The 56,848-nt window shown below is 62.1% G+C and carries 48 protein-coding genes, 4 tRNA genes, 2 rRNA genes and 2 pseudogenes (1 of these 56 cut by a window edge); 37 read left to right on the top strand and 19 right to left on the bottom strand.

Annotated features, from left to right (window positions below; translation table 11 throughout):
* From C4Q27_RS21295 to C4Q27_RS21305, 3 genes are all read left to right on the top strand, one after another.
* Positions 1-1,687 (top strand): 23S ribosomal RNA (locus tag C4Q27_RS21295) (it extends 1,206 nt beyond the left edge of the window).
* Positions 1,688-1,830: 143 nt separating this feature from the next.
* Positions 1,831-1,946, top strand: a 5S ribosomal RNA gene (gene rrf / locus C4Q27_RS21300).
* A 361-nt stretch (positions 1,947-2,307) separates the two neighbouring features.
* Positions 2,308-4,116 (top strand): ABC transporter ATP-binding protein/permease, encoded by a 1,809-nt coding sequence (locus tag C4Q27_RS21305; protein WP_064491543.1) that lies wholly within the window; start codon positions 2,308-2,310, stop codon positions 4,114-4,116.
* A gap of 209 nt (positions 4,117-4,325) precedes the next feature.
* Here the strand turns inward: C4Q27_RS21305 and C4Q27_RS21310 are convergent, their stop codons facing one another.
* Complete coding sequence (locus C4Q27_RS21310) at positions 4,326-5,525, bottom strand: MFS transporter (RefSeq protein WP_104887327.1); 1,200 nt, start codon at positions 5,523-5,525, stop codon at positions 4,326-4,328.
* Between the two features lie 431 nt (positions 5,526-5,956).
* Here C4Q27_RS21310 and C4Q27_RS21315 point away from each other — a divergent pair, with 431 nt between their 5' ends.
* Positions 5,957-8,191: a TonB-dependent siderophore receptor gene (locus tag C4Q27_RS21315; RefSeq protein WP_064491545.1), complete on the top strand. Its 2,235-nt coding sequence runs from the start codon at positions 5,957-5,959 to the stop codon at positions 8,189-8,191.
* Positions 8,192-8,317: 126 nt separating this feature from the next.
* On the top strand, positions 8,318-8,857 hold the full coding sequence (locus tag C4Q27_RS21320; RefSeq protein ID WP_104887328.1) for a histidine phosphatase family protein: 540 nt from the start codon (positions 8,318-8,320) through the stop codon (positions 8,855-8,857).
* A 3-nt stretch (positions 8,858-8,860) separates the two neighbouring features.
* Here the strand turns inward: C4Q27_RS21320 and C4Q27_RS21325 are convergent, their stop codons facing one another.
* Together C4Q27_RS21325 and C4Q27_RS21330 are read right to left on the bottom strand one after the other, a co-directional pair.
* On the bottom strand, positions 8,861-9,646 hold the full coding sequence (locus C4Q27_RS21325; RefSeq protein WP_019438690.1) for a sulfite exporter TauE/SafE family protein: 786 nt from the start codon (positions 9,644-9,646) through the stop codon (positions 8,861-8,863).
* 124 nt (positions 9,647-9,770) lie between these two features.
* Positions 9,771-10,364: a helix-turn-helix domain-containing protein gene (locus C4Q27_RS21330; protein WP_010953221.1), complete on the bottom strand. Its 594-nt coding sequence runs from the start codon at positions 10,362-10,364 to the stop codon at positions 9,771-9,773.
* A gap of 114 nt (positions 10,365-10,478) precedes the next feature.
* On the opposite strand from C4Q27_RS21330, the gene C4Q27_RS21335 reads away from it, so the two are divergent.
* The 3 genes from C4Q27_RS21335 (at position 10,479) to C4Q27_RS21345 (ending at position 13,182) form a co-directional block, all read left to right on the top strand.
* Positions 10,479-11,615, top strand: coding sequence for an FAD-binding oxidoreductase (locus C4Q27_RS21335; RefSeq protein ID WP_104887329.1), 1,137 nt, complete (start codon positions 10,479-10,481; stop codon positions 11,613-11,615).
* A gap of 12 nt (positions 11,616-11,627) precedes the next feature.
* A complete protein-coding gene (locus C4Q27_RS21340; RefSeq protein WP_010953223.1) occupies positions 11,628-12,005 on the top strand; it encodes a RidA family protein in 378 nt (125 codons plus the stop codon).
* 112 nt (positions 12,006-12,117) lie between these two features.
* Positions 12,118-13,182 carry a membrane protein gene (locus tag C4Q27_RS21345; protein ID WP_010953224.1) on the top strand — a complete coding sequence of 355 codons (1,065 nt, stop codon included), beginning with the start codon at positions 12,118-12,120 and terminating at the stop codon, positions 13,180-13,182.
* A 53-nt stretch (positions 13,183-13,235) separates the two neighbouring features.
* On the opposite strand, the gene C4Q27_RS30075 is transcribed toward C4Q27_RS21345, so the two are convergent.
* The 3 genes and pseudogenes from C4Q27_RS30075 to C4Q27_RS21355 all read right to left on the bottom strand — a co-directional run bounded on the left by C4Q27_RS30075 (position 13,236) and on the right by C4Q27_RS21355 (position 16,143).
* Complete coding sequence (locus C4Q27_RS30075) at positions 13,236-13,976, bottom strand: methyl-accepting chemotaxis protein (protein ID WP_370290711.1); 741 nt, start codon at positions 13,974-13,976, stop codon at positions 13,236-13,238.
* A 162-nt stretch (positions 13,977-14,138) separates the two neighbouring features.
* Positions 14,139-15,167: pseudogene (gene mcpA, locus C4Q27_RS30080) on the bottom strand (methyl-accepting chemotaxis protein McpA); the annotation flags it as partial.
* Positions 15,168-15,264: 97 nt separating this feature from the next.
* The gene (locus C4Q27_RS21355; protein WP_104887330.1) at positions 15,265-16,143 is read right to left on the bottom strand and encodes a LysR family transcriptional regulator; all 879 of its coding nucleotides are present in this window, start codon (positions 16,141-16,143) and stop codon (positions 15,265-15,267) included.
* A 102-nt stretch (positions 16,144-16,245) separates the two neighbouring features.
* Here C4Q27_RS21355 and C4Q27_RS21360 point away from each other — a divergent pair, with 102 nt between their 5' ends.
* Positions 16,246-16,674: a PACE efflux transporter gene (locus tag C4Q27_RS21360; RefSeq protein WP_064491796.1), complete on the top strand. Its 429-nt coding sequence runs from the start codon at positions 16,246-16,248 to the stop codon at positions 16,672-16,674.
* Positions 16,675-16,713: 39 nt separating this feature from the next.
* Here the strand turns inward: C4Q27_RS21360 and C4Q27_RS21365 are convergent, their stop codons facing one another.
* The 5 genes from C4Q27_RS21365 to C4Q27_RS21385 form a co-directional block, all read right to left on the bottom strand.
* On the bottom strand, positions 16,714-17,763 hold the full coding sequence (locus tag C4Q27_RS21365) for a hypothetical protein (RefSeq protein WP_104887331.1): 1,050 nt from the start codon (positions 17,761-17,763) through the stop codon (positions 16,714-16,716).
* Positions 17,764-17,914: 151 nt separating this feature from the next.
* On the bottom strand, positions 17,915-18,583 hold the full coding sequence (locus tag C4Q27_RS21370; protein WP_104887332.1) for a GntR family transcriptional regulator: 669 nt from the start codon (positions 18,581-18,583) through the stop codon (positions 17,915-17,917).
* 16 nt (positions 18,584-18,599) lie between these two features.
* A complete protein-coding gene (locus C4Q27_RS21375) occupies positions 18,600-19,298 on the bottom strand; it encodes a FadR/GntR family transcriptional regulator (RefSeq protein ID WP_010953230.1) in 699 nt (232 codons plus the stop codon).
* Between the two features lie 43 nt (positions 19,299-19,341).
* Complete coding sequence (locus C4Q27_RS21380; protein WP_012053078.1) at positions 19,342-20,652, bottom strand: C4-dicarboxylate transporter DctA; 1,311 nt, start codon at positions 20,650-20,652, stop codon at positions 19,342-19,344.
* 227 nt (positions 20,653-20,879) lie between these two features.
* Positions 20,880-21,194 carry a helix-turn-helix domain-containing protein gene (locus C4Q27_RS21385; protein WP_003250216.1) on the bottom strand — a complete coding sequence of 105 codons (315 nt, stop codon included), beginning with the start codon at positions 21,192-21,194 and terminating at the stop codon, positions 20,880-20,882.
* Positions 21,195-21,460: 266 nt separating this feature from the next.
* On the opposite strand from C4Q27_RS21385, the pseudogene C4Q27_RS30085 reads away from it, so the two are divergent.
* The 3 genes and pseudogenes from C4Q27_RS30085 to C4Q27_RS21395 form a co-directional block, all read left to right on the top strand.
* Positions 21,461-21,742, top strand: a pseudogene (locus C4Q27_RS30085) (PAS domain-containing protein); the annotation flags it as partial.
* A gap of 237 nt (positions 21,743-21,979) precedes the next feature.
* Positions 21,980-23,026: a methyl-accepting chemotaxis protein gene (locus C4Q27_RS21390; protein WP_371919376.1), complete on the top strand. Its 1,047-nt coding sequence runs from the start codon at positions 21,980-21,982 to the stop codon at positions 23,024-23,026.
* A 13-nt stretch (positions 23,027-23,039) separates the two neighbouring features.
* Entirely contained in the window at positions 23,040-24,728 is a 1,689-nt protein-coding gene (locus C4Q27_RS21395; protein WP_104887334.1) for a bifunctional diguanylate cyclase/phosphodiesterase, read from the top strand.
* Positions 24,729-24,836: 108 nt separating this feature from the next.
* Here C4Q27_RS21395 and C4Q27_RS21400 read toward each other — a convergent pair whose 3' ends face one another.
* A complete protein-coding gene (locus C4Q27_RS21400; protein WP_104887335.1) occupies positions 24,837-26,585 on the bottom strand; it encodes a sigma-54-dependent Fis family transcriptional regulator in 1,749 nt (582 codons plus the stop codon).
* A gap of 223 nt (positions 26,586-26,808) precedes the next feature.
* On the opposite strand from C4Q27_RS21400, the gene C4Q27_RS21405 reads away from it, so the two are divergent.
* From C4Q27_RS21405 to C4Q27_RS21430, 6 genes are read left to right on the top strand one after another with little or no spacing between them, the layout of a single operon-like run.
* Positions 26,809-27,903 carry an ABC transporter ATP-binding protein gene (locus tag C4Q27_RS21405; RefSeq protein WP_014591686.1) on the top strand — a complete coding sequence of 365 codons (1,095 nt, stop codon included), beginning with the start codon at positions 26,809-26,811 and terminating at the stop codon, positions 27,901-27,903.
* Entirely contained in the window at positions 27,903-29,000 is a 1,098-nt protein-coding gene (locus C4Q27_RS21410) for an ABC transporter ATP-binding protein (RefSeq protein WP_104887336.1), read from the top strand. Before C4Q27_RS21405 ends, C4Q27_RS21410 begins: the two co-directional genes overlap by 1 nt.
* The gene (locus C4Q27_RS21415; RefSeq protein ID WP_003250226.1) at positions 28,997-29,863 is read left to right on the top strand and encodes a carbohydrate ABC transporter permease; all 867 of its coding nucleotides are present in this window, start codon (positions 28,997-28,999) and stop codon (positions 29,861-29,863) included. The genes C4Q27_RS21410 and C4Q27_RS21415 overlap by 4 nt, the downstream gene beginning before the upstream one ends.
* A gap of 3 nt (positions 29,864-29,866) precedes the next feature.
* The gene (locus tag C4Q27_RS21420) at positions 29,867-30,667 is read left to right on the top strand and encodes a carbohydrate ABC transporter permease (RefSeq protein ID WP_104887337.1); all 801 of its coding nucleotides are present in this window, start codon (positions 29,867-29,869) and stop codon (positions 30,665-30,667) included.
* A 12-nt stretch (positions 30,668-30,679) separates the two neighbouring features.
* Positions 30,680-30,952, top strand: a complete 273-nt coding sequence (locus C4Q27_RS21425) for a DUF2160 domain-containing protein (protein WP_003250230.1) — start codon at positions 30,680-30,682, stop codon at positions 30,950-30,952.
* Positions 30,953-30,991: 39 nt separating this feature from the next.
* A complete protein-coding gene (locus C4Q27_RS21430) occupies positions 30,992-32,731 on the top strand; it encodes an ABC transporter substrate-binding protein (protein WP_003250232.1) in 1,740 nt (579 codons plus the stop codon).
* Between the two features lie 126 nt (positions 32,732-32,857).
* Here C4Q27_RS21430 and folD read toward each other — a convergent pair whose 3' ends face one another.
* Complete coding sequence (gene folD / locus C4Q27_RS21435) at positions 32,858-33,712, bottom strand: bifunctional methylenetetrahydrofolate dehydrogenase/methenyltetrahydrofolate cyclohydrolase FolD (protein ID WP_003250234.1); 855 nt, start codon at positions 33,710-33,712, stop codon at positions 32,858-32,860.
* Positions 33,713-33,981: 269 nt separating this feature from the next.
* On the opposite strand from folD, the gene C4Q27_RS21440 reads away from it, so the two are divergent.
* The 11 genes from C4Q27_RS21440 (at position 33,982) to C4Q27_RS21490 (ending at position 43,637) form a co-directional block, all read left to right on the top strand.
* Positions 33,982-34,058: transfer RNA gene (locus tag C4Q27_RS21440), tRNA-Arg, on the top strand.
* 41 nt (positions 34,059-34,099) lie between these two features.
* A tRNA-His gene (locus C4Q27_RS21445) sits at positions 34,100-34,175 on the top strand.
* Between the two features lie 52 nt (positions 34,176-34,227).
* A tRNA-Leu gene (locus tag C4Q27_RS21450) sits at positions 34,228-34,312 on the top strand.
* Positions 34,313-34,348: 36 nt separating this feature from the next.
* A tRNA-His gene (locus C4Q27_RS21455) sits at positions 34,349-34,424 on the top strand.
* Positions 34,425-34,612: 188 nt separating this feature from the next.
* On the top strand, positions 34,613-34,912 hold the full coding sequence (locus C4Q27_RS21460) for a DUF6388 family protein (protein ID WP_003250236.1): 300 nt from the start codon (positions 34,613-34,615) through the stop codon (positions 34,910-34,912).
* Between the two features lie 248 nt (positions 34,913-35,160).
* Positions 35,161-36,474 (top strand): trigger factor, encoded by a 1,314-nt coding sequence (gene tig, locus C4Q27_RS21465; RefSeq protein ID WP_014753846.1) that lies wholly within the window; start codon positions 35,161-35,163, stop codon positions 36,472-36,474.
* 91 nt (positions 36,475-36,565) lie between these two features.
* The gene (gene clpP / locus C4Q27_RS21470) at positions 36,566-37,207 is read left to right on the top strand and encodes an ATP-dependent Clp endopeptidase proteolytic subunit ClpP (protein ID WP_003259400.1); all 642 of its coding nucleotides are present in this window, start codon (positions 36,566-36,568) and stop codon (positions 37,205-37,207) included.
* A gap of 108 nt (positions 37,208-37,315) precedes the next feature.
* A complete protein-coding gene (gene clpX / locus C4Q27_RS21475) occupies positions 37,316-38,599 on the top strand; it encodes an ATP-dependent Clp protease ATP-binding subunit ClpX (RefSeq protein ID WP_003250242.1) in 1,284 nt (427 codons plus the stop codon).
* Between the two features lie 163 nt (positions 38,600-38,762).
* Positions 38,763-41,159, top strand: coding sequence for an endopeptidase La (gene lon, locus C4Q27_RS21480; RefSeq protein WP_014591679.1), 2,397 nt, complete (start codon positions 38,763-38,765; stop codon positions 41,157-41,159).
* Positions 41,160-41,311: 152 nt separating this feature from the next.
* Positions 41,312-41,584: a nucleoid-associated protein HU-beta gene (gene hupB, locus C4Q27_RS21485; RefSeq protein WP_003250246.1), complete on the top strand. Its 273-nt coding sequence runs from the start codon at positions 41,312-41,314 to the stop codon at positions 41,582-41,584.
* A 181-nt stretch (positions 41,585-41,765) separates the two neighbouring features.
* Positions 41,766-43,637 (top strand): SurA N-terminal domain-containing protein, encoded by a 1,872-nt coding sequence (locus C4Q27_RS21490; RefSeq protein ID WP_019438678.1) that lies wholly within the window; start codon positions 41,766-41,768, stop codon positions 43,635-43,637.
* Positions 43,638-43,753: 116 nt separating this feature from the next.
* On the opposite strand, the gene C4Q27_RS21495 is transcribed toward C4Q27_RS21490, so the two are convergent.
* The gene (locus C4Q27_RS21495) at positions 43,754-44,794 is read right to left on the bottom strand and encodes a patatin-like phospholipase family protein (RefSeq protein WP_026031953.1); all 1,041 of its coding nucleotides are present in this window, start codon (positions 44,792-44,794) and stop codon (positions 43,754-43,756) included.
* 177 nt (positions 44,795-44,971) lie between these two features.
* Between C4Q27_RS21495 and C4Q27_RS21500 the strand changes: the two genes are divergently transcribed.
* The 3 genes from C4Q27_RS21500 (at position 44,972) to C4Q27_RS21510 (ending at position 46,919) form a co-directional block, all read left to right on the top strand.
* The gene (locus C4Q27_RS21500; protein ID WP_003250254.1) at positions 44,972-45,250 is read left to right on the top strand and encodes a lipoprotein; all 279 of its coding nucleotides are present in this window, start codon (positions 44,972-44,974) and stop codon (positions 45,248-45,250) included.
* A gap of 14 nt (positions 45,251-45,264) precedes the next feature.
* Complete coding sequence (locus tag C4Q27_RS21505) at positions 45,265-46,044, top strand: CHAD domain-containing protein (protein ID WP_019438676.1); 780 nt, start codon at positions 45,265-45,267, stop codon at positions 46,042-46,044.
* A gap of 77 nt (positions 46,045-46,121) precedes the next feature.
* Positions 46,122-46,919: an acyl-CoA thioesterase II gene (locus tag C4Q27_RS21510; RefSeq protein ID WP_104887338.1), complete on the top strand. Its 798-nt coding sequence runs from the start codon at positions 46,122-46,124 to the stop codon at positions 46,917-46,919.
* A gap of 41 nt (positions 46,920-46,960) precedes the next feature.
* Here C4Q27_RS21510 and C4Q27_RS21515 read toward each other — a convergent pair whose 3' ends face one another.
* The 3 genes from C4Q27_RS21515 to C4Q27_RS21525 all read right to left on the bottom strand — a co-directional run bounded on the left by C4Q27_RS21515 (position 46,961) and on the right by C4Q27_RS21525 (position 49,807).
* Positions 46,961-47,329 (bottom strand): Mpo1-like protein, encoded by a 369-nt coding sequence (locus tag C4Q27_RS21515; RefSeq protein ID WP_004576795.1) that lies wholly within the window; start codon positions 47,327-47,329, stop codon positions 46,961-46,963.
* A gap of 75 nt (positions 47,330-47,404) precedes the next feature.
* Positions 47,405-48,883: a methyl-accepting chemotaxis protein gene (locus C4Q27_RS21520; RefSeq protein WP_064493428.1), complete on the bottom strand. Its 1,479-nt coding sequence runs from the start codon at positions 48,881-48,883 to the stop codon at positions 47,405-47,407.
* A 126-nt stretch (positions 48,884-49,009) separates the two neighbouring features.
* The gene (locus C4Q27_RS21525) at positions 49,010-49,807 is read right to left on the bottom strand and encodes a TatD family hydrolase (RefSeq protein ID WP_104887339.1); all 798 of its coding nucleotides are present in this window, start codon (positions 49,805-49,807) and stop codon (positions 49,010-49,012) included.
* Positions 49,808-49,964: 157 nt separating this feature from the next.
* Here C4Q27_RS21525 and C4Q27_RS21530 point away from each other — a divergent pair, with 157 nt between their 5' ends.
* The 4 genes from C4Q27_RS21530 to greB all read left to right on the top strand — a co-directional run bounded on the left by C4Q27_RS21530 (position 49,965) and on the right by greB (position 52,978).
* Complete coding sequence (locus C4Q27_RS21530) at positions 49,965-51,371, top strand: transglycosylase SLT domain-containing protein (RefSeq protein WP_104887340.1); 1,407 nt, start codon at positions 49,965-49,967, stop codon at positions 51,369-51,371.
* Positions 51,372-51,483: 112 nt separating this feature from the next.
* Positions 51,484-51,921, top strand: coding sequence for a DoxX family protein (locus C4Q27_RS21535; protein ID WP_010953281.1), 438 nt, complete (start codon positions 51,484-51,486; stop codon positions 51,919-51,921).
* 248 nt (positions 51,922-52,169) lie between these two features.
* Positions 52,170-52,478, top strand: a complete 309-nt coding sequence (locus tag C4Q27_RS21540) for a hypothetical protein (protein ID WP_064493426.1) — start codon at positions 52,170-52,172, stop codon at positions 52,476-52,478.
* 11 nt (positions 52,479-52,489) lie between these two features.
* On the top strand, positions 52,490-52,978 hold the full coding sequence (greB, locus tag C4Q27_RS21545) for a transcription elongation factor GreB (protein WP_010953283.1): 489 nt from the start codon (positions 52,490-52,492) through the stop codon (positions 52,976-52,978).
* A gap of 63 nt (positions 52,979-53,041) precedes the next feature.
* Here greB and C4Q27_RS21550 read toward each other — a convergent pair whose 3' ends face one another.
* On the bottom strand, positions 53,042-55,549 hold the full coding sequence (locus C4Q27_RS21550; protein WP_104887341.1) for an ABC transporter permease: 2,508 nt from the start codon (positions 55,547-55,549) through the stop codon (positions 53,042-53,044).
* Positions 55,546-56,232 carry an ABC transporter ATP-binding protein gene (locus C4Q27_RS21555; protein ID WP_104887342.1) on the bottom strand — a complete coding sequence of 229 codons (687 nt, stop codon included), beginning with the start codon at positions 56,230-56,232 and terminating at the stop codon, positions 55,546-55,548. The genes C4Q27_RS21550 and C4Q27_RS21555 overlap by 4 nt, the downstream gene beginning before the upstream one ends.
* A gap of 10 nt (positions 56,233-56,242) precedes the next feature.
* Here C4Q27_RS21555 and C4Q27_RS21560 point away from each other — a divergent pair, with 10 nt between their 5' ends.
* Positions 56,243-56,848, top strand: a complete 606-nt coding sequence (locus C4Q27_RS21560) for an arylesterase (RefSeq protein WP_020192893.1) — start codon at positions 56,243-56,245, stop codon at positions 56,846-56,848.

Consider the following 56,848-nt stretch of genomic DNA (forward strand, 5'->3'; position numbering starts at 1 on the left):
TGAGTTGAGAAGCTTGCTGGAGGTATCAGAAGTGCGAATGCTGACATGAGTAACGACAATGCGAGTGAAAAACTCGCACGCCGAAAGACCAAGGTTTCCTGCGCAACGTTAATCGACGCAGGGTTAGTCGGTCCCTAAGGCGAGGCTGAAAAGCGTAGTCGATGGAAAACAGGTTAATATTCCTGTACTTCCAGTTATTGCGATGGAGGGACGGAGAAGGTTAGGCCAGCCTGGCGTTGGTTGTCCAGGTTTAAGGTGGTAGGCTGAAATCTTAGGCAAATCCGGGATTTCAAGGCCGAGAGCTGATGACGAGTTGCCTTTAGGCGACGAAGTGGTTGATACCATGCTTCCAAGAAAAGCTCCTAAGCTTCAGATAACTGGGAACCGTACCCCAAACCGACACAGGTGGTTAGGTAGAGAATACCAAGGCGCTTGAGAGAACTCGGGTGAAGGAACTAGGCAAAATGGCACCGTAACTTCGGGAGAAGGTGCGCCGGCGAGGGTGAAGGACTTGCTCCGTAAGCCCATGCCGGTCGAAGATACCAGGCCGCTGCGACTGTTTATTAAAAACACAGCACTCTGCAAACACGAAAGTGGACGTATAGGGTGTGACGCCTGCCCGGTGCCGGAAGGTTAATTGATGGGGTTAGCGCAAGCGAAGCTCTTGATCGAAGCCCCGGTAAACGGCGGCCGTAACTATAACGGTCCTAAGGTAGCGAAATTCCTTGTCGGGTAAGTTCCGACCTGCACGAATGGCGTAACGATGGCGGCGCTGTCTCCACCCGAGACTCAGTGAAATTGAAATCGCTGTGAAGATGCAGTGTATCCGCGGCTAGACGGAAAGACCCCGTGAACCTTTACTATAGCTTTGCACTGGACTTTGAATTTGCTTGTGTAGGATAGGTGGGAGGCTTTGAAGTGGGGACGCCAGTTCTCATGGAGCCATCCTTGAAATACCACCCTGGCAACTTTGAGGTTCTAACTCAGGTCCGTCATCCGGATCGAGGACAGTGTATGGTGGGTAGTTTGACTGGGGCGGTCTCCTCCCAAAGAGTAACGGAGGAGTACGAAGGTGCGCTCAGACCGGTCGGAAATCGGTCGTAGAGTATAAAGGCAAAAGCGCGCTTGACTGCGAGACAAACACGTCGAGCAGGTACGAAAGTAGGTCTTAGTGATCCGGTGGTTCTGTATGGAAGGGCCATCGCTCAACGGATAAAAGGTACTCCGGGGATAACAGGCTGATACCGCCCAAGAGTTCATATCGACGGCGGTGTTTGGCACCTCGATGTCGGCTCATCACATCCTGGGGCTGAAGCCGGTCCCAAGGGTATGGCTGTTCGCCATTTAAAGTGGTACGCGAGCTGGGTTTAGAACGTCGTGAGACAGTTCGGTCCCTATCTGCCGTGGACGTTTGAGATTTGAGAGGGGCTGCTCCTAGTACGAGAGGACCGGAGTGGACGAACCTCTGGTGTTCCGGTTGTCACGCCAGTGGCATTGCCGGGTAGCTATGTTCGGAAGAGATAACCGCTGAAAGCATCTAAGCGGGAAACTTGCCTCAAGATGAGATCTCACTGGGATCTTGAATCCCCTAAAGGGCCGTCGAAGACTACGACGTTGATAGGTTGGGTGTGTAAGCGCTGTGAGGCGTTGAGCTAACCAATACTAATTGCCCGTGAGGCTTGACCATATAACACCCAAGCAATTTGCTGACGCAGATTGCGGTGGTGAAGACGAAAGACCCGAAAATTCGTGCTTTACACAAGAGCTTCGCAAACATCACATATCCGAATTCGCTGGGCTGTCCATCTGGACATTCTGGCAACAGAATTTCTTGACGACCATAGAGCATTGGAACCACCTGATCCCATCCCGAACTCAGTAGTGAAACGATGCATCGCCGATGGTAGTGTGGGGTTTCCCCATGTGAGAGTAGGTCATCGTCAAGATTCATTTCGCAAAACCCCTATCTGCGCATGCAGGTAGGGGTTTTGTCTTTGTGGGCAAAAAACTGGACATGCTCGAGAGCGGAGATGGCACCGGCTTCGCCGGTGTTCGCGGGTAAACCCGCTCCTACGGCGGCCTGTGTCCAACCACCGATGTGTGTCTACCACCAATCTGTGTAGGAGCGGGTTTACCCGCGAATACGGTGGCGGCGGCAACGGTGAACGGCAGGTGGAAATTGGCCCGCAGGCCCGGCCCATTCGCGGGTAAACCCGCTCCTACAAATCATGAAATGTGCGTCATTTATACCTGACGAATGACAGCGTAATGCTACGCTCGCGGAAATACTCACCACGGATACTTACCATGGAAATGAACTGGCATCAGGCCCTGCAAGAGAGCCTAAGCTGGCTGGCAATCGCCTCGTTCATCACCCTTGTCAGCTTCACTGCAGCCGCAACTCTGGCCGTGCGTTTTACACGCTGGGGCAGCCAGTTCTGGCAGCTTGCGGGGCCCTATTTCAGTTTCAGGCGCAGTTGGCGGCCGTTGCTGGTGTTTGCCCTGCTGCTGGTCCTGACGCTGTTTTCGGTTCGCCTGAACGTGCTGTTTTCGTTTTGGTACAACGGCTTCTACAGCGCCTTGCAGGGCCTCGACCAGGCGGCGTTCTGGTACCTGCTCGGCGTCTTCGCGGTGTTGGCCACCATCCATGTGCTGCGCTCGCTGTTCACCTTCTATGTCAGCCAGGCATTCAGTATCAAGTGGCGGGTCTGGCTGACCGAGCGCCTGACCCACGACTGGATGCAGGGCGATGCCTATTACCGTGGCCAGTTCCTTGCCGAGCCAGTGGACAACCCTGACCAGCGTATCGAACTGGACGTTAACGCTTTCGTCACCAACTCAGTCAGCCTTGCCTTGGGCGCAGTCAGTGCGCTGGTTTCACTGGTGGCGTTCACCGGCATCCTCTGGGGGCTGTCAGCACCGTTGACGGTGGCCGGCGTGGAGATCCCTCGGGCGATGGTATTTGCCGTTTACCTGTATGTCATCGTCGCCACCTGGGTCGCCTTCCGCCTCGGGCGCCCACTGATCCGGCTTAACTTCCTCAACGAGAAACTTACCGCCAACTTCCGTTACGCGTTGATGCGCCTGCGTGAGAACGCCGAGAACATTGCCTTCTACCAAGGTGCGCAAGTCGAGCGGGGCACGTTGCTCGGCCGTTTTGCTGCCTTGATCGTGAATGTCTGGGCATTGGTGTACCGGAACCTGAAGTTCAGTGGTTTCAACTTGGGTGTCAGTCAGGTTGCTGTTGTGTTTCCGTTCATTCTTCAGGCGCCGCGCTTCTTCAGTGGGGCGATCAAGCTGGGCGACGTTATGCAAACTTCCCAGGCCTTTGGGCAGGTGCAGGATTCTCTGTCGTTCTTCCGTGAGTCGTACGATGCGTTCGCGCAGTACCGCGCGACCCTTGATCGTCTCACCGGCTTTCTCGATGCCAACCAGCAGGCAAGTGCGTTGCCGCGCGTCACCACCGAAGACCAGGCGCATGCGCTGCAGATCGCGGGGTTGCAGGTGCTACGCCCGGACGGACATGCCCTTATCGCCGACCTGGACCTGAGCTTGCACGCCGGTCAGGCGTTGTTGATCAAAGGGCCATCGGGCAGTGGTAAAACCACGCTGCTGCGTGCCCTGGCGGGCCTTTGGCCGTATGCCGAAGGCAAGGTCAGGCGGCCAACGGGCCATCAGGCACTGTTCCTGTCGCAACGGCCGTACCTGCCGCTGGGTGACTTGCGTACCGTCATTGCCTACCCGGCAGCCAGCAACCCCAAGGATGAACTGCTCATGCAGCAGGCATTGCGCCAGGTCAACCTGGCCCATCTCGCCGAGCGTCTGGACGTCAGCTGTGACTGGTCACACATCCTCTCGGTGGGCGAGCAGCAGCGCCTGGCGTTCGCCCGGGTGCTGTTCAACAGGCCACAGGTGGTGTTCCTCGACGAGTCCACCTCGGCGATGGATGAAGGGCTCGAGCATGCCCTGTATGCGTTGTTGCGTTCGGAGATGCCGAGTGCATTGCTGGTCAGTGTCGGCCACCGTAGCACGCTGGCGGCGTTCCATACCCACCGGCTTGAGGTGGATGGGCATGGCGGTTGGTCGTTGCTGGAGCAGGAGGCTGCGCTGGCTTAGTTCGGCTTGTGGGTGAGATCGCCATCCGGCATCGCGATTAGCTTGGCCCCTTCACTGCGTGCATTGGCGACATCCTTACTCGAACGCTTTCACCGGCAGGCGGCGCTCCCTGTCCAGACGTTCGGCCTCTGCGGCGGGGCGTCCGGGTTACAGGATGGAACTGTTCAACCTGCGTACGCCGCAGCCGTGAACCGCCAGGCTAGCCAGGTTCAGCGCAGCAGCGTCAGTCCTGCAAGGGTGGTGACGGCAAAGCCCGCACCAACCAGGAAGGTTGCCTGGAACCCTGCACGCTCCCACAGCAATCCGGCAACCACGCTGGCTATCAGCAGCGCCGCACCGGTCAGCAGGTTGAACAGGCCGAAGGCGGTACCGCGCAAGTTGGCGGGGGCGCTGTCGGCGATCATGGCAGAGAAGATGCCCTGGCTGAAGCCCAGGTGCAGGCCCCAGGCCGTTACCCCGAAGGCAAGCCCGACCCATCCTGGCAAAAGGGCCAGCAGCAAGTCGGCAGTGATCAGCAGGCCTAGCCCGGCCATCAGCACGCCACGGCGCCCCACTCGGTCCGACAACACGCCGGCAGGGTAGGCCGACAGTGAGTAGGCCATCGCCATCAATACCAGTACCGCCGGCGCCCATAGCGGTGTCAGGCCTATGTTCTGAGCCCGCAGCAGCAAGAACGCCTCGCTGAAACGGGCGAGGGTGAACAACGTGGCCAGACCGATCAGGCGCCAATAGACCGGCCCGAGGCGCCGCAGCTCGTGCAGTGCCAACGGTGAGCGCACCGGACGCCCCATCGCTGGGGCCGCAGGTTCGTGAACGAAGGCAATCAGGATATACACCGCCACGAACGCCGGGATAACAGCTACCCAGAACACGGTCTGGAAATGGCTCGCTGTCAACCACATCAATACGATCGCCAGCAATGGCCCGAGGATAGCGCCTACGGTATCGAGCGCCTGACGCAGGCCGAACGCCGCGCCGCGCAGCTCGACCGGCGTAACATCGGCCACCAGCGCATCGCGTGGGGCCCCCCGAATACCCTTGCCGACGCGGTCGACGAAGCGTGCCGCAGTCAGCCACTCAAGTCCGGGAGCCATGGGAAATACCGGCTTCATCAGCGCACTGAGGCCGTAGCCGAGGACTGTCAGCAGCTTGCGTTTACCCAGTCGGTCGCTGAGGGCACCAGAGAACACCTTGGTGAACGATGCGGTCGACTCGGCGATTCCTTCGATAAGCCCCACCGCTATCACCGAAGCGCCGAGCACACTGACCATGTACAGGGGCAGTAGGGCGTGGATCATCTCCGAGGAAATGTCCATCAACATCGACACGAAGCCCAGCGCCCAGATACTGCGGGGCATCTTCGGCGGGCTTTTGGCAGTGTTCGCGCAGCTGTTGTCATCGCCACGCATCTGGTCTCTCCGCAGCGTTGTACGTCGAAACTGTAGATGCCTGCACACAGGATGCAAACTGGATAGGTGGATAGCAGCAACAGCCTGTGGAGATGACGAAACTTTCCATAAATGCAGGGGTGGTTATTCCGTCAGAGAGTGTCTTCGCCCGTTTCGCGGGTAAACCCGCTCCTACAGGCGACCGCGAAGGCTTATCAAATTTAGGGGGGCAGTCCGGCGTGGCTCACAAGCTTCGCTGTGGCAAAGATCACGGTTCAGCAAAGTTCAGTAACAAACATGTAAACTTCGTAAATAAGATTTACTCGCATTTGCGATTCTCTATATTTACCACCCCTGTTGGCCGCCAAACTGAGTGCGGGGCCGGTGGGCGAGGGCTCCCGGTTTCCGACAGGGATGTGCCTTTTCGCTCATGAATCGCAGGAGATGTACCCATGCAGTGCAGAACTTCACCCAACAGCCTGGCCCTGGCGTTCGTTGCGCTGGCGTCGCCGTCCATGCTGGCGACCGCAGCAGAGTCCGAGGAGCGGCGTGCGGGTGAGGTCCTGGAAGTGCCCGTCGCCGACAACGCTCTGGTGATCCAGGACACCCTGATCACCGCCGAGCGCGAGGCGCGACAGGCCCTGGGCACGTCGATCATCACGGCCGAAGACATCAAGCGCCACCCGCCGGCCAATGACCTGTCCGACATCATCCGCCGCGAGCCCGGGGTTAACCTGACAGGCAACAGTGCCAGTGGGGCACGCGGAAACAACCGGCAGATCGACCTGCGCGGCATGGGCCCGGAAAACACCTTGATCCTCATCGACGGCAAGCCATCCAGCGCGCGCAACGCCGTGCGCTATGGCTGGAACGGTGACCGTGATACTCGGGGTGAAACCAACTGGGTGCCGGCCGAAGCGGTCGAGCGCATCGAGATCTTGCGTGGCCCGGCCGCCGCACGCTATGGCTCCGGCGCCATGGGCGGGGTGGTCAACATCATCACCAAGCGTCCTTCCGACGAGTTGAAAGGCAGCGTCAGCCTGTACACGCAGCTGCCGGAAGACAGCGCAGAGGGCGCCAGCCGCCGAGCCAACTTCAACCTCGGTGGCGGCCTGACCGATAACCTGGGTTTCCGCCTGTACGGCGGCCTGGCAAAGACTGACGCCGACGATCTGGACATCAACGCCGGGCATGCCACCAGCGCCCTGGTAGCGGGGCGGGAAGGCGTTCGCAACAAGGACATCAACGGCCTGCTGAGCTGGAAACTGAACGACGAGCACCGCTTGGAAGCCAGTGCCGGCTACAGCCGTCAGGGCAACATTTTTGCCGGCGACACCATGAACAGCAACGGCGGCGGAGACGTTGACTTCGTCTCCAGCCTCTACGGCCACGAAACCAACGTGATGCAGCGCAGTACTTATGACCTGACCCACCTCGGTGATTTCACCTGGGGTACCAGCAAGACCACGCTGGCCTATGAATACGTACGCAACTGGCGGCTTAACGAGGGCTTGGCTGGCCGCACCGAAGGTGCCCCAAGCAACGAAGGTGGGGCTATGTCACGTTTGCGCAACACACGCCTGAGCAGTGAGGTGAACCTGCCGTTCGCCATGGGCAGCACAGACCATGTGCTTACCTTGGGCGGCGAGTACCTGTACGAAACCCTCAACGACCAAGGTTCGTTGCGCCCGCAAAGCTCCGACCCCACCAACAATGACGGCCTTGTCGGCTTCGATCGCAGCAGCTCGAAGATGACCGCACGCAGCTATGCGCTGTTTGTCGAAGACAACATCATCGTTGGCGACACCACCCTTACGCCGGGCCTGCGTTTCGACCACCACGAAACCTTCGGTGACAACTTCAGCCCCAGCCTGAACCTGTCGCACAAGCTCACCGAAGCGCTGTCGGTAAAAGGCGGCATCGCCCGTGCCTACAAGGTTCCGAACCTGTACCAGTCCAACCCCAACTACCTGCTGTACAGCCGCGGTAATGGCTGCAGCGTGCAACAGACCAACAATGGTGGCTGCTACCTGCAGGGCAACGCCGACCTCAAGCCCGAGATCAGCGTCAACAAGGAAATCGGCCTGCTGTACGACCGTGGTACCTGGCGCACCAGTGCCACCTACTTCCGCAACGACTACAAGAACAAGATCATCGGTGATACCGATGTGCTTTACACCATTGGTGCCGGCAGCCGCGTGACGCAGTGGGACAACGCTGGCAAGGCGCGGGTGGAAGGTGTCGAAGGCAACTTCTTCATCGAGTTGGCCCCGACCCTGGACTGGAACACCAACCTGACCTGGATGCTCGACAACGATAATCGCGAAACGGGCGAGCCGCTGTCGGTGATCCCGGAATACACCGTCAACACCAGCCTCGACTGGCGCGCCACCGAGCAACTGTCATTCCAGCTGGCGGGTACATACTTCGGCAAGCAGAAATCGCCGACCTACGACTACCGCACCCAGCAGGACTACGACAAGACCGCCCAGCAGGACGTCGAGGCCTATGGCCTGGTGGACGTGAGTGCCGGGTACAAGTTCAATGCCAACTACGACGTGCGGGTAGGCGTGAACAACGTCTTCGACAAGCAGATCCTGCGCGGCGGCAACGCCAGCAGCTCGGGGGCAAACACGTATAACCAGCCGGGCAGGGCGGTATTTGCTGCGCTGAATATCAACTTCTGATCCCAAGGGCCGCCCTGCGGCCCAATCGCGGTTCAATCGGCTCGCGAATGGCCGACGACATTGTTGCAGCCAAACGTCTCGCAGCGTGCTAAACCATGCACCCCAGCCCGCTGCGAGAAATGCCTGGTGAAAGCCATCCGCCTGACCCTGATCTGCCATGCCCTGACCCAAGCCCAGAAGAACGGGCGCCTGCACCATACGGATGACGGCATCCTGCCGCTAGCCCGTCAGTCAGACGCCGACCGTTCAGGCGTGCAACTGCTGAGTGCGCCAGAGCGGCGGGCTTGCGAGACGGCAGCGTGGTTAACGGGGGCAGTACAGATCGAGCCAGGTTTGGCCGATTGCGACCTTGGGCGCTGGCAAGGTGTGTCGTTGAAGCAGCTACAAGCCGAGCAACCGCAGGCCTTGGCTGAATGGCTGCAGGATCCGGCCAGTGCCGTGCATGGTGGCGAGTCGTTCGCTGCGCTATGCCAGCGCCTGGCCGCCTGGCTGGCGGCCTTCGACAGGCCGGGTGACTGGCTGGCGGTGACCCACCCGATGGTCATGCGCGCCATGCTGGTACAGGTGCTTGGGTGTCCGATGAGTGCCGGGCAGCGAATCGACGTGCTGCCGCTGTCACGTCTGCAACTGAGTTTTACCGGGCAGTGGCGGTTGCGCCTGTGCTAAGGCTCAGAACGCCAGCTTGTAACCGATCAGCAGCAGCATCGTTGCCAGGCAAGGGCGCAGCACGCGGTCGGAGATCCGCCCGGTGAGGTGGCTACCCAGGTAGATGCCTGGCAGCGAGCCCAGCAGCAGGTAGCCCAACAGCGACCAATCCATGTTGCCCATGCCCGCGTGGCCCAGGCCTGCTACCAAGGTCAGTGGCACGGCGTGGGCAATTTCAGTACCGACCAGGCGACGGGTGACCAGAAACGGGTACAGCAGGAACAGCGCCACCGTACCCAGGGCGCCAGCACCGATGGAGGTGAGGGTGACCATTATTCCAAGCACCACGCCGGTCAGCACTGTGAGGATGTTCAGGCTGCGGTCGCTGAGGTGATAGTGATCACCGGCATGGCGGCTGGCGAAGGCCTGCAGGCGCGATTTGAACAGGATGGCCAGCGCGGTCAGGATCAGCACCACCGCCAGGCCTTGCTTGATGATGGCGTTGAGCGCCGAGGTATCGGCGTGCAGGGTGCTGAGGAACCACAGGGTCAGCGCCGCTGCGGGCACGCTGCCCAGGCTGAGCAGGCCGGTGATCTTCCAGTCGATGTTCTTGTTGCGCGCATGCACCCAGACGCCACTGGCCTTGGTGATCGCTGCATACAGCAGGTCGGTGCCGACAGCGGTCGCCGGGTGGATGCCAAACCACAAAAGGATCGGGGTCATCAGCGAGCCGCCACCGACGCCGGTCATACCGACGATGAAGCCCACGACCAGGCCAGCAATGGTGAAACCGAAAGAACCTACATCCATACGCTACTCGACTGCCCAACTTTGCCCGTTATCGGATGCCAGTCAGCATATAGATTTTTTTATAGCCAAATAGACTTGTTCGTTATTAGGTTATAACCAGGCTTGCCTTGGCAGGCGCAGCGGATCAACGATCGGTCATCACTACCATGACATGGGCATCACCACCGTCATCGCTTTCCGACAGGTAGATGTGCCCCACCTGGCTGTCGAAATACGCAGTCTCCTGCGGCCCGATGCTGACCGCTTCTCCGGTCTCGAACTCGATGCGCACGCGCCCGCTCAGCACCAGCGCGAACTCTTGCCCGGGGTGGCGGATAAAATCGTCGAACTGGCCGCGTTCCCGGGCAATGATGCGGGCATAGGCAGGTGTCATGCGTCGTGCGGGGAAATCCCCGGCAATCGGATAATAGTCGTAGGTGCCGGTCGAATAACCCGCCGCTGCGGGCAGTGAGTCGACCACCACGGTCACCGGCACCGGGGCGCTGACCGTGCCGCTGGCGCGGAACAGCTGGGCAATATCGACATTCAGCGCCCGCGCAGCAGCGGCCAGTTTTTCATAGCTGACCGACACCTGCGCCAGTTCCATCTTCGACAACGTGGACAGCGGCACGCCACTGGCTTCGGACAGTTGCTTGAGGGTCATCTGGCGCGCCTTGCGCACCTGGCGCAGGCGCTGGCCGACGACGGCACGGTCAAGCTGGGGTAGAGCTGCGGGCATTCAGGGATCTCGGCATGCGGCGGTGGTCGGGCATCTTACCTTGGACCCTTGCGCATTTCTAAATTCTCATATATTAGAATTCTCATAAATGATAATTGCCTGGCAGGAGCGTGCATGACCCCGACCTACGACACCCTGATCATCGGTGCTGGCATCGCCGGCGCCTCGCTGGGCTACCGCCTGGCCGGCCAGCAGCGTGTGCTGCTGGTCGAGCGTGAATCGCAGCCTGGCTACCATTCCACCGGGCGTTCGGCGGCCATGTTCATGGAGGCTTACGGCACCCCACAGATCCAGGCACTGACCCGCGCCAGCCGGGCCTTCTACGAAGCGCCACCGCAGGGCTTCTGCGAGCACCCGCTGCTGGAGCCGCGAGGCTGTCTGTATGTCGCCAGCCTGGAGCAGCGGGAACTGCTTGAGCAGACTTACGCGCAGAACCTGGCCAATGGCACAGAAGTCACCCTGCTGGACCGGGACGCGGCCTTGGCACTGATACCCAGCCTGCGTGGCGAAACCCTGGCCGGCGCGGTGCTTGAGCCAGGTGCGATGGACCTTGACGTACATGCCTTGCACCAAGGCTTCTTGCGTGGTTATCGCACTGCCGGCGGTGAACTGCGCTGCAACGCCGAGCTGATCCAGGCCTGGTACCTGGACGACGTGTGGCAGGTGGAGTTGGCTGATGGCAGCCGCCTGCAGGCCCGATGTCTGGTCAATGCTGCAGGTGCCTGGGCGGACCGTGTGGCCGAGCAGTGCGGGGTGGCGCGCATCGGTTTGCAACCGTGCCGTCGTAGCGCCTTCACCTTCCCTGGTCCGGCAGAGCAGGACTTTACTCGCTGGCCTGCGGTGATTGGTGTCGATGAAAGCTTCTACTTCAAGCCTGATGCCGGCCAACTGTTGGGGTCGCCAGCCAATGCCGACCCGGTTGAGCCCCAGGATGCCGCGCCCGAGGAGTTCGACGTGGCCTTGGGTATTTACAACATTGAAGCCATGACCACCCTGGCGATCCGCCGCCCGAGCCACACCTGGGCCGGGTTGCGTTCGTTCGTTGCCGACGGCGACCTGGTGATCGGTTTCGATGCGCATGCCCCCGCGTTTTTCTGGCTGGCGGCCCAGGGGGGCTATGGCATCCAGTCGGCAGCGGGCGCCTCGCGCCTGGCCGCCGACGTGCTACTGGGCCAGCCGTTGTGTGCCAGCCTTGTCAGCCAGGGCGTGGCGCCCGAGCGCCTGTCCCCGGCCCGTTTCCAGCAACCCTGAAAGGAGCATCCCATGAGCAATGACATTCAGCGTTTCCCCAGCAGCTTGCCGTTCCCGTTTTCCCGCGCGGTAAAGGCCGGTGGCTTTCTGTTCCTCTCCGGGCAGGTGCCGATGAGCGCCGGCGGCGAAGTGGTGCGCGGTGATATCCAGACCCAGACCCGTGCTGCCTGCGAGCGTATCGCCGAAAGCCTGGCGGCCTGTGGCGCGCGTTTCGACCAGGTGGTGAAGGTCACGGTCTGGCTGTCGGACATGCGCCATTTCGCCGGCTTCAACGAGGTGTACAAGGCGTTCTTCGGCGCGGCGCTACCGGTGCGTTCCACCGTGGCTTCGGCGTTGGCCCTGGGCGTGGATGTGGAGATCGAAGTGCAGGCGTTCGTCGGCGACGCCTGACCGGGCAAAGAGCCCGTGTAGAGGCGACCTTGTGTCGCGATGGGCTGCAAGGCCGCCCCTACGACCGGTATGCGACGGCGATGACAAAACAACAATAAATCCAGAGGTTCACATGCAAGAGCAGCTGAAGATCGCCGGCGCATTTGTCGGCGTGATCGTGGGGGCGGGGTTCGCTTCAGGGCGGGAACTGTTGTTGTTCTTTGTCGATTTCGGCGTGTGGGGCTTGGCTGGCGCGTTGGTCAGCGCCGCCTTGTTCACCTTCCTCGGCATGGCGCTGGCGGGGCTGGGCAATCGTCAGCAGGCCACCTCGCACAAGGATGTGATTTTGGCCATCTGCGGCCGTCACCTGGGCATGTTCGTCGACTGGTTGATCACCTTTTTCATGTTCGCCGTCACCGTGGTCATGCTGGCCGGCGGTGGTGCCTTGCTGGAGCAGCAGTTCGGCATCCCGGCCCTGACCGGCAGCGTGCTGGTGACGCTGGTGGTGGTCGGTATCGTGTGCCTGGACGTGCGCAAGATGATGCTTGCAATTGGCGCCATCACACCCTTGCTGATCCTGGTGGCTTCGGCGATAGCGCTGTATGCGGTGATCACCCGCGAGCAGAGCTTTGCTGCGCTCGATCAGGTGGCCAGCCAGCAACAGGCCGGCACCCGCCATTGGCTGCTGGGTGCGTTCTTGTATGTGTCGTATAACATCGTCGCGGGTGCGCCGATCCTGGCTATTCTGGGCGGTTCGGCCAAGGGCGAGAAAGCCGCGGTGTGGGGAGGCCTGCTCGGTGGCGCGGCGCTAGGCGGCCTGATGCTGGTGATGAGTGCCGGGCTGCTGTCGCGCCTGGACAGTGTGGCCGACCAGCCGATGCCGATGCTGTCGATTGCCAACGAAGTGTCACCACTGCTGGGGCTGGTGATGTGCCTGATCATCTTCGGCATGATCGTCAACACCGCGGTGGGCACGCTGTTTTCCTTCCTCTCGCGGCTGTTGCCGGCGGGCACGACGAAGTTCCGCTGGGGCTCGGTGGTGACCGGGGTGGTGGCGCTCGGCTGTAGCCTGGTGGGGTTCATCAGCCTGGTGGGTGAGGTGTACCCGTTCTTCGGTTACCTGGGCTTTGTGCTGATGACGGCGGTATTGCTGGCCTGGGTACGGCGGGGCAGGGCTGCGAAGGCGGTGGCTGCATAAGGGCTTGGTACAGGCGACAACAGGCATAGGCTGTTGCCGCCTGTACCCGGCGTTTAAATCCGGAAGCTGCCCACCAACTGCTTCAAACGCCCAGCCTGCTGGGCCAGCTGGTCGCAATGACGCAGGGTCTCGTTGAGGTTCTCCACCCCCTGCTGGTTCAGGGCGTTGATCTGGGTGATGTCCAGGTTGAGGCTCTCGACCACGGCGGTCTGTTCTTCGGTCGCTGTCGCCACCGACTGGTTCATGCCATCGATTTCGCCAATGCGCTGGGTCACGCTGGCCAGGCGTTCGCCGGCCTGGTTGGCCACCTGCACGGTCTGCTCGCTGGAAACCTGGCTGGTGTTCATGGTGTGCACCGCTTCGCGCGAGCCCACCTGCAGGCTGGTGATCATGCGGTGGATTTCTTCCGCCGACTCCTGGGTACGGTGCGCCAGGTTGCGCACCTCGTCGGCCACCACGGCAAAGCCACGGCCGGCTTCACCGGCACGGGCCGCTTCGATGGCGGCGTTCAGTGCCAGCAGGTTGGTCTGCTGAGAAATGCCCTTGATCACGTCGAGGATCTTGCCGATTTCGTCGGTGCTGGCGTTGAGCGTTTCGATCTGCGCGCACGACTCGCTGATCCGTTGCGACAGGGCAGTCATGGCGCTGATGGCTTCTTCAACCACTTCACGGCCACCGTGCGCCTGTTCGCTGGCACCGCTGGCATGTTGTGAAGCATCCGCGGCGTTGCGGGCGATTTCCTGGGTGGCGGCGCCCAGTTCGTTGATGGCCGCAGCGACGCTGTTGGTGCGCATGCTCTGTTCTTCAGACCCGATGATCGACGCATTGGACGCGCTGACCACTTTCTCCGAAAGGTCATGCACCAGGCGGGTGGCCGAGGACACTTCGCTGATCGAGGCATGGATACGTTCGACAAAGCGGTTGAACGAGGTAGCCAGTTCGCCGAACTCGTCCTTGTTCTGCACGGCCAGGCGGCGGGTAAGGTCACCTTCACCCTCGGCGATGTCGCGCATGGCGCGGCCCATGGTGGTCAGCGGGCTCATCAGCACCGGAATCAGCAGGCCGAGCAGGCCGGCGATGGCTGCCACGGCAATCAGCATGGCAATGATCGCCGAGGTGCGGAACTGGCTGAGCGCGGCATAGGCCTTGTCCCTGTCGATCGACAGCCCGATGTACCACTGCGCCGAAGGCAGGCCGGCCACCGGGGCGAACGAGATGATGCGATCCTGGCCGTCGAGGGTGACATCCTGCATGCCGGCGGCAACCCGCAGGTTGCTGCCTGGGTAGATGTCCTTGAGGTTCTTCATCACCTGGTCTTTATTGGGGCTGACGATCACCTGGCCATTGGCGTCGGCCAGGAAGGCGTGACCGATGCCGCCGAAGTCGACCGAGTTGATGATCTCGACGAGGGTGTCGAGGGTAACGTCACCGCCGACCACACCGATCAGTTCGCCATTGCGCTTGCTCTTCACCGGCGTGGCGATGGTCACCATCAGGCCACCGACTGCCCCCTGGTACGGGGCGGTCAGCACGGTCTGCCCGGCGTTGGCGGCGGCGCCATACCAAGGGCGCTGGCGCGGGTCGTAACCGGCGGGCATCTGGGCATCCGGGCGCTGGGTGAATTCGCCGTTGGCCTGGCCCAGGTAGGTGAACAGGAAATTACGCGTGTAGGACGGCTGCTCGATCAGCCCTGCCAGGGTGTCGCCGGCGCCTTGCTGGCCGATGTCCTGGGCCAGGTTCTCCAGCACCAGAATGCGCCCGCTCATCCAGTTCTGCACACTGCTGGCGGTCAGTGCACCGGACTGCTGCACCGAGGCTTCGATATTCTGGCGGATGGTATTGCGTTGCAGGTAGTCGTTGTAGAGCGTGAACAGGGCAAATGCCAAAACCACGACGCCGCAGGCGCTGAGCAGGATCTTGTGGCGAAATTTCAGGTTCATGTTTCGAGACCTTGAGCCAATGAGGGGAGGGCGCAGCGCGCTCATGACGCGATGCGGGGCCTATCGACCGAGATATCGGCTTGAGGGGTAAAAGATTGAAGTGCTTAGGGAAAATTCTTACAGACGTTTCGACGGACGGCAGTCACGGGTCAGCCAACTGCTCGATCAGCAGGCGTGCAGCCTGCTGCAGCGGCTGTTGTTTGCGCCACAGTATATGCACGGGCAGTTGCAATTCGTTGCGTGTATTGCGGAATGCCAGGCGCACCAGACGCCCGCTGGCCAGCAGCGGGGCGACCCGCGACAACGGCAGATCGCCCCAGCCCAAGCCAGCTTCCACCATTTGCAAAGCCAGATCGAAACTGTCGGTGGACCAGTGTGTTGCACCGATCAGTGGGCGAGGGTCCGCCAGAGGCAGGTCGCGGCTGCGCACCAGAATCTGACGCACCTGGGTCAGGTCCTCAAGGTCGTGGATACGCCCCTCACGCAGGGCCGGGTGGGCCGGCGACAGGGTGGCTACCAGCGACTCCATGCCGATGTGCTGGAAGCCGCGACGGGCATCGACCTGCAGGCCGGCAAAGGCTACGCAGAGGTCGGCACGGCCGCTGTCCAGCAAGTGCAGGGCTTCTTCCTGTGGAGCGCTGAGCAGGGCAATGTCCAGCAAGGGGTGGCGCTTACCTAGGTTGGCGATGGCCGCCAGCAGCGGGCGGTGATCGATGTCGGGTACCACCGCCAGGGTCAGGCTGCTCTCCAGCCCTTGGGACAGCTCCAGGGCATGAACCTGCAGCAGCCCCAGTTGTTCGGCAATCAGCCTGGCGTGTGGCTCCAGGGCCAAGGCCTGTGCGGTTGGGCGAACTTCACGCGGGCCACGTTCGAACAGGCTGTAGCCAAGTTCTGCTTCAAGGTTGCCAATGGCCATGCTCACGGCTGAAGGCACCCGCTTGAGGGCGCGCGCGGCGGCAGAAAACGAACCGTGGTCGAGCACGGCCAGAAACAGCTGGATGTTGTCGCTGGAAAAGTTCATGGCAGCCTCCTGTCAGTTGATCTGACAGCTGCTGACTTTTTCTGTCAAGTGCGTTGAATCATGATCGCCCTCATCGCTTTTTGTCTTTGGAGGTAACCCCGGGTGCAGGGATTGAAACGCAAGTTGGTCTACGTGACTTTCTATGAACTGATCGGGCTGTGCATGTCGACCCTCGGGCTGGCCTACCTGTCAGATACGCAGGCGTCGCATACCGGGCCGCTGGCGGTGATGATCACCACCATCGCCATGCTCTGGAACCTGATCTACAACACCCTGTTCGAGTACTGGGAGAGCCGCCAGGCCAAGCGTGGGCGCAGCGTGGCGCGGCGGATGGTGCATGCCATCGGCTTCCAGTTGACCCTGGTGGTGTACCTGATTCCGCTGATTGCCTGGTGGCTGGACATGACATTGCTGGAGGCGCTGCTGGTGGATATGGCCTTCATCATCCTGGTGCCGTGCTACACCTTTGCCTACAACTGGGCGTTTGATCGTGTGTTTGGCTTGCCACGTTCTGCCCTGGCCACCGCTTGATACAGCCTTGCGCGGCGAAAACGCCGGCACAGGCCGCCACTAAGGTGGCAGGCGAATGATCAAAGGCGCCTGCTGCTGCTCGACCTGCTGCTCCACCGGCCGCGGCGCACTGGCCAGCAAGCTGTCCTCAACCTGCCCCGACAGGTAATAGACCCCCGCCATGGCCCCGCTCTGGCGGTTCTCCATCAACTCCTGCCATTCCTGGTTCAACGCCACGTTCAGGATCACCCGCAGCTGTTCGACCATCTGCGGGTGATCACGGTCATGGGTCATCATCCCGTAACCGGCTGCAGCAATCGAAATCATCGCCCCTGCCACCTTGCCCACTGCCGATGCCACGGCACTGGCGATACCGCGTGGGGCCAGGGTGGCGCCAAGCTTTTCGCTGGCCTGGGTGGCCACCGAGTTGAGCCCGACATCGGTCCTGCCAGGGCCTTTGCTGGCCTGCTGATGCAAGTGCTGGCGCATGGCTTGCCAGGCCGGTTGTTGGTCCAGTGACTTGGCCCGCAGCAGCTGATACAGGCTGGCATTGCGCGCATCCGGTGGCCCCAGGGCGATGGCGGGGATACGGTTGAGGCGCTGGCTGAACTGCTCGGGCGGCGGGTTGTACCGGCTGATGATCGCCGGCAGTTGCTGGCCGAGCAGTTGCAGGTACAGTTCGCAGGCGCGGTCGCGGATGCCCTCTGGGTTGATCTGCTCGGCTACCGGCTCAATCACCCGCGCGTGATACTGCTCCTGCAGGTACAGGGCCAGGCGTTTTTCTGCCGGTTCCCGACCCTCACCACTGTCGAGCTTGTACCAGGCCACCTTGAGGGTCAGCCACTGCTGGGTCCAGTAACCCGTGAACCAGGGGATGAAGTCGCTTTCGGTGCGTTGCTGCACTTGCTCCTTCCACACCCGCATGGAGCGCCGGGCATAGTCGTTGGCCGAGCCGGCGGCACCGACCGAGGCATCGATCAGTTCCTGGTCGATGCGTTGCCAGGCCGCGGGGGTGAGTATTGCGGGCGGCGGCGGGGCAGGGGGGCGCTTGCTGGCACAACCGCCGAGGGCCAGCAGAAGGCAGAGCAACAGGAGGACTCGAGAACTCACGCGACCGCCTCCCTGGTAGAGGCTGGGGGGGTTCTCGAAGTATAGGGTGGGGTTATTGGGGCTGCTGTGCAGCCCATCGCCCGCTCAGCACAGATGCAAATGGTTGTGTGAGCGCGGCCTGGGGGGGAGCGATCGCGTCCGTTTGGTCGGGTTATTCCAGGTCGAGCTTTTCTTCCAGACGGTCAAGGTGCCTGTGCATCAACCCCAGCGCCGCTTCGGCATCACCTTGCTCCACGGCATCGATGATTGCCGCATGCTCTTCCCACGCGCAGTGATCGCAGCACGGCGATTCGTAGCGAGCGATGATCAGCGAGGTCATCGGCACCAGCCCATTGAGAAATCGCGCCAGTGGTGCATTGGCCGCCACCTGCGCCAGTTTCAGATGGAACTCGCCGCCCAGGCGGATCGCCGCGCAGCGTTCGCCACGCTCATGGTGCTGGCGCTCGCGCTCTACCAGTTGCCGTAACTGGCGTACCTGCGCCGGCCGGGCGCGTTGCGCGGCCAGGGTGATCAGCGTGGTTTCGGCCAGACGCCGGGCACTGAGCACCTGACGTGCCTGGTCCGGGTCAGGCGCAGCCAGATGCGCGGTGTGGCTGGGGCGCTGGACTACCACCTGCTGGTCGGACAGGCGCCCGAGCACACGGCGGATCACCGTGCGGCTGACACCAAAGGCATGGCCCAGCGCCTGTTCGGGCAACAGACTGCCCGGCGGCAGGCGCTGTTCGAGAATGGCGTCGAACAGCCGCGGATAAATCTGCTCGGCCGACAGGCGGGTTTCGCCGGCCGCGAGCAGGGTAGGCAAGTGGGGGACGGCGTTCATGGGCACTCTCCTGAGGTCATGGATGCGGATGTTCGTCCGGGATATTCAGCGCGATGCCCATGCGCAGCCCTTCGGCCACGATGTGCTGACGCATCTGGGCACTGGCCTGGGCGCTGCTGCGTTCGCGAATGGCGCGCACCACCGCTTCGTTTTCCTTCAGCCGCGCGGCCAGGTGCTCGGGCGAGTTGCGCAGCATGTCGGCGCTTTGCTTCAGGGCATTGCCGGTCTGCTGCACCACGCTCTGGAAAATCGGGTTGGTGGTCAGGGCGAACAGCGCCTCATGGAAGGCAATGTAGGCTTTGACCCCGGCCTCGCTGTCATCGGCCTCCAGTGCTTCGCGCATGTCCATCAGGGTCAGGCGCAACTGGCCGATGTCCTGGCTGTTGGCCGACTGCGCCACCAGGCCGACGATGAACGGTTCGAGTGTGTAGCGCAGTTCCAGCACGTCGGCCAGGCTCGCCGCAGCACTGGTTTCCACGCCCGACGGCTGGGCATCGGCATCGAGCACCAACACGCCCTTGCCTGGCAACGAGCGCACCAGGCCCAGTGTTTCCAGCACGGTTACCGCTTCGCGCAGGCTGGGGCGGCTGATGCCCAGTTGTTCGGCCAGTTCGCGCTGGCCTGGCAGCATGTCGCCGGTGCGCCATTGGCCGCGGGCCAGGGCCTGGCGGAGTTTTTCCACCACTGAGTTGACGACGGTTGATGAGCTGATCACGGTTCGCTCCTGGAAGGGCCGGCGTCATGCCGGCCACGTTCGCTCAGAATTCCTGTTGATGGGCGTTGGGTTGCTTGCGTGGCGTGGGGGCAAAGCCAGGCTTGCCGTCGAGCACGTTCTGCGCACGTTCCAGGTCAATGTCCTTCTCCCAACGGGCAATGGCCACGGTGGCCACGCAGTTGCCGATCAGGTTGGTCAACGCCCGGCCGATACCCATGAACCAGTCCACCGCCAGCACCAGTACCAGGCCAACCACAGGGATCGCCGGTACCGCAGTCAGGGTGGCGGCAAGAATCACCAGTGCCGAGCCTGGGATGCCGTGAGCCCCCTTGGAAGTCACCAGCGACACCAGCAGGATGGTCAGCAGGTCGGTCATTTCCAGTGGCGTGCCGGTGGCGTTGGCGATGAACACGATCGCCAGGGTGAGGTAGATGGAAAAACCATCGAGGTTGAACGAGTAGCCGGTAGGGATCACCAGGCCGACCGTGGAACTGCCGATGCCCAGGTGCTCAAGCTTGCGCATGATCTGTGGCAGTACGGCGTCGGAAGAGGCGGTGCCCAGGACGATGGTCAGCTCTTCGCGCAGGTACTTGATCAACGGCAGCAGTTTCAGGCCCGACAGGCGCATGACGGTGCCCAGCACGATCAGCACGAAGCCGGCACAGGTGAGGTAGAACAGCGCCACCAGCCCGCCCAGGTGCTGCAGCGACGCCAGGCCGTACTTGCTGGTGGTGAAGGCGATGGCACCGAACACGCCGATCGGCGCCAGGCGCACGATCATGCCCATGATGCGGAAGATCACATGGCTCAGTTCGTTGATCAGTCGCGAAATGCCGGCGGCCGAGTCACCCACCAGGTTCAGCGCGCTGCCGAACAGCACCGAGAACAGCAGCACCTGAAGAATGTTGTTGTCGGCGAAGGCACCGATCACCGAGGTGGGGATCAGGTCCATGAAGAATGCCGTGGCGCCATGGATGTGCTGGCCGCGCTCGGCCAAGCCGTTGGCATCGGCGGCGGACAGTTGATCCAGGTGAATGTTGGCACCGCTGCCAATGCCACTGGTGAAGGCGAACACCAGGCCGATCACCAGCGCCAGGGTAGTCAGCACTTCGAAGTAGATCACCGACTTCAGGCCGATGCGCCCGACCTTTTTCAGGTCGCCCGCACCCGAAATGCCGCTGACCACCACGCAGAACACGATCAGGCCGATGAGCATCTTGATCAGCTTGATGAAGCCGTCGCCGAGGGGTTTGAGTTGCAGGGAGAGGTCGGGGAAGCTCAGACCGCAGGCGATGCCGAGGGCAAGGCCGAGTACGACTTGCAGGAAAATCGAACGCGAGCACCATTTGAGCATGGGAGGAGTCTCTGATCGGTGTCCTTGCTTCGGTAGCCGCACGGGGCGAAAGAGCGCAGGACTTAATTATTGTGGTCTTACCGGTTTGTTCAGCGCGAGGCCATAAAAGCGCGAAAAATCCCTGATTGCAAGGATTTTTGGCCTTACCGGTCTGACCAGTTGTGGGGCAATCCGGCCTGCCATGCTCTAGTTCGGTGCGTGCCGTGAAAGGGGGCGCATGAAATAGCTCAGGGCTTGGCCAGTGCCTGGTCCACCGCTGCAATCAGCTTGCCAAGATCTTTGGGCGGGGCGTTGTGGATGACACCGAACAGGTAGGCGCGCTGCTCCTCTTCGTCGTCCGGTTCAGCGAAGAAGTCCTTGGGCTTGACGCCCAGCACCTGGGCAAACGCCATGATTGCATCGATGCTGGGGGTGTAGGTGCTGGTTTCGAAACGGCTGATGGTCTTGGGGTCGAAGCCGGTCCGTTCGGCCAGTTGTGCCTGGGTCAGGCCCGCCAGCTTGCGGTAGCGGCGCAGGGCGATACCCAAAGCTGATCTCGTCATCGCTTAATTCCCATTTAGAATCAAGAACTTAACGATATCTATCAATGTGGCGCAACGCCATGATCGATCACCTTTGTTTTATTTATGTGATGAATTTCGTAGAATTCATGGCTTGACCGGTCAGTCATCGTCACCTTCCTTGTACCGTTCGGCCTCGTGCCGCAACGGCAGGAAGCGCTTTTGCCCATTGGAACGGATCCTCATGAATCGGTTCCGAAGGCCGTCGATGAACTGGGTGCCGGCTTGTCATTGAATGGAGTCTCATCGTGCGCCTCAACTTGCCGGTAACCCCGGTCGAGCAACGTTTTCCCCCCCATCAGCGGCTGATTTCTGCTACCGATACCGCCAGCCTGATCACCTACTGCAACCCAGAGTTTGCCGCCATCAGTGGCTACAGCGAGGCCGAACTGATCGGCAGCCCGCACAACCTGGTGCGCCACCCGGACATGCCGCCGGCGGTGTACGAGTTGATGTGGCGCTACCTGAAAGCCGGCAAGAGCTGGATGGGTATCGTCAAGAACCGCTGCCGTAACGGCGACTACTACTGGGTCAATGCCTACGTCACGCCCATCCTCGAAGGTGGGCGGGTAGTGGGTTACGAGTCGGTGCGCGTATGCCCTACGCGCGAGCAAGTAGCCCGTGCCGAAGCCCTGTATGCGCGGCTGCGCAACGGCCAGGCGGCATTGTCGGCGCCGCGCCGTCTGAGCTTGCTGGCGCAGGCCTTGGCCTTGCCACTGGCCGGTGGGCTGCTGGCGGTGGGTGCCAATCAGTTGTGGCCTGGCCTGGTGGGGCAGGGGCTGACCCTGGGGCTGTTCGTGGCCTGCGGCCTGTGGGCGCGCAATGCCCTCGGGCGGCAGCTGCAGCAGATTGTGCAGGGTGCCGAAGGTGCCTTCGCCGACCCGATTGCGGCCTTGACCTACAGCGACCTGTCGGGTGCTGCCGGGCAGTTGCAACTGATGCTGATCAGCGAAGAGGCACGCCTGAAAACCGCCTTGACCCGGCTAAGCGATCTGGCCGGGCAAATGGCCGTGGCCGCTCGCGATGCCGGGCAGTTGTCGCGCAGCACCGAGGCGGCATTGCTGGAGCAGCGTGCCGAAACCGACCTGAGCGCCACTGCAATGAACCAGATGGCCGCCTCCATTGGCGAAGTGGCCAACCACGTGCAGTTGACCGCCGCCGAGGCACACACGGCGCACCTGCTGGCCGAGCAAGGTAGCCAGGTGGCCGATGCCAGCGGTGCGGCCATTCGTAACCTGGCCAGCACCGTGACGCAGATCAACCAGGCGGTCAGCCACCTGGCGGGTCAGACCGGCGCCATCGCCGAGGCCGCGGGGATGATCCGCGGCATTGCCGAGCAAACCAACCTGCTGGCCCTCAACGCCGCCATCGAGGCTGCCCGTGCGGGCGAGCAGGGCCGGGGCTTTGCCGTGGTCGCCGACGAGGTGCGGGCACTGGCCGACAAGACCCGCCAGTCCACCCTGCACATCCAGGCCATCATTGATGCCCTGCGCAGTGGCGCCGCGGAAGCCGTGGCGATCGCCAGCCGAGGCATCGACGGTGCCGAGCAGGGCGTTGCCCAGGTGCAGGAAGCCCGGCAGGCGCTGCATGGCATTCGTGACGCGGTACAGCGCATCAGCGACATGAGCCAGCAGATGGCCACCGCCTCGCAGCAGCAGTCGGCGGTGGCAGAAGACGTTTCGCGGCAGATCAACGGCGTAGCCGGTATTGCCCAGCACAGCGCCCATAGCGCCAACGCCGCCGCCTCGCGCGGTACCGAACTGGAACACGTGTGCGCCGGATTGCGCGCCCTGGTGGAGCGCTTCAACCGCTAAGGCAGGATGCTTTATGGATGATAACTATCGCGCGGCCGTGGACGCGGCCGCGATCTTTTCGGAAACCGACCTGCGTGGGAACATCACCTACGTCAATCAGCAGTTCTGCAGCATCTCGGGCTACAGCCGTGAGGAACTGCTGGGGGCCAACCACCGCATCCTCAATTCCGGGCTGCATGAACCGACGTTCTTTGTCGGCATGTGGCGGGCGTTGGTCGCCGGGCGGGTGTGGAAGGGCGAAATCTGCAACCGGTCCAAGGACGGTTCGTTGTACTGGGTCGACAGCACCATGGTGCCACTGGTCGATCCGCTGACAGGCCAGGTGCGCAAGTATGTGTCGATACGCTTTGACGTCACCGAGAAGCGCCAGCTGCTGCATACCTTGCAGTGGCGGGTGGGGCACGATGTGCTCACCGGCCTGCCCAACCGCGCCTACCTGTCTGATTTGCTGAACCAGGCCCTGGCCTACTCGCGCCGCGAAGGCATCTCGCTGGCGGTGTGCATGCTCGACCTGGATGGTTTCAAGGCGGTCAACGACGGCTACGGGCATGCCGTGGGTGACCTGCTGCTGGTGGAAGTGGCGCAGCGCTTGAAGAGCATCCTGCGCGGTGGTGATGCCGTGGCCCGGCTGTCGGGCGACGAGTTCGTGCTGATCCTGCGCGACGTCGACGATGAGTGTCAGTTGCATGCAGCCCTGCAGCGGGTATTGCGTGCCTTGGCGGCGCCCTATGTGGTGCGTGAGCATACGCTGTCGCTCAGCGCCAGTATCGGCGTGACCCTGTACCCGCAGGATGACGAAGATGCCGACACCCTGGTGCGCCACGCCGATCAGGCCATGTATGTGGCCAAGCAGCGCGGGCGCAACCGTTACCATCTGTTCGACGTGACGCAGGAGCAGGAGCTCAAGGCCACCCACCAGACCGTGGCACGCGTGCGCCGGGCGCTGCGCAATGGTGAGCTGTGCCTTTACTACCAGCCCAAGGTCAACCTGCGCAGTGGCAAGGTACTGGGCTTTGAGGGTTTATTGCGCTGGCAGCGGCCAGGCCGTGGTGTGGTGCCGCCTGGCGATTTCCTGCCCTGGGTAGAGCAGACCGACCTGATCGTCGAAATCGGCGAGTGGGTGATCGGGCAGGCGTTGAGCCAGTTGCAGGCCTGGCAGCGCCAAGGGCAGCCCTGGTCGCTGAGCGTGAATATTGCCGCGCGGCATTTGCAGCGCAGTGACTTTGCCGAGCGCCTGCAGCAACTGCTGGCAGCGTACCCGGCGGTGGACCCGGCGCTGCTGGACCTGGAAATCGTCGAGTCGGTGGCCATCGACAACCTGCAGCATGTCAGCCGTTGCCTGGATGCCTGCCGTGCGCTGGGTGTGCGTTTCTCGCTGGACGATTTCGGCACCGGTTATTCGTCCTTGAGTTACCTGAAACGCTTGCCGACCCAGACGATCAAGATCGACCAGTCGTTCGTGCGTGACATCCTTCATGACCAGGACGACCTGGCGCTGACGGAGGCAGTGATCGGCCTGGCCCGGACGTTTGGCCGCGAGGTGATTGCCGAGGGGCTGGAGAGTGTCGAGCACGGCCGGGTACTGATGGGCCTGGGCTGCGAGCTGGCGCAGGGTTACTGCATTGCCCGGCCGATGCCCGCCAGTGACGTGCAAGCCTGGGCACAGGCCTACCGGCAGCCAGTGCAGTGGCGTGACCCTTGAAGGTCATCAGCGGGCCGTGGTCTTGACCTGCACGGGGGGGGCGCCAGCTGCTTGTCGATCAGGGGTGGCTTCGAAAACCTGCTGTGCGGCGCTTCAGGGCCAATCGATTCATCGCCCACGCAACCGCTTGTACAGTGTGGTGCGGCTGATACCCAGTCGGCGGGCCACCGCCGACAGGTTGCCATTGGCTTGCTCGACCAGGCTCTGCAGGTCCGTCTCTTCAGTCGCTATCGGCACCGGTGTTTTCGACTCGGCCAGAAAACCCGCAGGAAGGTGTTCGACGCCGACCGGCCCGTTGGCCGCCAGGGCCAACGCGACCTGTAGCACGCTCACCAGTTCGCGCAGGTTGCCCGGCCAGGGGTGTTGATCGAACAGGTCGATAATGGCCGGGGGCAGCCGCGCAGGTTGCCCGGGCTCGCGGTAGCGGGCATGCACCTGCTCAATCAGCTGGCGCCGGTCAGCGCGTTCGCGCAGGGGGGGCAGCACCAGCGTCAGGCCGGCGATGCGGTAGTACAGGTCCTGGCGAAAGCGCCCGGCGCGCACTTCTTCGGCCAGGTTGCGATTGCTCGCCGACACCACGCGGATATCCACCGGCACCGGTTCGCCACTGCCCAGCGGCTGGATGCTGCGCGACTGCAGTACGCGCAGCAGGCGGGCCTGGGTGGGCAGTGGCATGTCGCCAATCTCATCCAGAAACAGGATGCCGTGGTCGGCCTTGCGGATCAGCCCCGGGTTGCCCTTGTGGTGGGCGCCGGTGAACGCGCCTTTGTCATAGCCGAACAGTTCCGACTCCACCAGTTCGGCCGGGATCGCCGCACAGTTTACGGCGACCAGCGGCTGCCTGGCGCGGCTGCTGGCCCGGTGCAGGGTGCCGACGAACACTTCTTTGCCTACGCCTGTTTCGCCCTCGACCAACACCGGGATGTCCTTTTCCAATAGCAGGCGGGCTTGTATCAAGGCTTTATCCAGGCGCGGCTCGGTACTGCCGGCTTCGGGGCGGCGAGTGGTTTCGCGTGGGGGGTGCCACTGGCAGTGAAAGCGGTTGCGCCCGGTGGCCTGCAGAGCGAAGGGCTGTTGTCGGGGATGGCTGAGCAGCTGTTGCAGGGGTAACTGGAACAGTTGCTCGATGTTTTGCTGCAGCGGGTTTACGCCAAGCAGGCTATCGGCCCGGTGATTGGCGGCCAACACCTGCCCGCGTTCATCGAACACCAGCAAGCCGGCCCAAGGGCTGTCGAGGTTGTCGGAGGCGCTGTTGAAGATCAGTTGTGCATGCTGGTCAGCATGTTCGGCGAGGATCAGGCGGTTCTCCAGGCTCTGGCCCATCATGCGCACCAGCCCAAGCGTCTGGCTGGCCGGCAGGTAGCCGTCGCTGGCTACGTCGAGCGCCCCGACCAGCTGCCGTGCGGCGTCGAACAGGGGGGCGGCGGCGCTGGACATGTAGCGGTTCTGGCGCAGGAAGTGTTCGTCCTGGCCGACGTGAACCGCTTCGGCGCAAATCAGTGTGGTGCCCAGGGCGTTGGTACCGACGCCACGTTCGTGCCAATGGGCGCCGGCGCTGAAACCATGGTGCTGGCGCGGTTCGATGAAACGCCGCGAGCCCCAGCTGTCGAGCAGGCAGCCACTGGCATCGGCCAGCATCACCAGGTAGCTGGCGTTACCCAAGAGGTGCGCATAGTGCGGTAGCACTTCCTCGCGGGTCAGGCGCAGCAGGTTTTGGCGCCGCTCCAGCAGGGCACTGAGCTCGGCGCGGGACAGGCAGTCAAAGTCTGGCGCATGCTGCGGCTGCAGGCCGTGGGCGCGGCAGCGGTCCCAGGACGCCTGGATCAGTTGGGTGTGGGTCGAAGTGGATGCGGCCATGGGCCTGTCCTGTGTGATTGTTGTCATGGGTCGACCGCCGTTCAGTGTTGTTCACGGCTGTTCATTGTCAAACTGGCCACTGTCCAGCTGTGCAGTGATTGTGTTCACGTGCGAGCCCGCGATTTGCCAGCGCTGCCACCCAGGCCCCGAACCAGAGCATCGGGCACGGACTGGCACGGAACTGGCTGTACCCGGCAGACAACAATCACAAAAAGGCCACGCCATGTCCCTGGTGCTGGAGCAGGTCAGCCGTAGCGTCGACAACCAGCCGTGGATCGTCGATGCGTCACTGCGTTTCGAGCCCGGCTCGTTCAATGTGCTGCTGGGTCGCACCCTGGCCGGCAAGACCAGCCTGATGCGCCTGATGGCCGGGCTGGACCGTCCGGACCGAGGGCGGGTGCTGATGGATGGCCAGGACGTCACCGGTGTGCCGGTACGCCAGCGCAATGTGTCGATGGTGTATCAGCAATTCATCAATTACCCGACCTTGAGCGTGTACGAAAACATCGCCTCACCGCTGCGCCAGGCGCGCATGGCCGAGGACCAGATCCGACGGCGGGTGCAGGAAACTGCCGAGATGCTGCGCATCGAAACCTACCTGCAACGCCTGCCACTGGAGCTCTCCGGTGGCCAGCAGCAACGCACGGCGATGGCCAGGGCACTGGTCAAGGATGCCTCGTTGATCCTCTTCGACGAGCCATTGGTCAACCTCGACTACAAGTTGCGCGAAGGCCTGCGCCAGGAGCTGCGCGAGCTGTTCGCGGCGCGCCATTGCATTGCTGTGTACGCCACCACCGAGCCCAACGAGGCGCTGGCGCTGGGCGGCACCACCACCCTTGTGCACGAAGGCCGTATCGTGCAGAGCGGACCTACCGCCGAGGTCTATCAGCGACCCAGCAGCGTGCTGGCTGCCGAGCTGTTTTCCGAGCCGCCGATCAACTTGGTGTCTGGCCGTATCACGGGTAACGAGGTAAGCCTGGCCCAGACCGTGCACTTTGCCCGCAATGCCGACCTGGAGCCGCTGGCCGAGGGTGACTACCGCTTCGGCGTGCGCCCCAGTCATATCGCGCTGGTGCCGGCCCACGACGATGACCTGGAGCTGGCGGTACTGGTGGAGTTGGCCGAGATCAGTGGGTCAGAAACATTTCTGCATGTGCGCAACGAATACTGGCGCATGGTGCTGCACCTTCCCGGGGTGCACGAGTACCAGGTGGACACGCCGATACGCGTGTTCATCCCCACGCACAAGCTGTTCGTTTTCGACAGCGCCGGGGTGTTGGTGCAGGCCCCGGGGCTGCGCCAGGCGAGGAGAGGGTGATGGCCGAAATCCGCCTGCGCCAGCTGGCGCACAGTTACAGCCGCCAGCCCGCCAGCGAGGCAGACTATGCCCTGCACGCACTCGAACATGTGTGGGAGCAGGGCGGTGCCTATGCGTTGCTCGGGCCGTCGGGCTGCGGCAAGTCGACCTTGCTCAATATCATTTCCGGGCTGCTGACGCCGTCTCATGGCGAGGTGCTGTTCGACGGCAAGCCGGTCAACCAGCTGTCCCCGCAGGCGCGCAATATCGCCCAGGTGTTTCAGTTCCCGGTGGTGTACGACACCATGACGGTGTTCGACAACCTGGCCTTCCCCTTGCGCAACCAGGGGCTCGATGAAGCCCGGGTGCGTGCCCGGGTGGAAGAAATTGCCGAAGTGCTCGAACTGACTGCCGTGTTGCGCAAGAAGGCACGCAACCTCACCGCCGATGAAAAGCAGAAAGTCTCCATGGGGCGTGGCCTGGTGCGCGATGACGTGTCGGCGATCCTGTTCGACGAGCCGCTGACGGTGATCGACCCGCATCTGAAGTGGAAGCTGCGGCGCAAGCTGAAGCAGATTCATGAGCAGTTCAACATCACCATGATCTACGTCACCCACGACCAGTTGGAGGCCTCCACCTTCGCCGACAAGATCGCGGTGATGCACGGCGGACGCATCGTCCAGTTCGGCACACCGCGCGAGCTGTTCGAGCGACCGCGGCATACGTTCGTCGGTTATTTCATCGGTAGCCCGGGCATGAACTTGATCGACGTGCGTGCCGAGGCGGGCGCAGTGGTGTTCGGCGATGTCCAGCTGGTACTGCCCGATGGCCTGTGCGAGCGCCTGGCCTCACTGGCGGGCGGGCGGCTGCAGGTGGGCATTCGCCCGGAGTTCGTGCAGCTGTGGGACAGCCCGTTCGAGGGGGCCTACCCGGCGCGGGTGCTGGACGTCGAAGACCTGGGTACCTATCGCATCGTCACCCTCGAACTGGGCGGTGTCGCGCTCAAGGCGAGGCTGGGCGAGGACCGCCCGTTGCCTGTGGAACAGGCCTGGGTCAGCCTGCCGGCGCAGTGGCTGATGCTGTACGTCGACGATGTGCTGCTGGAGACCGGGCCATGAACAACAAGGTGCCGAACAACAAGGCCTGGTGGCTGGTGCTGCCGGTGTTCCTGCTGGTCGCGTTCAGCGCGGTGGTGCCGATGATGACGGTGGTCAACTACTCGGTGCAGGACATCTTCGACCAGTCCAGCCGCTACTTCGTCGGTGCCGACTGGTACCGCCAGGTACTGCGCGACCCGGCGCTGCACGACGCATTGCTGCGCCAGTTCATTTACTCGGCCTGCGTCCTGCTGATCGAAATTCCATTGGGTATAGGCATCGCCCTGGCCATGCCAACCAAAGGCCGCATGGCCTCGGTGTGCCTGATCGTCATGGCTATCCCGTTGCTGATCCCGTGGAACGTGGTCGGCACTATCTGGCAGATTTTCGGCCGTGCCGACATCGGCCTGCTCGGCGCTTCCCTGGCCAAGCTCGGCGTCAGCTACAACTACGCCGGTGACCCGTTCGACGCCTGGCTCACCGTGCTGGTGATGGATGTGTGGCACTGGACTTCGTTGGTGGCTTTGCTGTGCTATTCGGGGCTGCGTGCGATCCCCGACGTGTACTACCAGGCCGCGCGCATCGATCGGGCCTCGGGCTGGGCGGTGTTTCGCCATATCCAGCTGCCCAAGCTCAAGAACGTGCTGGTGATCGCGTTGATGCTGCGCTTCATGGACAGTTTCATGATCTACACCGAGCCGTTCGTGCTGACCGGCGGCGGGCCAGGCAACGCGACCACGTTCCTCAGCCAGACCCTCACGCGTATGGCTGTAGGGCAGTTCGACCTGGGGCCGGCGGCAGCGTTTTCACTGGTGTACTTCCTGATCATCCTGCTGGTGTCGTGGCTGTTCTACACAGCCATGACCCATGCCGACAAGGACTAGGCCATGAGCACACGCAAATCAATGGCCCTGCTGCTGTACTTCTTCTTCCTGCTGGTGCCGATCTACTGGTTGCTGAACATGTCGTTCAAGAGCAACGCCGAGATCCTTGGCGGCCTGACCCTGTGGCCGCAGGCGTTCACGCTCGACAACTACCGAGTGATCTTCACCGACGCCAGCTGGTACAGCGGCTACATCAACTCGCTGTACTACGTGTGCCTGAACACGCTGATTTCACTGCTCGTGGCGTTGCCCGCGGCCTATGCCTTCTCGCGCTACCGCTTTCCTGGCGACCGCCACCTGTTCTTCTGGCTGCTGACCAACCGCATGGCGCCACCGGCGGTGTTTCTGCTGCCGTTCTTCCAGTTGTACTCGTCGATCGGGCTGTTCGATACCCACATTGCCGTGGCGCTGGCCCATTGCCTGTTCAACGTACCGCTGGCGGTGTGGATCCTGGAGGGTTTCATGTCGGGCGTACCAAGGGAAATCGACGAAACCGCCTACATCGACGGCTACAGTTTTCCGCGCTTCTTCGTGAAGATCTTCATTCCGCTGATTGGCTCCGGCATCGGCGTCACGGCGTTTTTCTGTTTCATGTTCTCTTGGGTCGAACTGCTGCTGGCGCGCACCCTGACCTCGGTGAATGCCAAGCCGATTGCCGCGGTGATGACCCGCACGGTGTCGGCATCGGGCATTGACTGGGGTGTGCTGGCGGCGGCGGGGGTGCTGACCATCTTGCCGGGCATGCTGGTGATCTGGTTCGTGCGCAATCATGTGGCCAAGGGCTTCGCCCTGGGCCGGGTGTGAGGAGGGCAACGCATGGAGTGGATGGCCTGGACCCTGCCGACAGCGCTGTTCTTCGCCGCTGTGGGCCTGTTGCTGCTGGGCATGACCCTGCTTGAGCTGCGTCGCCCCTGCGTAGAGCGACGGGGCTTTTTGCCGCTGGTCACCAGCCGTGGTGACCGTTTGTTCATCGGCCTGCTGGCCAGCGCCTACCTGCACCTGCTGGTGGTCGGTGTCAGCGACTGGCCGTTGTGGGTGGCCTCGCTGCTGTCGCTGGCGTGGCTGGCGGTGGTGTTGCGCTGGGGCTGAGCGAGCGGCCCTGTGGGATAACTGAAACGGGAGATCACAATGTTCGACAACAAACACAACAGGCGACATTTGACCCTGGCCGCGTTGCTGGTACTGGCCAGCGTGCAAGGCACAGCCTGGGCCGACCAGTACGAAGAGGCGGCAAAGAAATGGATCGGCAGCGAGTTCAAGCCTTCGACCCTTACCCCCGAACAGCAGTTGGCCGAATTGCAGTGGTTCATCAAGGCAGCCGAGCCGTTTCGCGGGATGAAGATCAACGTTGTGTCGGAAACCATCACCACCCATGAATACGAATCCAAGGTGCTGGCCAAGGCTTTCAGTGAGATCACCGGCATCCAGCTGACCCACGACCTGCTGCAGGAAGGCGACGTGGTGGAAAAACTGCAGACGCAGATGCAGTCGGACAAGAACATCTATGACGGCTGGGTCAACGACTCCGACCTGATCGGTACGCACTTTCGCTACGGCAAAGTGGAATCGATCACCGACCTGATGGCCAACGAGGGCAAAGCCTATACTTCGCCGACCCTCGACCTGAAGGACTTCATCGGTATTTCCTTCACCACCGCGCCCGATGGCAAGGTCTACCAACTGCCCGACCAGCAGTTCGCCAACCTGTACTGGTTCCGCGCCGACTGGTTCGAACGGCCGGAGTTAAAGGCCAGGTTCAAAGAGAAGTACGGCTATGAACTGGGGGTGCCAGTGAACTGGTCGGCGTACGAGGACATTGCCAAGTTCTTCACCGAAGACGTCAAGGAGATCGACGGCAAGCGCGTCTACGGGCACATGGACTACGGAAAGAAAGACCCGTCACTGGGCTGGCGCTTCACCGATGCCTGGTTCTCGATGGCCGGCGGCGGCGACAAGGGCCTGCCCAATGGTTTGCCGGTCGATGAATGGGGCATTCGCGTGGAGGACTGCCATCCGGTGGGTTCCAGCGTGACCCGCGGCGGCGATACCAATGGGCCGGCCGCTGTCTATGCCACGCAGAAATACGTGGACTGGATGCGTGCCTACGCGCCCAAGGAAGCGCAGGGCATGACATTCTCCGAAGCCGGCCCTGTGCCGGCGCAAGGCAACATTGCCCAGCAGATATTCTGGTACACCGCGTTCACCGCCGACATGACGAAGCCCGGCTTGCCCGTTGTGAATGCCGACGGCACGCCGAAGTGGCGCATGGCGCCTTCACCGAAGGGGCCTTACTGGGAAGAGGGTATGAAACTCGGCTACCAGGACACTGGCTCGTGGACCTTCTTCAAGTCCACCCCCGAGAAGCAACGCTTGGCGGCGTGGCTGTACGCCCAGTTCGTCACCTCAAAGACCGTATCGCTGAAAAAGACCATCGTCGGCCTGACGCCGATTCGTGAGTCGGACATCAACTCCCAGGCCATGACCGAGTTGGCGCCCAAGCTCGGTGGGCTGGTGGAGTTCTATCGCAGCCCGGCGCGGGTGCAGTGGACGCCGACCGGCACCAACGTGCCGGACTACCCGCGGTTGGCGCAATTGTGGTGGAGCCATATCGCCGAAGTCGCCAGTGGCGAAAAGACCCCGCAGGAAGCCCTGGATGGGCTGGCCCGCGACCAGGACCGCATGATGGAGCGCCTGCAACGCTCCAATGCCCAGGCGACGTGTGCACCCAAGTTGAATCCGGAGAAGGACGCCCAGTACTGGTTCGACCAGCCGGGTGCGCCGAAAGCCAAGCTGGCCAACGAAAAGCCCATGGGCGAGACAGTCAGCTACAACGAACTGCTGAAGTCCTGGGAGGCGGCCAGGAAGTGATCGGCTGAACGCCGGGGTGGTTTCACCGACCGCGCGGGCCGTGCAACCGCTCGCTCGCGAAGAGTCCATTAGTCACGGGCAAAAAAAACGGCACCTGCAAAGGTGCCGTTTTCGCATCACGCGGTATTACTTGTGCAGCTCTTCTGCCGCATACAGCGTGTTCTCCAGCAGGCACGCCCGGGTCATCGGCCCGACGCCGCCCGGCACCGGTGTGATCCAGCCGGCGCGGGGCAGGGCAGTCTCGTAGACCACGTCGCCGACCAGCTTGCCGTCTTCCTGGCGGTTGATGCCCACGTCGATGACGATGGCGCCTTCCTTGACCCACTCACCCTTGACCAGGCCCGGCTTGCCGGCAGCCACGACCACCAGGTCGGCACGCCCGACGTGGCCGGCCAGGTCCTTGGTGAAGCGGTGGCAGACGGTCACGGTGCAGCCGGCCAGCAGCAGTTCCATGGCCATCGGGCGGCCAACGATGTTGGACGCGCCGACGATCACCGCGTTCATGCCGTACAGGTCCTGGCCGGTGCTTTCCAGCAGGGTCATGATGCCTTTCGGTGTGCACGGGCGCAGCAGTGGAATACGCTGGGCCAGGCGGCCGATGTTGTACGGATGGAAGCCGTCCACATCCTTGTCCGGGCGAATGCGCTCGAGCAGCAAAGAGGCGTCCAGGTGTGCCGGCAGCGGCAGTTGCAGCAGGATGCCGTCGACGGCCGGGTCGTCATTGAGACGGTCGATCAGCTCGGTCAGGGCTTGTTGCGTGGTCTCGCTGGGCAGGTCGAAAGCCTGCGAAATGAAGCCGACCTCTTCGCAGTCCTTGCGCTTGTGCGAGACATAGACTTGGGAGGCGGGGTCGGTGCCGACCAGGATCACTGCCAGGCCCGGCGTACGCAGGCCTTGCTGGCGACGCTCCACGACACGTTGAGCGATCTGCTGGCGCAGGCTGGCGGCGATAGCCTTGCCATCGATTAGGTGTGCAGTCATAGACGCGTGATTAACCATCGAGAAGGAACAATAAAGAACGTGCATTCTCGCACGACATGGGCCAAGGGCAAAGGCGGGTGGTCGGGCAAATCCTCTAACCCCTTAAATAATTTAAATTTTTTCGAAAAAGGTGTTGACGACTTTCGGGGTCGACTATAAGATTCGCCGCACTTGTCGGGCACAGCCTAGCACTGGTTGGCTAAGTCGGGCAGAATGAGTGGTTTAACAGTTCCTTGTTAGCGTCTCGTTCGGTTAGGCTTCAAGCTTAAGCGCCCGTAGCTCAGCTGGATAGAGCATCCGCCTTCTAAGCGGATGGTCGCAGGTTCGAGTCCTGCCGGGTGCGCCATTAGGCAGCTTTGGCAAGCAAGTAGGCTGTAATGCAATATGGTGGGCGTAGCTCAGTTGGTAGAGCGCTGGATTGTGATTCCAGTTGTCGTGGGTTCGATTCCCATCGTCCACCCCATATTTTTCAAGGGCGCCTCGATAGCATCTGGCGCCTTTGTTTTAAGCGTTACGCGGACGTGGTGAAATTGGTAGACACACTGGATTTAGGTTCCAGCGGCGCAAGCTGTAAGAGTTCGAGTCTCTTCGTCCGCACCATGCTTCTGTAAGGTTGTACCGCAAGACCGCAATATGGTGGGCGTAGCTCAGTTGGTAGAGCGCTGGATTGTGATTCCAGTTGTCGTGGGTTCGATTCCCATCGTCCACCCCATATTCCTGAAAGGCGCCTTGATCGTGAGATCGGGCGCCTTTTTGTTTTGGGTCTGCGTAGCGGTGATGAGCCGCGCCCCAGCCAAAACACCTCCTGCCCCTTGTAATCCACTGGTGGCACCCCAATAAAAGCTGTTAGATTTCAGCCGGTTGAAACACCGGCCCGTTTGGCCGGCAAAGGACACCACGATGATTGCAAAAGAAGCCCGTCAGGCCCTGGCGCTGCAGCGCTTTGCCGAAGCCAATCCGCAGTTGCTCGAGGAGATCCGCGAGCTGGATGCGCGTGAGCAGGCCCAGCAAATCGAGTGGGCGTTCGAGGATGCCGCCGAGGAGCAGGGTATTGAGCCTTGGGAGCTGGCGCTGCAATTGATTGCCGAGTCCCCGGAGCAGCTGCAGGCCATGCGCCTGGAAACGCACCGTGAAGTGGCCGAGGCGTTGGGGCTGGAATGGGAGGAATACTGCCAGTTCAACGACATTGATCCTCAATAAAGGAGGCAAATGCGTTGCGGGTAGTTGTTTGACAAAGTATTTCGGCTGCAGGCCGCCCCCGGCGCCGCGCAGCCCCTGTTGGAAGCAGGCCTGGCGCTGTGCCGTGCGGGCCTTGAAAGTTAATCGACCGGCGTTGTTTTCAGTCGTCCCGTGTGGGGTGACTTCTGCTGCGTGACTCACTAGAATGTTTGCCCTTGATTCTGGAGTCGGGCTAACGCCGGCTAACGTCTGTGCAACGAGGAATATCCATGCAAGTTTCTGTTGAAAACACTTCCGCTCTCGAGCGCCGCATGACCATCGCCGTTCCGGCCGAGCGCGTCGAGAACGAAGTCAACAAGCGTCTGCAGCAGACTGCCAAGCGCGCCAAGATTGCGGGCTTCCGTCCTGGTAAAGTACCGATGACCGTGATCCGTCAGCGTTTCGAGGCGGACGCCCGTCAAGAGGCTTTCGGTGACCTGGTCCAGGCCTCCTTCTACGAAGCCATCGTCGAGCAGAAGCTGAACCCGGCTGGCGCCCCGGCTGTAGAGCCCAAGTCCTTCGAAAAGGGCAAGGATCTGGAGTTCGTCGCCATCTTCGAAGTGTTCCCTGAGTTCACTGTTGCGGGCCTCGAGTCGATCAAGGTCGAGCGCCTGAGCGCCGAAGTGGCTGACAGTGACCTGGACAACATGCTGGAAGTGCTGCGCAAGCAGAACACCCGCTTCGAGGCCGTCGAGCGCGCTGCGCAGAACGACGACCAGGTCAACATCGACTTCGTCGGCAAGGTCGACGGTGAAGCGTTTGCCGGTGGTTCGGCCAAGGGCACCCTGCTGGTGCTGGGCTCCGGCCGCATGATCCCAGGCTTCGAAGAAGGTCTGGTAGGCGCCAAGGCTGGCGAAGAGCGCGTTGTCAACGTGACCTTCCCAGAGGACTACCAGAACCTGGACCTGGCTGGCAAAGCCGCTGAGTTCACCATCACCGTCAACAGCGTTTCGGCACCTGTACTGCCAGAACTGAACGAAGAGTTCTTCGCCCAGTTCGGCATCAAGGAATCGACGCTGGAAGGCTTCCGCGCCGAAGTTCGCAAGAACATGGAGCGTGAGCTGCGTCAGGCGATCAAGACCAAGGTCAAGAACCAGGTCATGGACGGTCTGCTGGCCGCCAACCCGATCGAAGTGCCAAAGGCCCTGCTGGAAAACGAAGTCAACCGTCTGCGCGTGCAGGCTGTTCAGCAGTTTGGTGGCAACATCAAGCCTGAGCAGCTGCCAGTCGAGCTGTTCGAAGAGCAAGCCAAGCGCCGCGTCGTGCTGGGTCTGATCGTGGCCGAAGTGGTCAAGCAGTTCGAGCTGAAGCCGGACGACGCCAAGGTTCGCGAGATGATCGAAGAAATGGCGTCGGCTTACCAGGAGCCTGAGCAGGTCATCGCCTGGTACTACAAGAATGACCAGCAACTGAACGAAGTGCGTTCGGTTGTGCTGGAAGAACAAGTTGTAGATACTGTTCTGCAGAAAGCGACTGTGACCGACAAGTCGGTCTCGTACGAAGAAGCTGTTAAACCAGCCGAGGCTCCTGCCGCTGCTGAGTAACGGGCTTCTCTCGTAGGAAACCTCCACAAGCCAGCCTTCGAGCTGGCTTGTGCGTATTCAAGCCATGACTATTTGGGAGTGAGCGCAGGACATGTCCCGCAATTCTTATATTCAGCAGAGCTCTGACATCCAGGCCGCAGGCGGCCTGGTCCCGATGGTTATCGAGCAGTCCGCCCGTGGCGAACGCGCTTACGACATCTACTCGCGCCTGTTGAAGGAGCGTGTGATCTTCCTGGTTGGCCCGGTAGAGGACTACATGGCCAACCTCGTCGTTGCGCAACTGCTGTTCCTTGAGGCGGAAAACCCGGACAAGGATATCCATCTGTACATCAACTCGCCGGGCGGTTCCGTCACCGCCGGCATGTCGATCTACGACACCATGCAGTTCATCAAGCCGGACGTTTCGACCATCTGCATCGGCCAGGCCTGCAGCATGGGCGCCTTCCTGCTGGCGGCAGGTGCCAAGGGCAAGCGTCATTGCCTGCCTAACTCGCGCGTGATGATCCACCAGCCGCTGGGCGGCTTCCAGGGTCAGGCCACCGATATCGAGATCCACGCCCAGGAAATTCTCAATATCAAGGCCCGTCTGAACGAGCTGCTGGCCTATCACACCGGCCAGGACCTCGAGACCATCAAGCGTGACACCGAGCGTGACAACTTCATGAGCGCCTCGCGCGCAGCCGAGTACGGCCTGATCGACTCGGTCTACGACAAGCGGCAACTGGCCTCCTGAACCGGGGGGTCAGAGCAGGTGGGCGTCGAAAGCGCCTACCTGCGGACTTGAAAAAGCCCGCAATTGCCTTCATCTTGTGTTGCAAGCCTACCGGATTGGATCGATCGAATGACTGACACCCGTAACGGCGAGGACAGCGGCAAATTGCTTTATTGCTCCTTCTGCGGCAAAAGCCAGCACGAAGTGCGCAAACTGATTGCCGGGCCCTCGGTATTTATCTGCGACGAGTGCGTCGACCTGTGCAACGACATCATCCGAGAGGAGGTGCAGGAAGCCCAGGCCGAGAGCAGCGCGCACAAATTGCCTTCGCCGAAAGAAATCAGCGGCATCCTTGACCAGTACGTCATTGGTCAGGAGCGCGCAAAGAAGGTGCTGGCCGTAGCGGTGTACAACCACTACAAGCGCCTGAACCAGCGTGACAAGAAGGGTGACGAAGTCGAACTGGGCAAGAGCAACATCCTGCTTATCGGGCCGACCGGCTCGGGCAAGACCCTGCTCGCCGAAACCCTGGCACGCCTGTTGAACGTACCGTTCACCATTGCTGACGCCACCACCCTGACCGAAGCCGGTTATGTGGGTGAGGACGTCGAGAACATCATCCAGAAGCTGTTGCAGAAGTGCGACTACGACGTGGAAAAGGCCCAGATGGGCATTGTCTACATCGACGAAATTGACAAGATTTCGCGCAAGTCCGACAACCCGTCCATTACCCGTGATGTTTCCGGTGAGGGCGTGCAGCAGGCGCTGCTGAAACTGATCGAGGGCACCGTGGCCTCGGTTCCGCCGCAGGGCGGCCGCAAGCACCCGCAACAGGAATTCCTGCAGGTTGATACCCGCAACATCCTGTTCATCTGCGGTGGTGCGTTCTCGGGCCTGGAAAAGGTCATCCAGAACCGTTCCACCAAAGGTGGCATCGGTTTTGGTGCCGAAGTGCGCAGCAAGGAAGAGGGCAAGAAGGTTGGCGAGTCCCTGCGTGAGGTCGAGCCGGACGATCTGGTCAAGTTTGGCCTGATTCCGGAATTCGTCGGCCGTCTGCCGGTACTGGCTACCCTTGACGAGCTGGATGAGGCTGCGTTGATGCAGATCCTCACCGAGCCGAAGAATGCCCTGACCAAGCAGTATGCCAAGCTGTTCGAGATGGAAAGCGTCGACCTCGAGTTCCGCAGCGATGCGCTCAAGGCCGTTGCACGCAAGGCCCTGGAGCGCAAGACTGGCGCTCGTGGCCTGCGCTCGATCCTCGAAGGCGTGCTGCTCGATACCATGTATGAGATTCCTTCGAAAAAGGATGTCAGCAAGGTGGTTATCGACGAGAGCGTCATCGAGGGCACCTCGCAGCCGCTGATGATCTACGAAAACAGCGAACCGCAAGCCAAGGCCGCGCCAGACGCCTGATTCAGGCAATGGCCGGTTCTCGGTTGCAAGCAAGAGGGGGCCTACGGGCCCCTTTCTGCTTTTCCTGTACAAGCGCTTGTAATTTCCCAAGCGTGCCCCCACATTAGGTCCAAGCATCATTTCCACCGGTTTCCGGCCATAAGGCCGCTGTAGAGGCGAAATCATGAAGACCACCCTCGACTTGCCTCTTTTGCCATTGCGCGATGTCGTTGTTTACCCGCACATGGTTATCCCGCTGTTCGTGGGGCGCGAAAAGTCCATCGAAGCCCTCGAGGCGGCGATGACGGGCGAAAAGCAGATCCTTCTGCTGGCCCAGAAGAATCCAGCCGACGACGATCCGGGCGAGGACGCCCTGTACCGCGTCGGTACCGTTGCCACCGTGCTGCAACTGCTGAAGCTGCCTGATGGCACCGTCAAGGTGCTGGTCGAAGGCGAGCAGCGTGGTGCGGTCGAGCGCTTCTCCGAAGTTGATGGGCACATCCGTGCCGAAGTCTCCCTGATCGACGAAACCGACACTGCCGAGCGCGAGTCGGAAGTGTTCGTGCGCACGCTGCTGTCGCAGTTCGAACAGTACGTTCAGCTGGGCAAGAAGGTGCCTGCCGAAGTGCTTTCTTCGCTGAACAGCATCGACGAGCCAGGGCGCCTGGTCGACACCATGGCCGCGCACATGGCCCTGAAGATCGAGCAGAAGCAGGAAATTCTTGAAATCGTCGACTTGACTACCCGTGTCGAGCACGTGCTGGCACTGCTGGATGCCGAAATCGACCTCCTGCAGGTCGAAAAGCGCATTCGCGGCCGGGTCAAGAAGCAGATGGAGCGCAGCCAGCGCGAGTACTACCTGAATGAGCAGATGAAGGCCATTCAGAAAGAACTTGGCGATGGTGACGAAGGCCACAATGAAGTCGAAGAGCTGAAGAAGCGCATCGAAGCCGCAGGTCTCCCTAAGGATGCCTTGGCCAAGGCTCAGGCGGAGCTGAACAAGCTCAAGCAAATGTCTCCGATGTCGGCCGAAGCTACCGTGGTGCGCTCGTACCTCGACTGGTTGGTGCAGGTGCCGTGGAAGGCTCAGAGCAAGGTGCGTCTGGACCTGGCCAAGGCCGAGGAAATCCTCGATGCCGACCACTATGGCCTGGAAGAGGTCAAGGAACGCATCCTCGAGTACCTTGCCGTGCAGAAGCGCGTCAAGAAGATCCGCGGTCCGGTGCTGTGCCTGGTCGGGCCACCCGGCGTCGGCAAGACCTCGCTGGCCGAGTCGATCGCTGCCGCCACCAACCGCAAGTTCGTGCGCATGGCCCTGGGTGGCGTGCGTGACGAGGCCGAGATCCGTGGCCACCGCCGTACCTACATCGGCTCCATGCCGGGTCGCCTGATCCAGAAGATGACCAAGGTGGGTGTGCGCAACCCGTTGTTCCTGCTCGACGAAATCGACAAGATGGGCAGCGACATGCGCGGCGACCCAGCCTCGGCACTGCTGGAAGTGCTCGACCCTGAGCAGAACCACAACTTCAACGACCACTACCTGGAGGTCGACTACGACCTCTCGGACGTGATGTTCCTGTGCACCTCGAACTCGATGAACATCCCGCCGGCGCTGCTGGACCGGATGGAAGTCATCCGTCTGCCTGGCTACACCGAGGACGAAAAGATCAACATCGCGGTCAAGTACCTGGTGCCCAAGCAGGTCAAGGCCAACGGCTTGAAGAAAGAAGAGCTGGAAGTCGACGTCTCGGCGATTCGCGACATCATCCGCTACTACACCCGTGAAGCCGGTGTGCGGGGTCTGGAGCGGCAAATTGCCAAGGTCTGCCGCAAGGTGGTCAAGGAACATACCGGGCAGAAGCAGGTCAAGGTCAAGGTGGCCAGCGAGCAGCTGGAGCACCTGCTGGGCGTGCGCAAGTTCCGCTATGGCCTGGCCGAGCAGCAGGACCAGATCGGCCAGGTAACCGGCCTGGCCTGGACCCAGGTGGGCGGCGAGTTGCTGACCATCGAGGCCGTGGTCATCCCCGGCAAGGGCCAGTTGATCAAGACCGGCTCGCTGGGCGATGTCATGGTCGAGTCGATTACCGCCGCGCAGACCGTGGTGCGCAGCCGCGCCCGCAGCCTGGGGATTGCCGCCGACTTCCACGAGAAGCATGACGTGCACATCCACATGCCTGAAGGCGCCACGCCGAAGGACGGCCCGAGTGCCGGTATCGGAATGTGCACCGCACTGGTGTCGGCGCTGACGCAGATTCCGGTACGTGCCGATGTGGCCATGACCGGCGAAATCACCTTGCGTGGCCAGGTATTGGCCATTGGCGGGCTGAAGGAAAAACTGCTGGCGGCACACCGTGGCGGGATCAAGACGGTGATCATTCCCGAGGAAAATGTTCGCGATCTCAAGGAGATTCCTGAAAATATCAAACAGGATCTTCAGATCAAACCGGTCAAATGGATTGACGAAGTCCTGCAAATTGCGCTGCAATACGCCCCGGAGCCCTTGCCAGATGTGGCTCCGGAGATTGTCGCGAAAGACGAGAAGCGCGACGGCGATGCTAAGGAAAGAATCAGCACGCATTAGTAGTTTTTGGCTGGGGGGCTTTCCTTGACAGTATTTTCGGCGCCTTGCTATAAAGCGGCACGTTATTGTCGCCATGCCTCCCAGCACACGTTTCATAAGCTTTTCATTACATACTTAGAAACAAACTCAATAGAGAAATAAGGGGACTTAGAGTGAACAAGTCGGAACTGATTGACGCTATCGCCGCATCTGCAGACATCCCGAAAGCTGTAGCCGGCCGTGCGCTGGACGCAGTCATCGAATCCGTCACCGGCGCCCTGAAGCAAGGTGACGATGTGGTACTGGTTGGCTTTGGTACCTTCTCGGTCAAGGAGCGCGCCGAGCGTACTGGCCGCAACCCGCAAACCGGCAAGGCAATCAAGATCGAAGCCGCCAAGGTTCCAGGTTTCAAGGCCGGCAAAGGCCTGAAAGACGCCGTCAACTAAGTCGTCTTTCAGCCGGACCCGGCCTGGCCTGGTCCGAGCACGGTGATGGCGGGGCGCAAACGTTCCCGCCTGACACGTTTGCTAAGAAAAGGCGCATCCTCGGATGCGCCTTTCTTTTATCAGGATTCTACCCACGCTCCGCGGTTGTCGACGCAGTGGTACAGCCGTTTCTGGGGGACGCATGCTGCAAAATATCAGGGACAATTCACAAGGTTGGATTGCCAAGACCATCATCGGCCTTATCGTCGTGTTGATGGCATTGACCGGTTTCGAAGCCATTTTCCAGGCCGCCACTCATAGCCAGGACGCCGCCAAGGTGAACGGCCAGACCATCAGCCAGAACGAACTGAGCCAGGCGGCCGACATGCAGCGCCGTCAACTGATGCAACAGTTGGGCAAGGATTTCGACCCGGCGCTGCTGGATGACAAGTTGCTGCGTGAGGAGGCACTCAAGGGGCTGATCAGCCGCAAGCTGCTGCTGCAAGGTGCTGAGGATGCCAAGTTCGCATTCTCCGAGGCCGCGCTGGATCAGGTGATCCTGCAGACCCCTGAGTTCCAGGTGGACGGCAAGTTCAGCGCTGAGCGTTTCGACCAGGTGATCCGCCAGATGGGCTACGGTCGCATGCAGTTCCGCGAGATGCTCGGCGAGGAAATGCTCATCGGCCAACTGCGCACCGGCCTGGCCGGCAGCAGCTTCGTCACCGATCAACAGGTCGATGCCTTCGCTCGCCTGGAGAAGCAGACCCGCGACTTCGCCTCCCTGACGTTCAAGGCCGACCCGGCCGCAGTCAAGGTCAGCGACGAAGAGGTCAAGGCGCACTACGACCAGCACGCCAAGGAGTTCATGTCGCCTGACCAGGTAGTGATCGACTACATCGAGCTGAAGAAGTCGGCGTTCTTCGATCAGGTCAAAGTGACCGACGAAGAGCTCAAGGCCCAGTACGAGAAGGAAATCGCCAACCTGGCCGAGCAGCGCCATGCCGCGCACATCCTCATCGAGGTCAACGACAAGGTCACCGACGCCCAGGCCAAGGCCCGCGCCGAAGAGATCGAGCAGCGTCTGGCCAAGGGTGAGGACTTTGCCGCTTTGGCCAAGGAGTTCTCTCAGGACCCAGGCTCCGCCAACACCGGTGGTGACCTTGGCTTTGCCGGCCCGGGCGTATACGACCCGGCCTTCGAAGAGGCGCTGTACAAGCTGCAGGATGGGCAGGTATCTGCACCGGTGCGCACCGAGTTTGGCTACCATCTGATCAAGCTGCTGGGCGTCCAGGCGCCAGAGGTACCGAGCTTCGCCAGCCTGAAGGACAAACTGACCCGCGATCTGAAGATGCCGCTGGTCGAGCAGCGTTATGTCGACGCCAGCAAGCAACTGCAGGATGCTGCCTACGAGGCTTCCGACCTGGCCCAGCCGGCCCAGGACCTGAACCTCAAGGTGCACACCTCCGCCGCCTTCGGCCGCGAGGGCGGTGAAGGCATTACCGCCAACCGTGCGGTGGTGCAGGCTGCGTTCTCTGAAGAAGTGCTGGATGAGGGTGCCAACAGCACCGCCATCGAGCTCGACCCTGAGACCACTGTGGTGCTGCGCGTCAAGGAACACCGCAAGCCAGAGCAACTGCCGCTGGACGCTGTGGCCAAGAATATCAGGGAGCACCTGGCCAAAGAGAAGGCGACTGCCGAACTCAAGGCCAAGGCAGACAAGCTGATTGCCGGCCTGCGTGACGGTTCCATCGCAGCAGGCAGCGTGCATGAAGGCCAAGGCTGGAAAGCCTATGAAGCCGTCACCCGTGGTGAGGACGGTATTGACCCGGCCGAACTGCAGGCACTGTTCCGTCTGGGCAAGCCGCAAGCCAAGGACAAGCCAGTGTATGGCAGCGTCGTGCTGCGTGACGGTAGCCTGGTGGTGTTGCAGCTCAAGGGCGTGAACGAAGGCGCTGCCGCCACCGACGAAGAGAAGCAGCAGATTCGCCGCTACCTCGCGTCACGTGCTGGCCAGCAGGACTTTGCCGCTTACCGCAAGCAGCTGGAAGCCAATGCAGACATCACCCGTTACTAAGGTGTTCGTTGCATGAAGAAACAGGCCGCCTCGTGCGGCCTGTTTCGTTTTCGCCAGCCGCGAGCACGGTCATCGTCGAAGACCACACCGCTTTCAGGGGCGGCGCCAACCAGGTTCTACCGCTTCACCCCTTCATAACTGTCCAGCGTATCGCGTGCAATCTCTCGCCCCAGGGCGATGAGCTCCGGCGCCTTGTAGAACTCGAAAAACCGGCACACCCGCTTGGGTACGTTGATCAGCACATCCGGTGGATAGCCGGCAATCTTGTACTGTGCCAGCGAAGTCTGCATGACCTCGAAGCTCTGGTTGATCAAGTCCAGGAGTGAGGCCGGCCCCACGTTGTCGATGATGAAAGAACCGGTGGCAGACTTCGGCGCGCCCTCGCGCTCCGGGGCCGCTGCCGGTTGCTGGCTTTCCGGGTCGGCGCTGTCGGCAAGCCACGGGCTTGGCGGTGCCAGCCCCTCGGCGACGATCTCCTTTTCGATGCGGATCAGCTCTTCCGCCGGTTTGCGCCGGAATGGCAAGCGTGAACCCAGCGAGCTCAACAAGGCGTCAAAGCGCATCTTGAACGCCGCCGGGCGCTCGATCACCGGCAACTGGTACTGCTTCTGGTTGGTGGCGTTTAGGTTTACCGCGATGATCAGGTCGCAATGGCTGGACACCACCGGCACGATTGGCAGCGGGTTGAGGATGCCACCGTCGACCAGCATGCGGTTGCCTTGCATCACCGGCGTGAACAGGCTGGGAATGGCCGCCGAGGCGCGCATGGCCTGATGCAGGCAACCTTCCTGGAACCAGATTTCCTGCTGGTTGGTAAGGTCGGCGGCCACTGCGGTGTAGGGTATGCGCAGTTGCTCGATGTTTATCTCGCCGACGATCTTGCGGATCTGCCCGAACACCTTGTCGCCGCGAATCGCACCGAGGCGAAAGCTGACGTCGACCAGGCGCAGCACATCGAGGTAGTCGAGGCTTTCGATCCAGTTGCGATAGTCGTCGAGCTTGCCGGCGGCATAGATACCGCCAATCACCGCGCCCATGGAACACCCCGCGACGCAGGCTATGTCGTAGCCGCGGCGCTCGATTTCCTCGATCACGCCGATGTGCGCATACCCTCGGGCTCCGCCCGATCCCAGTACCAGTGCCACACGTTTACTCATGAACATTCCCCGGCCAGTGCCATCATGGTCCTACAATGCACCCATCGCTGCCTGTGCTTCAATGTAGATCGTGCTGAGCTACTGTAATAAAACTGGCCAGGCAAAGCCGGCTGGGCATGGCACTTTCCAGCTGTCGGAGCGTCGAACAGCCACCGTTTTTCCATAGAGGTATTACTGATGAAAGCCTGGATTTGCCTTCCACTGATTGCCCTGGCCCTTGCTGGCTGCGCGGGCAAGACGGCCTACCGTGACAGCTGCGCGACCCAGCTGGATGCCGCCTGGAAGGAGCTGGACCTGGCCAAGGCCGAAGGCTTCGCCGGTGCCGTAAGTTATTCCAAGGCCTTGTCATTGCTGACCGGGGCCAAGACCCAGCAGCAGTTCGAAGGCTACGAAAGCTGTACCCGCAAAGCCGAAAAGGCGCGGTTCTACATTCGTGAATCTCGCGCCGGGCGCTGAACAGGGAGCATCGTATGTCTGCCATGCTCGACCATGTCGTTGCCCAGATACTGACCTTGCAGGTGCGCTTGCTGGCCTGTCGTGAACGCCTGGCTGCCAATACCGACAGTGAGGCCTTGCACGACTTGCGTACCACCTTGCGGCGCCTGCGCAGTCTGCTGAGGCCGCTGCGTGGGCTGCCTGGCGTGGAACAGCTGGAGGATGCTGCACGTTCGCTGGGGACCCTTACCACGCCGCTGCGTGATCGCGAGGTGCTGGCGGCCGAGCTGATCGGGCGCGGTCACACAGCAGCCGGGCAGCGGCGTCTGGAGGGGCGTGACAGGACCTTCGCCAGTGTCGCTGCCAGCCCACAGCTGGCCAGGGTATTGGCGATTCTCGACGCCTTTCCATTGTTCCTGCGGGCGGCGGGCCGGGAGGGGCTGGTCAAGTCGCTAAGCAAACGTATAGACAAGCGCTTGGTCAAGCAGTGGCGCAAGTTGCACAAAGCGTTGCAGGACCCTGCTCACGATCGCCACCGCCTGCGTTTGCTGATCAAGCGTGCACGCTATGGCGATGAGGCCTACCCGCAACTCGATCACGCTGGGAAGAAACTGCAACGTCTGCTGAAAAAGGCACAGGGCAGCCTGGGTGATTGGCACGACCGCCTGCAATGGCTGCTGCAAGCGCGCGACCATGCCGACTTGCTCCCCTGCAAAGCCGATTGGGAGCAGGAGCTGCATGAGGCGGAGCGCCAGTCGGATGTGACGCTGGATGCCCTGCAAGAGGCCCTGGCGCGGCGTTATCACGGAAAATGACCGATATGCGGGCTGAATGCTTGGCGTTTGCTGGCTAGGATGAACGGACCTTTTTCTTTGCAGGCAGGAGCCGGCCAATGAATTTCAACCAACTCCTCGACGCCGTACGGGCCAACCCGGATTCCGTCAGCATTCCGCCCAGCTGGGCCCAGGGGCGCGCTGCCTTTGGCGGGCTGATGGCGGCCATGGTCTATGAAACCATGCGCCTCAAGATCAGTGACAACCGCCCGGTACGCTCATTGGCCATCAGCTTCGTGGCACCCGCGGCGGCGGATGTGCCCATCCGCTTCGAGGTGGAGGTTTTGCGCGAAGGCAAGGCGGTTAGCACGTTGCTGGGCCGCGCTGTTCAGGATGGCCAGGTGGTGACTTTGGTGCAGGGCAATTTCGGTGCGGGCCGCCCTTCGGTGGTCGAAGTGCCGGCGTTACCGGCCATCGAAATGCCTGCGCTCGATGAGGCGGCCCCGGAGTTGCCCTATATCAAAGGCGTTACCCCTGAGTTCATGCGGCATGTGGCCCTGCGCTGGGCAGTAGGGGGGCTGCCGTTCAGTGGCAATCAGTCGCGCAAGATGGGCGGCTGGGTGCGCTTGCGGGATGTGGTGGAAGAACAGGTGAACGAGGCGCACCTGTTGGCGTTGGTCGATGCCTGGCCGCCCAGCCTCATGCCGTTTCTCAAGCAGCCCGCTGCGGGCAGTACGTTGACCTGGACCATCGAGTTCATCCAGCCAACGGCGAAGCTGTCGACCCTGGATTGGTGCCGGTACTGTGTGGAGACCGAGCATGCGCGGGATGGCTATGGGCATGCTGCTGCGGCATTGTGGACGGCGCAGGGCGAGTTGTTGGCGTTGAGCCGGCAGACCGTCACCGTTTTCGCCTGACCCTTGCAAGGCTGCTCACAAGCAGCGCTCCGGCAGCTGGCTCAGTGCCGGTGCTTGTGCCGCTCCCGCCAGGCCCTCCACCAGGCCCCGCTCACCACAAAGCGCGGAAAGGTGATGAACTGCTCGGTCAGTAAGCGCTGCACGGCATCCTGGCGGTTGGCGAACGGTTCGGGCTGCTGGGCTTCAAGGCGGTGGCCTTGGCGCTGCAGGCCCAACGCTGCGACCAGGGCAATCACACCCACCGCGATCTGGCCGAGGTCGAAACCAAACAGACCGGACAGCACCAGCAGTGTCCCCAGAATGAACAACGGCACAGCGATCAGGTGCAACACCAGGTTGGCCGGGTGGCGGTGATTGTGGTGGTAGCCGCGCCATTGCCAGGCGGGAAGATTGGGCAGGCGTTTGCTCATGGGGATTTCCTCTCGGTCATGCCCAAAGCTTAGTGCGGCCCCCAAGCGGGGGCCAATCGAACCTGGCTATGGTGACTATAGCTTGAGCTGGCCAATGGCCTTGTTCAGTTCGCCGGCCAGGGTCGCCAGTTCGCTGCTGGTGGTCGCCGAACCGACCGTTTGCTGCACGGTCCGCTCGGTGACATCGCGGATGCTGACCACCGCGCGGTTCATTTCCTCGGCTACCTGGCTTTGCTGCTCGGCCGCTACAGCGATCTGGGTATTGCTTTCGCGCATCTGCGCCACGGCACCGGTAATTTCCGCCAGCGCCTCACCGGCTTCCTGCGCCTGACGTACGCAGTCGTCGGCCTTGTACGAACTTTCCTGCATGAACTCCACCGCATCGCGGGTGCCCGACTGCAGGGCCGAAACCATGGTGGTGATTTCATCCGTGGAGGTTTGCACGCGTTTGGCCAGGTTGCGCACTTCATCGGCCACCACGGCAAAGCCGCGGCCCAGGTCGCCGGCGCGCGCGGCTTCGATGGCAGCATTAAGCGCCAGCAAGTTGGTCTGTTCGGCAATACTGTGGATCACACTGACTACACCGTTGATCTTCTGGCTGTCCTCGGCTAGCTGTCGAATCATCTCGGCAGTTTGTTGCACGCCGCTGGAAAGCCCGGAAATCGAATCCTGCACTCGGCTGACCACCGCTTGGCCGCTGCCGGCCAAGGTGTCGGCGGTTTGTGATAAATCGCGGGTGGCACCGGCGTGCTGGGCAATGTGGTGCACGGTCGCCGACATTTCGTTGATGGCAGTGGCGGCCTGGTCGGTTTCACTCTGCTGGCCGAGCATGCCATGGCGTACGTCGCTCATGCTGGCGGCCAGGCGTGCAGCGCCCGAGTCCAGCTGTGCTGCGCTGTGGGCGACGGTGCTGACCACGCGGTGATAGGTGGACTGCATGGCGTTGAAGGCCCCGGCCATCTGGCCGACCTCGTCGCCACTGGCTAGCGGTACGCGGGCCGACAGGTCGCCGGTTTTTTCCACGTGCAGCATCACGTCCTTGAGGGTGTTGAGTTGGCTGAGCAGGAAGCGGATCAGCAGTTGCGAGGCGCCGAGCATGGCCAGCATCAGGATCAGCACACACACCGCGTAATTGCTGAAGCGATCGAAGAAGACCTGGCGCAGGCTGGGTGACTGGGCCAGCACAGCCAACTGCTGGTCGCCATTGCGCAATACCTGTGCGCCACGCAGCGGGTTTTCACCGAGGATCCAGGCGCTCGGCAATGCTACCCAGCCTTGGGCGTTGCGCAGGGCATCGAGCGCCTCTCCGGCGTAGGTTGGCGTTTGCCCGGTTGACCAACTGATGACGTTGGCCGGGCGTGGCAGTGCTTGCCCGGCTGGCCAGGCGGCCAGCAACTGGGCTTGTGCGACCGCCAGGCCCTGAGCCGCCTCGGCACGTGCGCGTTGCTCCAGGTGCACGGCGTACAGCACCAGCAGCAAGGTGGTGACAAAGGCCACTGCGTTGACGGCCCAGAATTTGTACTTCAGGGAAACATTGCTAAGCCAGGCACCCATGGGCAGGTCTTCTCTGAGTTGAGCGGAAACAATATTGGCAAGGTGCCATCATTGTGCCCACATCCACCTGGACATGTGTTGATGCATATCAACTGTGTTCACCCGCCCCGCAACAACACGCGAGACTCAGGGGAGCTGGAAAAAATCGCGCGCCGTTGCCGTGGTATGCGCCGCCGTGTGCTCGGCTGATTCACCGCGATGCAAGGCCACCTCGCGCAGTACCTCCGGCAAGAACGCCGGCTCGTTGCGCCCGCTCTTGGGCTTGGGCCGCAAGCTGCGCGGCAGCAGGTAGGGCGCGTCGCTTTCCAGCATCAGCCGGCCTTCAGGGATGTTGCCCACCAGCGGGTGCAGGTGAGTGCCGCGGCGTTCGTCGCAGATCCAGCCGGTAATGCCGATGTGCAGGTCCAGGTCCAGGTAGGCGAACAGCGCCTCGCGCTCACCGGTGAAGCAGTGCACCACCGCGCCGGGCAGGTGGTCGCGGTAGTCCTTGAGAATCGCCAGCAAGCGCTCGCTGGCATCGCGCTCGTGCAGGAACACTGGCAGGCGCAGCTGCGCAGCCAGTGTCAGCTGGGCTTCCAGGGCTTTTTCCTGCAGCGGGCGAGGGGAAAAGTCGCGGTTGAAATCCAGGCCGCATTCGCCTACCGCGCGTACGCGCGGTTCGCTCAGCAACAGCCGCAGCTGGCGCTCGCTGTCGGCATCCCAGGCCTTGGCATCATGAGGGTGCACGCCGGCCGTGGCGAACAGGTGCGCGCCGCTGGCATCCAGTTGTTGGCACAGCTCCAGCGCTTGTTCGCTGACCGCCAGGCTGGTGCCTGTCAGCAGCATTTGCGTAACGCCGGCCTCCAGTGCGCGCTCGACGATTGCGGCCTGTTGGTCGTGGAAACTGCTGTTGGTCAGGTTGACGCCGATATCGATCAGTTGCATGGTGCTATCTCGTGCCGCGGGGCGGCCAGCATAGCAAAAACCGCGTTTTTCTGAAAAAACCAAGAACTTCATGCTGTTGCCGTGGTCTTTTACCGTCGTTTATCACTTGGCGGTGCAACCCATGGATGCCGCTCACCGACCACGGAAACGTTTTCGCATGCAGCGATGCTGGCTCATTTTTCTGCTGACGCTGGGGTTGGCCTTTGCCGGTCCCGCCCAGGCGCGCTCGCCGGGGCCGCAGCAAAACATACCGCCTGCCAAGGTGCGTGACCTGGCGCAGATTCGCACCAGCAAAGTACTGCGAGTGCTGGTCAACCAGAGCCGCAACAGTTCTGGTGAGGTCAAGGGCGAGCCAGTCGGCATCGAGTATTATCGCCTGCGTGCCCTGGAGCATTTCCTCAATGCTCGTACCGCCGACGACCAGCAGATCCAGCTAAAGCTCATCCCGCGGGCCAAGGAACAGTTGCTGGGCGCCCTGGCCCGCGGTGAGGGTGACCTGGCCGCGCCAGGCGAGCTGCTTGACCCCACTACGGTGAGCGGTGTCCGCGGCAGTGCGCCGATACTCGACCAGGTGCCGCTGATGCTGGTCGGGCGCAAAGGCGAGCGAAGTTTCAGCAAGATCGAACAGCTGTCAGGGCGTACCGTGGCCCTGACCAGTGCCAGTGCCGCCGGGCCGCTGATCCAGCAGGTCAACCAGCAACTGGCACTGCGCAAGCGGCCGCCGATCAAAGTGGAGTGGGTCGATTCGACGCTGGCGGTGGAGGATGTGCTGGAGATGGTACAGGCAGGCATCTACCACCTGACCGTGGTCGAGCAGCCCATTGCCCGGCGTTGGGCCCGGGTTATGCCGCGCCTGCGCCTGGACAGCCGGGTGCGCCTGGGGGCGCCGCAAGCCATGCGCTGGTATGTAGGGCGTGAAGCGCCGCAATTGCTGGCCGCAGTCGATCACTTTCTGCAAGGTTACCGCGCGCCAGATAACCAGGATGCCGCATTCGAGCGCATCTACCGCCGCCAGTACCGGGTACACAACCCGTTGGCCAGCAAGGACCGCCAGCGCTTGGCATCGGTGCGGGCGGTGTTGCAGAAGCATGGCCAGGCGCAACAGATCGACTGGCTCAACCTGGCTGCATTGGCCTTCAAGGAGTCGACGCTCAACCCGGCTGCACGCGGTACTGGCGGTGCCCATGGTCTGATGCAGATTACCCCTTCGGCGGCCCAGCGGGTGGGGGTGAGCAATACTGCGACGGTAGATGGCAATGTCCTGGCCAGTGCCCGTTACCTGGCGCTTATCCGGCGCAAGTTTTTTGCCAGTACCAAGATCAACGAGCGTGAGCGCATGGCCTTTGTGCTGGCAGCCTACAACCTCGGCCCCGAGCGGGTTCAGGCCATGCGTGCAGAGGCTCGACGGCGGGGGCTCAACGGCAACCAGTGGTTTTTCCAGACCGAACGCATCGCCATGGAGCAAGTGGGGATGGGACCGGTCAATTTCGTCAACAGCATCAACAAGTACTACCTGGCGTTCAACCGCGAACGCGCGGCACTGGAGCGTGTAGCGAAGCGTTAAGCATCGATTTTATCGATTGTTATGTTGGGTTTTTTGCGATTTTCATATCAAGAGAATTGATTATGATGGCGCCCATACCCACACAACTGCTTCACTTCAAGGACGCTTCGACATGAACAACACTACCCTCAACGCTCTGTTCTCTACACGTGCTGGCGCTGGCTTGAGCGTTATCCGCATCCTGGTCGGCATCATCTTCATGGCTCATGGTGCGCAAAAACTCTTCGGCCTGTTCGGTGGCTACGGCCTGGAAGGCACCGGCCAATGGATGGAAAGCATCGGCCTGGCGCCGGGTTACCTGATGGCCCTATTGTCCGGTAGTGCCGAATTCTTCGGCGGCCTGGCCTTGGTGGTCGGCCTGCTGGCTCGCCCGGCGGCCCTGGCGCTGACGGTGACCTTGATAGTGGCCATCGTTTCGGTGCACATCGGCAACGGCCTGTTCATGTCCAACAACGGCTATGAGTTCGCCCTGGCGCTGTTGGCCGGCACCGTTGCAGTCATGATCGAAGGCGCTGGCCGCTTCTCGCTCGACCGCCTGATCGCCCGGTAACCAGCTGCACGCTCTGAGCTACGAGACGCAGGCAAGCGCGGGCCAATACTCGGCTTGTTCTTGCTTGCGGCTTGTCGCTTGCAACTTGGGGCTCATCGCTCTAGCATACCGCCTGCGCCGATTTAAACAGCTACTTGCGGGGCGCAGGAAAGCCCCACCTCCGGGCCGTCCGAAATACCGCTAAAGCGCTGGTTCGGTGACGCCTCCCACCGCTGCCCAGCGGGATTCGCGAGGCGGAGAGAAGCTCCATGAGTTGCCCACGTACCAGTGTCTGTTTGAGCCCTTTGCCTGCCAACCAGGCGTCCCGCACACCGCGCATCCTGCTCGGCGGCCGGCATCAGCCCACCCTTTTGCGTCATCTTGAAGGCCTGTCACGGCGCAAGGGACAGGCGCGTGCCTTTCTGATCCAGTTCGCCGATAGCGACTGTCACCTCGCGCAGTATGGCAATGACCGTTTCGACCTGGCTGTGATCCAGGCGCCGGCACCGGACGAAGCCGCCGAAGTCATCGGCCATCTCACCCGCATCGCGCGTCAAGGCCTGATTACCCGCCGCTGAGGAATGCGCTATTGAGCACCAATATCATCACCACAGAAGGCCATGAGGCGCTGAAGAAAGAGCTGGACCACCTGTGGCGGGTGTATCGTCCGGAAATCACCCAAAAGGTTGCCTGGGCGGCTTCGTTGGGTGACCGCAGCGAGAACGCGGACTACCAGTACAACAAGAAGCTGCTGCGCGAAATCGACCGCAGGGTGCGATACCTGCGCAAGCGGCTTGAAGATGTGAAAGTGGTGGCGTACTCGCCCGAGCAGGAAGGCAAAGTGTTTTTCGGTGCCTGGGTTGAGATCGAAAACGACGAGGGCGAGACCATGAAGTTTCGCATTGTCGGCTACGACGAAATCTACGGGCGCAACGATTACATCTCGATCGATTCGCCCATGGCCCGTGCCTTGCTGAAGAAGGAGGAGGGTGATGAGGTGGTGGTGCATACACCTACCGGTGAAGCGACCTGGTATGTGAGCAGCATCCGTTACGGCCAGGGCGTCTCGACGGACTGACTGGCCCGTCTTGCGTCAGCTTGAGGCATGTGCTGTCCCGGTAGAAGCGCTGACAGCCAGGCCTCAAGCCTCGCGCAACACCGCCAGCGGGCTGGCATTCAACGCCCGCCGTGTTCCCAGCACCCCAGCACCACCCACCACCAGTGCCCCCGTCAGCGGCAACACCAGCAGCCACGGGTGCGGGCTCCACTGCAAATCGAAGGCATAGCGGTACAGCACCCAGGTAATCAGTTCGCAGCCCACGGCCGCCAATAGCCCGCTGGTCGCACCCAGCAGGCCGAACTCGATTCGCCGGGCCTTGACCAGCAACGGCCGCGCCGCGCCCAGTGCGCGCAACAGTGCGCCTTGGCGAATACGCTCGTCCAGCGTGGCCTGCAAGCCGGCGAACAGCACTGCCAGCCCGGCGGCCAGCACGAACAGCAACACATACTCCACCGCCAGGGTTACCTGGGCGAGAATGCTGCGCAGCTGGTCGAGCAAGGCATCCACCTGCAGGATGGTCACCGCCGGAAACGCCCGTGACAGCGCGACGACATCCAGGTCATGCCCCGGTGCCAGGTAGAAGCTGGTCAGGTAAGTGGTCGGCAGCCCCTGCAGCGTGCCAGGCTGGAAGATCATGTAGAAGTTCGGCTGGAAGCTGTCCCAATGCACGTTGCGCAGGCTGCTCACGCGGGCCTGGCGCTGCTGGCCGCCAATATCGAACGTCAGCAGGTCGCCCATCTGCAGTTTCAGGCTGCTGGCCAGCTCCGCCTCCACTGAAACCCCGGGGATGTCGTTGTCGGCTGGCAAGGCTTGCCACCAGTTGCCGGCGGTCAGCACGTTGCCTTCGGGCAACTCGGCGGCCCAGGTCAGGCTGAGGTCGCGCTGCACGGCGCGCTCGCCCGCCGAGTCCTTGCTGACCACCTGCTGTACCGGTTTTTCATTGATTTGCACCAGGCGCCCGGGCGTTACCGGGTACAGCGGCGCTGAAGCGGCATTGACCTGGTGCAGGTGTTGAATGAACGGCTCACGGTCATCTGGCAGGATGTTCAGGGCGAAGTGGTTAGGCGCATCCTTGGGTAGCTGTGCTTGCCAGGTATCGAGCAGCTCTGCGCGCAGCAGGGCGACCAAGGCCATGGCCAGCAGTATCAGGCCGAATGCCAGGGCCTGGCCTGCTGCCGCCATGGGGTGGCGCAATAGCTGGCCAAGCCCCAGACGCCAGGTGAGTGGCGCACCGGCCAGCAGCTGGCGCAGGCTGCGTAAACCGAGCAACAGCAGGCCGCCGAGCAGAAGTGCGGCGACCAGGCCGCCACCGAGCAGGGCGAAGGTGAGCAGCAGGTCGAGGCTCAGGCGCCACATGATCAGGCCCAGGGCGAGCAGGGCGGCGCCGTACACCAGCCAACTGCTCGCAGGTATCGGCAGCAGGTCACGGCGCAGCACGCGCAGTGGCGGCACCTGGCCCAGCGCCGCAATCGGCGGCAGGGCAAAGCCAGCCAGTGCCACCAGCCCGGTACCGATACCTGCCAGCGCGGGAACGATGCCGCCAGCGGGCACCACGCTCGGCAGCAAGCCGTGCAGCAGGCGGAACAGGCCCAGCTGAGCCAGCCAGCCGAGCAAGGCGCCGGCCAGGGCAGCGACCAGGCCGAGCATGGTCAGTTGCAAGCAATACAAGCCCAATGCCTGGTGGCGCGACAGGCCCAGGCAGCGCAGCAGGGCGCTGGCGTCCAGTCGGCGTGCAGCATAGCGACTGGCCGACAGTGCCACGGCCACGCCTGCCAGCAGCACAGCTACCAGGCTGGCCATGTTCAGGTAGCGTTCGGCTTTGCCCAGCGCGCCGCCGATCTGTTGGTTGCCATCGCGGGTGTCACGCAGGCGCTGGTTGGCGGCCAGGTCTTTTTCCACGGCCTGACGGTACTGCGCCAGCGCCTCGGCATCGCCGCGCCACAGGTCGCGGTAGGTGACCCGGCTGCCCGGCTGGATTACGCCGGTGGCCTCCAGGTCGGCCAGGTTCATCATCACGCGCGGGGTAAGGCTGTAGAAGTTGTTGGCGCGGTCCGGTTCGTAGGTAAGCACGCGGCTCATGCGCAGGGTTTTCATACCCACGTCGATGCTGTCGCCGATTGCCAGCCCCAGTGCTGCCAACAGGCGCGGTTCGACCCACACTTCGCCAGGGGCAGGCCCGCCGCCGGGTGTTTCTTCGGCATAGGGTGCCGGAGCGCTGCGTACTTGCCCGCGCAACGGGTAGGCGCCGTCGGCGGCCTTGACGCTGGACAGCTGGATGCCATTGTCGCCGCCGACCACGCTGGTGAACTCGACCACGTGTGCGTGGCGCAAGCCCATTGCCTTGCCGGCATCGAGTTGTTGCTCGCGGGCCGGGGCGCTGCCCTGCAGTACCAGATCGGCGCCCAGGAACTCGCTGGCGCGCAGCTGCATGGCGCCGTTGAGGCGGGCGCCGAAATAGCCGATGGCGGTGCTGGCGGCTACCGCCACCAACAGGGCAAAGAACAGCACGCGCACTTCGCTGGCGCGAACATCGCGCAGCAACTGGCGCAGTGCCAGGCCACACAGGCGGGACAGCGGCATACGGCTCACCAGACCTCCATCGGCGCCACAAGGCGGCCCGCGTCCAGGCGGATCTGGCGCCGGCAGCGGCGGGCCAGGCGTTCGTCATGGGTGACCAGCACCAGGGTAGTGCCGCGCTCCTTGTTCAGCTCGAACAACAAGTCGCTGATGCGCTCGCCAGTGTGGCTGTCGAGGTTGCCGGTGGGCTCATCGGCGAACAGCACCGCAGGCTGCGCGGCGAAGGCGCGGGCGATTGCCACGCGCTGCTGCTCGCCGCCCGAGAGCTGCCGAGGTGTGTGGCTCAGGCGCTTGCCCAGGCCGACCCGCTCCAGCAAAGTGCGAGCCTGTTCGCGGGCATCGCGGCGGCCGTCCAGTTCCAGTGGCAGCATGACGTTTTCCAGTGTATTGAGGCTGTCGAGCAACTGGAACGACTGGAACACGAAACCCACATGTTCGGCGCGCACACGGGCACGCTGGTCTTCATCCAGTGGCCCCAGGTCGTGGCCGGCGAGCATGACGCTGCCAGCGCTGGGCCGGTCGAGGCCGGCGAGCAAACCGAGCAGGGTCGACTTGCCAGAGCCCGAGGCGCCGACGATGGCCAGGCTGTCGCCTTGGGCCAGGTCGAGAGACAGTGCGTGGAGGATGGTAAGGTCACCTTCCGCGCTGGGGACCACTTTGCTAAGGTTCTGCGCAACGAGAATGCTGGGGCTCATGGAGAATCCGATGCGAGTGTGGTGGTTGAGTGCCGGTCTGGCCCTGTATTGCCTGGCCCAGAGCGCAGCGGCAGGAACACTGCTGGTTGTTGGCGATAGTATCAGCGCCGGTTTTGGCCTGGATAGCCGTCAGGGCTGGGTGTCTCTCTTGCAGGCCCGCCTCAGGGACGAAGGTTTTGACGACAAAGTGGTCAATGCTTCGATCAGTGGTGACACCAGCGCAGGTGGCCAGGCGCGGCTGCCGGCGCTGCTTGCAGCCCATAAACCGAGCCTGGTGGTGCTGGAGCTGGGCGGCAACGATGGCCTGCGCGGGCAGTCGCCTGCACAATTGCAACAAAATCTTGCCTCGATGATCGAGCATTCGCGTCAGGCAGGGGCCAAGGTGCTGCTATTGGGCATGCGCCTGCCGCCCAATTATGGTGTGCGTTACACCACCGCCTTTGCCAAGGTGTATGAACAGCTGGCAGCGGACAAACAGGTTCCTTTGGTGCCGTTTTTCCTCGAAGGGGTAGGGGGAGTGCCTGAACTGATGCAGGCTGATGGCATCCATCCGGCCCAGGGGGCTCAGCAGCGCCTGCTGGAAAATGCCTGGCCAGCGATAAAACCCTTGCTGTGA

The sequence above is a fragment of the Pseudomonas sp. SWI36 genome, from assembly GCF_002948105.1.
Taxonomy (GTDB): domain Bacteria; phylum Pseudomonadota; class Gammaproteobacteria; order Pseudomonadales; family Pseudomonadaceae; genus Aquipseudomonas; species Aquipseudomonas alloputida.

Bases quoted from the DNA above. Each gene is read 5' to 3' on its own strand.
- C4Q27_RS21535 (WP_010953281.1), top strand. From the start codon at position 51,484: ATGAACAACACTACCCTCAACGCTCTGTTCTCTACACGTGCTGGCGCT.
- C4Q27_RS21405 (WP_014591686.1), top strand. From the start codon at position 26,809: ATGTCCCTGGTGCTGGAGCAGGTCAGCCGTAGCGTCGACAACCAGCCG.
- C4Q27_RS21460 (WP_003250236.1), top strand. From the start codon at position 34,613: ATGATTGCAAAAGAAGCCCGTCAGGCCCTGGCGCTGCAGCGCTTTGCC.
- C4Q27_RS21310 (WP_104887327.1), bottom strand. From the start codon at position 5,525: ATGCGTGGCGATGACAACAGCTGCGCGAACACTGCCAAAAGCCCGCCG.
- C4Q27_RS21510 (WP_104887338.1), top strand. From the start codon at position 46,122: ATGAATTTCAACCAACTCCTCGACGCCGTACGGGCCAACCCGGATTCC.
- C4Q27_RS21335 (WP_104887329.1), top strand. From the start codon at position 10,479: ATGACCCCGACCTACGACACCCTGATCATCGGTGCTGGCATCGCCGGC.
- C4Q27_RS21560 (WP_020192893.1), top strand. From the start codon at position 56,243: ATGCGAGTGTGGTGGTTGAGTGCCGGTCTGGCCCTGTATTGCCTGGCC.
- C4Q27_RS21525 (WP_104887339.1), bottom strand. From the start codon at position 49,807: ATGCAACTGATCGATATCGGCGTCAACCTGACCAACAGCAGTTTCCAC.
- C4Q27_RS21410 (WP_104887336.1), top strand. From the start codon at position 27,903: ATGGCCGAAATCCGCCTGCGCCAGCTGGCGCACAGTTACAGCCGCCAG.
- C4Q27_RS21490 (WP_019438678.1), top strand. From the start codon at position 41,766: ATGCTGCAAAATATCAGGGACAATTCACAAGGTTGGATTGCCAAGACC.
- C4Q27_RS21500 (WP_003250254.1), top strand. From the start codon at position 44,972: ATGAAAGCCTGGATTTGCCTTCCACTGATTGCCCTGGCCCTTGCTGGC.
- clpP (WP_003259400.1), top strand. From the start codon at position 36,566: ATGTCCCGCAATTCTTATATTCAGCAGAGCTCTGACATCCAGGCCGCA.
- C4Q27_RS21340 (WP_010953223.1), top strand. From the start codon at position 11,628: ATGAGCAATGACATTCAGCGTTTCCCCAGCAGCTTGCCGTTCCCGTTT.
- C4Q27_RS21515 (WP_004576795.1), bottom strand. From the start codon at position 47,329: ATGAGCAAACGCCTGCCCAATCTTCCCGCCTGGCAATGGCGCGGCTAC.
- C4Q27_RS21380 (WP_012053078.1), bottom strand. From the start codon at position 20,652: ATGCTCAAATGGTGCTCGCGTTCGATTTTCCTGCAAGTCGTACTCGGC.
- C4Q27_RS30075 (WP_370290711.1), bottom strand. From the start codon at position 13,976: ATGCGCACCAACAGCGTCGCTGCGGCCATCAACGAACTGGGCGCCGCC.
- C4Q27_RS21530 (WP_104887340.1), top strand. From the start codon at position 49,965: ATGCAGCGATGCTGGCTCATTTTTCTGCTGACGCTGGGGTTGGCCTTT.
- C4Q27_RS21395 (WP_104887334.1), top strand. From the start codon at position 23,040: ATGGATGATAACTATCGCGCGGCCGTGGACGCGGCCGCGATCTTTTCG.
- C4Q27_RS21370 (WP_104887332.1), bottom strand. From the start codon at position 18,583: ATGAACGCCGTCCCCCACTTGCCTACCCTGCTCGCGGCCGGCGAAACC.
- lon (WP_014591679.1), top strand. From the start codon at position 38,763: ATGAAGACCACCCTCGACTTGCCTCTTTTGCCATTGCGCGATGTCGTT.
- C4Q27_RS21425 (WP_003250230.1), top strand. From the start codon at position 30,680: ATGGAGTGGATGGCCTGGACCCTGCCGACAGCGCTGTTCTTCGCCGCT.
- C4Q27_RS21305 (WP_064491543.1), top strand. From the start codon at position 2,308: ATGGAAATGAACTGGCATCAGGCCCTGCAAGAGAGCCTAAGCTGGCTG.
- C4Q27_RS21540 (WP_064493426.1), top strand. From the start codon at position 52,170: ATGAGTTGCCCACGTACCAGTGTCTGTTTGAGCCCTTTGCCTGCCAAC.
- C4Q27_RS21420 (WP_104887337.1), top strand. From the start codon at position 29,867: ATGAGCACACGCAAATCAATGGCCCTGCTGCTGTACTTCTTCTTCCTG.
- clpX (WP_003250242.1), top strand. From the start codon at position 37,316: ATGACTGACACCCGTAACGGCGAGGACAGCGGCAAATTGCTTTATTGC.
- C4Q27_RS21355 (WP_104887330.1), bottom strand. From the start codon at position 16,143: ATGAACTTTTCCAGCGACAACATCCAGCTGTTTCTGGCCGTGCTCGAC.
- C4Q27_RS21495 (WP_026031953.1), bottom strand. From the start codon at position 44,794: ATGAGTAAACGTGTGGCACTGGTACTGGGATCGGGCGGAGCCCGAGGG.
- C4Q27_RS21400 (WP_104887335.1), bottom strand. From the start codon at position 26,585: ATGGCCGCATCCACTTCGACCCACACCCAACTGATCCAGGCGTCCTGG.
- C4Q27_RS21505 (WP_019438676.1), top strand. From the start codon at position 45,265: ATGTCTGCCATGCTCGACCATGTCGTTGCCCAGATACTGACCTTGCAG.
- tig (WP_014753846.1), top strand. From the start codon at position 35,161: ATGCAAGTTTCTGTTGAAAACACTTCCGCTCTCGAGCGCCGCATGACC.
- C4Q27_RS21325 (WP_019438690.1), bottom strand. From the start codon at position 9,646: ATGGATGTAGGTTCTTTCGGTTTCACCATTGCTGGCCTGGTCGTGGGC.
- folD (WP_003250234.1), bottom strand. From the start codon at position 33,712: ATGACTGCACACCTAATCGATGGCAAGGCTATCGCCGCCAGCCTGCGC.
- C4Q27_RS21330 (WP_010953221.1), bottom strand. From the start codon at position 10,364: ATGCCCGCAGCTCTACCCCAGCTTGACCGTGCCGTCGTCGGCCAGCGC.
- C4Q27_RS21430 (WP_003250232.1), top strand. From the start codon at position 30,992: ATGTTCGACAACAAACACAACAGGCGACATTTGACCCTGGCCGCGTTG.
- C4Q27_RS21315 (WP_064491545.1), top strand. From the start codon at position 5,957: ATGCAGTGCAGAACTTCACCCAACAGCCTGGCCCTGGCGTTCGTTGCG.
- C4Q27_RS21345 (WP_010953224.1), top strand. From the start codon at position 12,118: ATGCAAGAGCAGCTGAAGATCGCCGGCGCATTTGTCGGCGTGATCGTG.
- C4Q27_RS21415 (WP_003250226.1), top strand. From the start codon at position 28,997: ATGAACAACAAGGTGCCGAACAACAAGGCCTGGTGGCTGGTGCTGCCG.
- C4Q27_RS21385 (WP_003250216.1), bottom strand. From the start codon at position 21,194: ATGACGAGATCAGCTTTGGGTATCGCCCTGCGCCGCTACCGCAAGCTG.
- C4Q27_RS21555 (WP_104887342.1), bottom strand. From the start codon at position 56,232: ATGAGCCCCAGCATTCTCGTTGCGCAGAACCTTAGCAAAGTGGTCCCC.
- C4Q27_RS21520 (WP_064493428.1), bottom strand. From the start codon at position 48,883: ATGGGTGCCTGGCTTAGCAATGTTTCCCTGAAGTACAAATTCTGGGCC.